At 66.5% G+C, this 55,037-nt stretch carries 53 protein-coding genes and 1 tRNA gene; 30 read left to right on the forward strand and 24 right to left on the reverse strand.

From position 1 onward, the window contains the following. Nucleotides 1-40: 40 nt before the first annotated feature. Nucleotides 41-117: transfer RNA gene (locus ACP69S_RS17290), tRNA-Met, on the forward strand. Nucleotides 118-267: 150 nt separating this feature from the next. Here ACP69S_RS17290 and ACP69S_RS17295 read toward each other — a convergent pair. Both ACP69S_RS17295 and ACP69S_RS17300 read right to left on the reverse strand, forming a co-directional pair. Further along, nucleotides 268-909, reverse strand: coding sequence for a 3-oxoacid CoA-transferase subunit B (locus ACP69S_RS17295; RefSeq protein ID WP_425999336.1), 642 nt, complete (start codon nt 907-909; stop codon nt 268-270). After that, nucleotides 909-1,619 carry a CoA transferase subunit A gene (locus tag ACP69S_RS17300; RefSeq protein WP_425999338.1) on the reverse strand — a complete coding sequence of 237 codons (711 nt, stop codon included), beginning with the start codon at nt 1,617-1,619 and terminating at the stop codon, nt 909-911. The genes ACP69S_RS17295 and ACP69S_RS17300 overlap by 1 nt, the downstream gene beginning before the upstream one ends. Before the next feature lie 111 nt (nt 1,620-1,730). Here ACP69S_RS17300 and ACP69S_RS17305 point away from each other — a divergent pair, with 111 nt between their 5' ends. Both ACP69S_RS17305 and ACP69S_RS17310 read left to right on the forward strand, forming a co-directional pair. Then, nucleotides 1,731-2,330 (forward strand): NAD(P)H-dependent oxidoreductase, encoded by a 600-nt coding sequence (locus ACP69S_RS17305; RefSeq protein ID WP_425999340.1) that lies wholly within the window; start codon nt 1,731-1,733, stop codon nt 2,328-2,330. 2 nt (nt 2,331-2,332) lie between these two features. Beyond that, complete coding sequence (locus ACP69S_RS17310) at nt 2,333-4,204, forward strand: monovalent cation:proton antiporter-2 (CPA2) family protein (RefSeq protein WP_425999342.1); 1,872 nt, start codon at nt 2,333-2,335, stop codon at nt 4,202-4,204. Between the two features lie 135 nt (nt 4,205-4,339). Here ACP69S_RS17310 and ACP69S_RS17315 read toward each other — a convergent pair whose 3' ends face one another. Further along, nucleotides 4,340-5,014, reverse strand: a complete 675-nt coding sequence (locus ACP69S_RS17315) for an OmpA family protein (protein ID WP_425999344.1) — start codon at nt 5,012-5,014, stop codon at nt 4,340-4,342. 191 nt (nt 5,015-5,205) lie between these two features. On the opposite strand from ACP69S_RS17315, the gene ACP69S_RS17320 reads away from it, so the two are divergent. Further along, complete coding sequence (locus ACP69S_RS17320; RefSeq protein WP_425999345.1) at nt 5,206-6,141, forward strand: isopenicillin N synthase family dioxygenase; 936 nt, start codon at nt 5,206-5,208, stop codon at nt 6,139-6,141. A 37-nt stretch (nt 6,142-6,178) separates the two neighbouring features. Here ACP69S_RS17320 and ACP69S_RS17325 read toward each other — a convergent pair whose 3' ends face one another. After that, nucleotides 6,179-7,810, reverse strand: coding sequence for a pilus assembly protein (locus tag ACP69S_RS17325; RefSeq protein ID WP_425999347.1), 1,632 nt, complete (start codon nt 7,808-7,810; stop codon nt 6,179-6,181). Between the two features lie 146 nt (nt 7,811-7,956). On the opposite strand from ACP69S_RS17325, the gene trmD reads away from it, so the two are divergent. From trmD to ACP69S_RS17365, 8 genes are all read left to right on the forward strand, one after another. After that, nucleotides 7,957-8,694, forward strand: a complete 738-nt coding sequence (gene trmD / locus ACP69S_RS17330; protein WP_425999349.1) for a tRNA (guanosine(37)-N1)-methyltransferase TrmD — start codon at nt 7,957-7,959, stop codon at nt 8,692-8,694. Nucleotides 8,695-8,697: 3 nt separating this feature from the next. Then, entirely contained in the window at nt 8,698-9,090 is a 393-nt protein-coding gene (rplS, locus tag ACP69S_RS17335) for a 50S ribosomal protein L19 (RefSeq protein ID WP_425999351.1), read from the forward strand. A gap of 389 nt (nt 9,091-9,479) precedes the next feature. Further along, the gene (gene leuC, locus ACP69S_RS17340; RefSeq protein WP_425999353.1) at nt 9,480-10,916 is read left to right on the forward strand and encodes a 3-isopropylmalate dehydratase large subunit; all 1,437 of its coding nucleotides are present in this window, start codon (nt 9,480-9,482) and stop codon (nt 10,914-10,916) included. Continuing rightward, entirely contained in the window at nt 10,916-11,827 is a 912-nt protein-coding gene (locus ACP69S_RS17345) for a hypothetical protein (RefSeq protein WP_425999355.1), read from the forward strand. The genes leuC and ACP69S_RS17345 overlap by 1 nt, the downstream gene beginning before the upstream one ends. Nucleotides 11,828-11,838: 11 nt before the next feature. After that, on the forward strand, nt 11,839-12,447 hold the full coding sequence (gene leuD, locus ACP69S_RS17350) for a 3-isopropylmalate dehydratase small subunit (RefSeq protein ID WP_425999356.1): 609 nt from the start codon (nt 11,839-11,841) through the stop codon (nt 12,445-12,447). 136 nt (nt 12,448-12,583) lie between these two features. Continuing rightward, nucleotides 12,584-12,886 carry a putative quinol monooxygenase gene (locus ACP69S_RS17355; RefSeq protein ID WP_425999358.1) on the forward strand — a complete coding sequence of 101 codons (303 nt, stop codon included), beginning with the start codon at nt 12,584-12,586 and terminating at the stop codon, nt 12,884-12,886. 11 nt (nt 12,887-12,897) lie between these two features. After that, a complete protein-coding gene (leuB, locus tag ACP69S_RS17360) occupies nt 12,898-13,950 on the forward strand; it encodes a 3-isopropylmalate dehydrogenase (RefSeq protein WP_425999360.1) in 1,053 nt (350 codons plus the stop codon). 301 nt (nt 13,951-14,251) lie between these two features. Beyond that, complete coding sequence (locus ACP69S_RS17365; RefSeq protein ID WP_425999362.1) at nt 14,252-15,871, forward strand: long-chain fatty acid--CoA ligase; 1,620 nt, start codon at nt 14,252-14,254, stop codon at nt 15,869-15,871. Nucleotides 15,872-15,990: 119 nt separating this feature from the next. On the opposite strand, the gene ACP69S_RS17370 is transcribed toward ACP69S_RS17365, so the two are convergent. The 4 genes from ACP69S_RS17370 to ACP69S_RS17385 all read right to left on the reverse strand — a co-directional run bounded on the left by ACP69S_RS17370 (nt 15,991) and on the right by ACP69S_RS17385 (nt 19,803). Next, the gene (locus ACP69S_RS17370; protein WP_425999364.1) at nt 15,991-18,090 is read right to left on the reverse strand and encodes a catalase; all 2,100 of its coding nucleotides are present in this window, start codon (nt 18,088-18,090) and stop codon (nt 15,991-15,993) included. Between the two features lie 64 nt (nt 18,091-18,154). Then, a complete protein-coding gene (locus tag ACP69S_RS17375; protein WP_425999366.1) occupies nt 18,155-18,628 on the reverse strand; it encodes a GNAT family N-acetyltransferase in 474 nt (157 codons plus the stop codon). After that, on the reverse strand, nt 18,625-18,768 hold the full coding sequence (locus tag ACP69S_RS17380) for a hypothetical protein (protein ID WP_425999367.1): 144 nt from the start codon (nt 18,766-18,768) through the stop codon (nt 18,625-18,627). Before ACP69S_RS17380 ends, ACP69S_RS17375 begins: the two co-directional genes overlap by 4 nt. Nucleotides 18,769-18,807: 39 nt before the next feature. Continuing rightward, complete coding sequence (locus ACP69S_RS17385) at nt 18,808-19,803, reverse strand: aldo/keto reductase (protein WP_425999369.1); 996 nt, start codon at nt 19,801-19,803, stop codon at nt 18,808-18,810. Between the two features lie 93 nt (nt 19,804-19,896). On the opposite strand from ACP69S_RS17385, the gene ACP69S_RS17390 reads away from it, so the two are divergent. The 3 genes from ACP69S_RS17390 to rarD all read left to right on the forward strand — a co-directional run bounded on the left by ACP69S_RS17390 (nt 19,897) and on the right by rarD (nt 23,082). Beyond that, nucleotides 19,897-20,802 carry a LysR family transcriptional regulator gene (locus ACP69S_RS17390; protein WP_425999371.1) on the forward strand — a complete coding sequence of 302 codons (906 nt, stop codon included), beginning with the start codon at nt 19,897-19,899 and terminating at the stop codon, nt 20,800-20,802. A gap of 232 nt (nt 20,803-21,034) precedes the next feature. Then, nucleotides 21,035-22,063, forward strand: a complete 1,029-nt coding sequence (locus ACP69S_RS17395; protein ID WP_425999373.1) for an aspartate-semialdehyde dehydrogenase — start codon at nt 21,035-21,037, stop codon at nt 22,061-22,063. 110 nt (nt 22,064-22,173) lie between these two features. After that, nucleotides 22,174-23,082, forward strand: coding sequence for an EamA family transporter RarD (rarD, locus tag ACP69S_RS17400; protein ID WP_425999375.1), 909 nt, complete (start codon nt 22,174-22,176; stop codon nt 23,080-23,082). A 154-nt stretch (nt 23,083-23,236) separates the two neighbouring features. On the opposite strand, the gene ACP69S_RS17405 is transcribed toward rarD, so the two are convergent. The 5 genes from ACP69S_RS17405 to ACP69S_RS17425 form a co-directional block, all read right to left on the reverse strand. Then, on the reverse strand, nt 23,237-24,364 hold the full coding sequence (locus ACP69S_RS17405) for a serine hydrolase domain-containing protein (RefSeq protein WP_425999377.1): 1,128 nt from the start codon (nt 24,362-24,364) through the stop codon (nt 23,237-23,239). A gap of 150 nt (nt 24,365-24,514) precedes the next feature. Beyond that, nucleotides 24,515-25,363 carry a pyridoxal kinase gene (locus ACP69S_RS17410; RefSeq protein WP_425999379.1) on the reverse strand — a complete coding sequence of 283 codons (849 nt, stop codon included), beginning with the start codon at nt 25,361-25,363 and terminating at the stop codon, nt 24,515-24,517. Between the two features lie 64 nt (nt 25,364-25,427). Next, on the reverse strand, nt 25,428-26,516 hold the full coding sequence (locus ACP69S_RS17415; RefSeq protein WP_425999381.1) for a sensor histidine kinase: 1,089 nt from the start codon (nt 26,514-26,516) through the stop codon (nt 25,428-25,430). 113 nt (nt 26,517-26,629) lie between these two features. After that, nucleotides 26,630-28,021 (reverse strand): adenosylhomocysteinase, encoded by a 1,392-nt coding sequence (gene ahcY / locus ACP69S_RS17420; protein ID WP_425999382.1) that lies wholly within the window; start codon nt 28,019-28,021, stop codon nt 26,630-26,632. 134 nt (nt 28,022-28,155) lie between these two features. Then, a complete protein-coding gene (locus ACP69S_RS17425; protein WP_425999384.1) occupies nt 28,156-29,679 on the reverse strand; it encodes a CHAD domain-containing protein in 1,524 nt (507 codons plus the stop codon). Nucleotides 29,680-29,801: 122 nt separating this feature from the next. On the opposite strand from ACP69S_RS17425, the gene bioB reads away from it, so the two are divergent. The 3 genes from bioB (at nt 29,802) to ACP69S_RS17440 (ending at nt 33,384) form a co-directional block, all read left to right on the forward strand. Beyond that, complete coding sequence (bioB, locus tag ACP69S_RS17430; protein ID WP_425999386.1) at nt 29,802-30,827, forward strand: biotin synthase BioB; 1,026 nt, start codon at nt 29,802-29,804, stop codon at nt 30,825-30,827. Between the two features lie 304 nt (nt 30,828-31,131). Continuing rightward, the gene (locus ACP69S_RS17435; protein WP_425999388.1) at nt 31,132-32,121 is read left to right on the forward strand and encodes a glucokinase; all 990 of its coding nucleotides are present in this window, start codon (nt 31,132-31,134) and stop codon (nt 32,119-32,121) included. A 351-nt stretch (nt 32,122-32,472) separates the two neighbouring features. Then, nucleotides 32,473-33,384 (forward strand): alpha/beta fold hydrolase, encoded by a 912-nt coding sequence (locus ACP69S_RS17440; RefSeq protein ID WP_425999390.1) that lies wholly within the window; start codon nt 32,473-32,475, stop codon nt 33,382-33,384. Nucleotides 33,385-33,766: 382 nt separating this feature from the next. On the opposite strand, the gene ACP69S_RS17445 is transcribed toward ACP69S_RS17440, so the two are convergent. The 5 genes from ACP69S_RS17445 to rdgB form a co-directional block, all read right to left on the reverse strand. Next, nucleotides 33,767-34,582, reverse strand: coding sequence for a SirB1 family protein (locus ACP69S_RS17445; RefSeq protein WP_425999392.1), 816 nt, complete (start codon nt 34,580-34,582; stop codon nt 33,767-33,769). Beyond that, a complete protein-coding gene (locus ACP69S_RS17450) occupies nt 34,579-34,956 on the reverse strand; it encodes a YraN family protein (protein WP_425999394.1) in 378 nt (125 codons plus the stop codon). The genes ACP69S_RS17445 and ACP69S_RS17450 overlap by 4 nt, the downstream gene beginning before the upstream one ends. Beyond that, the gene (gene rsmI, locus ACP69S_RS17455) at nt 34,953-35,837 is read right to left on the reverse strand and encodes a 16S rRNA (cytidine(1402)-2'-O)-methyltransferase (RefSeq protein ID WP_425999396.1); all 885 of its coding nucleotides are present in this window, start codon (nt 35,835-35,837) and stop codon (nt 34,953-34,955) included. Before rsmI ends, ACP69S_RS17450 begins: the two co-directional genes overlap by 4 nt. A 51-nt stretch (nt 35,838-35,888) precedes the next feature. Further along, nucleotides 35,889-37,040, reverse strand: a complete 1,152-nt coding sequence (gene hemW, locus ACP69S_RS17460; RefSeq protein WP_425999398.1) for a radical SAM family heme chaperone HemW — start codon at nt 37,038-37,040, stop codon at nt 35,889-35,891. 147 nt (nt 37,041-37,187) lie between these two features. Next, on the reverse strand, nt 37,188-37,790 hold the full coding sequence (gene rdgB / locus ACP69S_RS17465) for an RdgB/HAM1 family non-canonical purine NTP pyrophosphatase (protein WP_425999400.1): 603 nt from the start codon (nt 37,788-37,790) through the stop codon (nt 37,188-37,190). 24 nt (nt 37,791-37,814) lie between these two features. Between rdgB and ACP69S_RS17470 the strand changes: the two genes are divergently transcribed. The 5 genes from ACP69S_RS17470 to ACP69S_RS17490 all read left to right on the forward strand — a co-directional run bounded on the left by ACP69S_RS17470 (nt 37,815) and on the right by ACP69S_RS17490 (nt 41,533). Then, nucleotides 37,815-38,405 carry a glutathione S-transferase N-terminal domain-containing protein gene (locus ACP69S_RS17470; protein ID WP_425999402.1) on the forward strand — a complete coding sequence of 197 codons (591 nt, stop codon included), beginning with the start codon at nt 37,815-37,817 and terminating at the stop codon, nt 38,403-38,405. An 81-nt stretch (nt 38,406-38,486) separates the two neighbouring features. Then, nucleotides 38,487-38,663, forward strand: coding sequence for a hypothetical protein (locus ACP69S_RS17475; RefSeq protein ID WP_425999436.1), 177 nt, complete (start codon nt 38,487-38,489; stop codon nt 38,661-38,663). A 158-nt stretch (nt 38,664-38,821) separates the two neighbouring features. Continuing rightward, nucleotides 38,822-39,355, forward strand: a complete 534-nt coding sequence (locus ACP69S_RS17480; protein ID WP_425999404.1) for a DUF2975 domain-containing protein — start codon at nt 38,822-38,824, stop codon at nt 39,353-39,355. A 19-nt stretch (nt 39,356-39,374) separates the two neighbouring features. After that, on the forward strand, nt 39,375-39,599 hold the full coding sequence (locus ACP69S_RS17485) for a helix-turn-helix domain-containing protein (RefSeq protein WP_425999406.1): 225 nt from the start codon (nt 39,375-39,377) through the stop codon (nt 39,597-39,599). Between the two features lie 53 nt (nt 39,600-39,652). Further along, nucleotides 39,653-41,533 (forward strand): transglycosylase domain-containing protein, encoded by a 1,881-nt coding sequence (locus tag ACP69S_RS17490; protein WP_425999408.1) that lies wholly within the window; start codon nt 39,653-39,655, stop codon nt 41,531-41,533. Here ACP69S_RS17490 and ACP69S_RS17495 read toward each other — a convergent pair. Both ACP69S_RS17495 and ACP69S_RS17500 read right to left on the reverse strand, forming a co-directional pair. Beyond that, on the reverse strand, nt 41,528-42,406 hold the full coding sequence (locus ACP69S_RS17495; protein WP_425999410.1) for a transglutaminase-like domain-containing protein: 879 nt from the start codon (nt 42,404-42,406) through the stop codon (nt 41,528-41,530). The two genes, ACP69S_RS17490 and ACP69S_RS17495, sit on opposite strands and share 6 nt — an antisense overlap. Before the next feature lie 93 nt (nt 42,407-42,499). Continuing rightward, on the reverse strand, nt 42,500-43,429 hold the full coding sequence (locus tag ACP69S_RS17500) for a transglutaminase family protein (RefSeq protein WP_425999413.1): 930 nt from the start codon (nt 43,427-43,429) through the stop codon (nt 42,500-42,502). A 74-nt stretch (nt 43,430-43,503) separates the two neighbouring features. Between ACP69S_RS17500 and ACP69S_RS17505 the strand changes: the two genes are divergently transcribed. After that, the gene (locus ACP69S_RS17505) at nt 43,504-44,226 is read left to right on the forward strand and encodes an N-formylglutamate amidohydrolase (protein ID WP_425999415.1); all 723 of its coding nucleotides are present in this window, start codon (nt 43,504-43,506) and stop codon (nt 44,224-44,226) included. Here the strand turns inward: ACP69S_RS17505 and ACP69S_RS17510 are convergent. From ACP69S_RS17510 to rph, 3 genes are all read right to left on the reverse strand, one after another. Next, complete coding sequence (locus ACP69S_RS17510; RefSeq protein WP_425999417.1) at nt 44,207-44,587, reverse strand: PilZ domain-containing protein; 381 nt, start codon at nt 44,585-44,587, stop codon at nt 44,207-44,209. The genes ACP69S_RS17505 and ACP69S_RS17510 overlap by 20 nt on opposite strands. A 94-nt stretch (nt 44,588-44,681) precedes the next feature. Further along, nucleotides 44,682-45,671: a S1C family serine protease gene (locus ACP69S_RS17515; RefSeq protein ID WP_425999419.1), complete on the reverse strand. Its 990-nt coding sequence runs from the start codon at nt 45,669-45,671 to the stop codon at nt 44,682-44,684. A 91-nt stretch (nt 45,672-45,762) separates the two neighbouring features. Continuing rightward, nucleotides 45,763-46,479 carry a ribonuclease PH gene (gene rph, locus ACP69S_RS17520; RefSeq protein ID WP_425999421.1) on the reverse strand — a complete coding sequence of 239 codons (717 nt, stop codon included), beginning with the start codon at nt 46,477-46,479 and terminating at the stop codon, nt 45,763-45,765. Between the two features lie 130 nt (nt 46,480-46,609). On the opposite strand from rph, the gene hrcA reads away from it, so the two are divergent. Then, nucleotides 46,610-47,674 (forward strand): heat-inducible transcriptional repressor HrcA, encoded by a 1,065-nt coding sequence (hrcA, locus tag ACP69S_RS17525; protein WP_425999423.1) that lies wholly within the window; start codon nt 46,610-46,612, stop codon nt 47,672-47,674. Between the two features lie 11 nt (nt 47,675-47,685). Then, nucleotides 47,686-48,324 (forward strand): nucleotide exchange factor GrpE, encoded by a 639-nt coding sequence (gene grpE, locus ACP69S_RS17530; protein WP_425999425.1) that lies wholly within the window; start codon nt 47,686-47,688, stop codon nt 48,322-48,324. On the opposite strand, the gene ACP69S_RS17535 is transcribed toward grpE, so the two are convergent. Then, complete coding sequence (locus ACP69S_RS17535; RefSeq protein WP_425999427.1) at nt 48,264-48,521, reverse strand: DUF2061 domain-containing protein; 258 nt, start codon at nt 48,519-48,521, stop codon at nt 48,264-48,266. The genes grpE and ACP69S_RS17535 overlap by 61 nt on opposite strands. Before the next feature lie 174 nt (nt 48,522-48,695). On the opposite strand from ACP69S_RS17535, the gene dnaN reads away from it, so the two are divergent. The 4 genes from dnaN (at nt 48,696) to gyrB (ending at nt 54,559) form a co-directional block, all read left to right on the forward strand. Beyond that, on the forward strand, nt 48,696-49,814 hold the full coding sequence (gene dnaN / locus ACP69S_RS17540) for a DNA polymerase III subunit beta (protein WP_425999429.1): 1,119 nt from the start codon (nt 48,696-48,698) through the stop codon (nt 49,812-49,814). Nucleotides 49,815-49,828: 14 nt separating this feature from the next. Then, on the forward strand, nt 49,829-50,173 hold the full coding sequence (locus tag ACP69S_RS17545) for a hypothetical protein (RefSeq protein ID WP_425999431.1): 345 nt from the start codon (nt 49,829-49,831) through the stop codon (nt 50,171-50,173). Nucleotides 50,174-50,903: 730 nt separating this feature from the next. Beyond that, entirely contained in the window at nt 50,904-52,067 is a 1,164-nt protein-coding gene (gene recF / locus ACP69S_RS17550; protein ID WP_425999433.1) for a DNA replication/repair protein RecF, read from the forward strand. Then, the gene (gene gyrB, locus ACP69S_RS17555; protein WP_425999435.1) at nt 52,064-54,559 is read left to right on the forward strand and encodes a DNA topoisomerase (ATP-hydrolyzing) subunit B; all 2,496 of its coding nucleotides are present in this window, start codon (nt 52,064-52,066) and stop codon (nt 54,557-54,559) included. The genes recF and gyrB overlap by 4 nt, the downstream gene beginning before the upstream one ends. Nucleotides 54,560-55,037 lie beyond the last annotated feature (478 nt).

Raw genomic sequence — 55,037 nt, forward strand, 5'->3', positions numbered from 1 at the left:
AGTCCAACCCTACCCACGATCACCATACTACCAACTTCGCCGCGGGGTGGAGCAGCCCGGTAGCTCGTCAGGCTCATAACCTGAAGGTCACAGGTTCAAATCCTGTCCCCGCACCCAAGATTCGGAACGACCTCCTTCGGGAGGTCGTTTTCGTTTGTGCGCAGCGCTGGCTCGCCTGAATCCTCAAGCGGAAATGGCGCGCACCTTTCGATGCGCGCCGCGTAAGTCTTCCGGAGTATTCGCCAAACTATGGCCAGCCAGCCTTGGCTAGATCGCGACCTCCAAGGCCGCTTCCGTCTTGGCCGTGACCTCGTCGACCGTGACGCCCGGCGCCAGCTCGATGAGGCGCACAGGCGTCTTGCCACGATTGATCTCAAAGACGCCCAGTTCAGTGATCAGCAGATCGACCACGCCGGCGCCAGTGATCGGCAGCGAGCAGCGGGTCAGCAGCTTGGGGGCGCCCGATTTCTCGCAGTGGTCCATGACCACGACCACCCGCTTCACGCCGGCGACGAGGTCCATGGCCCCGCCCATGCCCTTGACCATCTTGCCAGGCACCATCCAGTTGGCCAGGTCGCCGTTCTGGGCCACCTGCATGCCGCCCAGGATGGAAAGAGCGATGTGGCCGCCGCGGATCATCGCGAAGCTGTCGGCCGACGAGAAGTACGAGCTGGACTCCAGCTCGGTGATCGTCTGCTTGCCGGCGTTGATCAGGTCGGCGTCCTCTTCACCCTCATAGGGGAAAGGTCCCATGCCCAGCATACCGTTCTCGCTCTGCAGCGTTACGCTCATGCCCTCGGGGATGTGGTTAGCCACCAGGGTCGGGATGCCGATCCCGAGGTTTACATAGAAGCCGTCGCGCAGTTCCTTGGCCGCGCGGGCGGCGACGTCGTCACGGGTCCAGGCCATTAGACACCTTCCTTCTGGCGGGTGGTAACCCGCTCGATGCGCTTTTCGAACTTCGCCCCTTTCAGCAACCGATCGACATAGATGCCGGGGGTGTGGATGTTATCCTTGTCGAGCGCGCCGACGGCGACGATTTCCTCGACCTCGACGACGCAGGCCTTGCCGGCCGTGGCCATCATCGGATTGAAGTTTCGAGCCGTTTTTCGGTAGATCAGATTGCCCTCGGCGTCGGCCTTCCAGGCCTTGACGATCGACAGGTCGGCGACCAGACCGCGCTCCATCACATAGAGCTCGCCGTCGAAGTCACGGACTTCCTTGCCCTCGGCGACCAGGGTTCCGACACCGGTCTTGGTGAAGAAGGCCGGAATGCCCGCGCCGCCGGCGCGAATGCGTTCAGCGAGGGTACCTTGCGGATTGAACTCCAGTTCCAACTCGCCGCTGAGGTAGAGCTGTTCGAACAGCTTGTTCTCCCCCACATAGGACGAAATCATCTTCTTGATCTGGCGGTTCTCCAGCAGGATTCCCAGACCAAAGCCATCGACGCCGCAATTGTTGGAGACGACCGTGAGGTCCTTGACCCCCGTCTCGCGGATCGCCGCGATAAGGTTTTCCGGAATGCCGCAGAGGCCAAAGCCTCCGGCCATGATGGTCATGCCGTCGAAGAGCAGCCCCGAAAGGGCCTCGACCGCGTCTTTCTGCACCTTGTCGACCATGGATCCTCCGTCACCAGCCTTTGGCCTGCCGATATTTGGCGAAGGGTCTCGCCCGGCGGCCACTGAAATTCAAGCCTTGATGAATAAAATTCCGACGCCCGGAGGCGCCCCTTGAGCCCTGACGCTACCACTGGCCCCCGGGCCGCCGCCACCTCTGGCGTGCTGCTGGTCCTGGCGCATCCCGCGCTTGAACGCTCTCGCGCCAATCGCGCCCTGGCCAAGGCCGCCAAGGGTCTGTCCGGCGTCACCTTTCGCGACCTGTACGAGACCTATCCGGACTTCGCGATCGATATCGAGACCGAGCAGGCGGCCCTGGTGGCGCATGACGTCATCGCCCTGCAGTTCCCGCTCTACTGGTATTCGACCCCGGCGCTGATGAAGGAGTGGCTGGATCTGGTGTGGCTGCACGGCTTCGCCTATGGCCACGACGGGACGGCCTTGCAAGGCAAGCGCCTGTTCGTCGCCTGCACCACCGGGGCCAGCGCCAAGGCCTATCACGCGCACGGCTATAACCGCTTTTCGATGGACGACTTCCTGCGGCCGCTGGAGCAGACGGCCCACCTGTGCGGCATGGCCTGGGAGACGCCCTTCGTCGTGCATGGCGCGGCGGTAAAGGACGACGGGGCGCTGAAAACCGAAGCCGAGCGCTATAAGGCGCGGATCGCCTCGCTGCTGCCTGCCCCCGCCGCCTCGAGCAAGACGGAGGTCTGAGCATGCAATCCTTCCTCACCCAGACTCTGTTCTATCTCGGCGCGGCAGTGATCTCGGTGCCGATAGCCAAGCGGCTCGGCCTGGGCTCGGTGCTCGGCTATCTGATCGCCGGCGTCGTTATCGGACCGCACGCCCTGTCGCTGATCGGCGCCCAGGCCGACGTGATGCAGTTCGCCGAGTTCGGCGTGGTCATCCTGCTGTTCTTGATCGGGCTGGAGGTCCAACCCTCCACCCTGTGGGACATGCGCAAGGCGATCTTCGGCCTGGGCGGCGCCCAGGTGGTCGGTACGGCGTTGAGCGTGGCGGGCGTATCCATGCTGCTGGGCCTGCCGTGGCAGACGGCGCTGGCGGTCGGTCTGGTGCTGGCTATGTCGTCGACGGCCATCGTACTCCAGACTCTCGACGAAAAGGGACTACGGCAGGGCCCCGTGGGCCGGGCGGCCTTCGGGGTGTTGCTGCTGCAGGATCTGGCGGTCATTCCGATGTTCGCCTTGCTGCCCCTGTTGGCCACCATTGCGCCGCCGACCCACGGCGCCGACGCCGGCCACGGCGTCAGCCTGATGGCCCACCTGCCGATCTGGGCCCAGGGCCTGTCGGTGTTCGCCGCCGTCGGCGCCGTGGTCGGTGGCGGGCGCTATCTGGTACGGCCGCTGTTCCGGTTCATCGCCAAGGCGCGGCTGCGCGAAATCTTCACCGCCTCCGCCCTGCTGATCGTGGTCGGGGTCGCCAGCCTGATGCAGATGGTCGGGCTGTCGCCGGCGCTCGGGGCCTTTCTGGCCGGGGTGGTGCTGGCCGAGAGCGAGTTCCGGCGTGAGCTGGAAACCGACATCGAGCCCTTCCGGGGGCTTTTGCTGGGTCTGTTCTTCATCACCGTGGGCGCGGGCGTCGACCTGCCGCTGATCGCCGGCCAGCCCCTCACCCTGATCGGACTGGTTCTGGGCCTGATGGCGCTGAAGTTCTTGGTCATGCTGGGCCTGGCCCGGCTGTTCGGCGCGCCCCTGCGCGGGGCGGCCGCGGTGGCCACGGCCCTGGCCCAGGGCGGCGAGTTCGCCTTCGTCCTGCTGACCTTTACCGTGGGCGCGGGTGTAATCGGCGAGACGCTGGCGGCGCTGCTGACTGCGGCCGTTGCGGTTTCCATGGCCCTGACGCCACTGGCCATGATCATCTATGAGCGGGTCGCCGCGGCCATGGACGCCGCCATCGCCGACGTCACGCCCGAGACCGGCGACTTCGAGGACGGCGAGCCCGACATCATCATCGCCCGCCTGCTGACCGCCAACGGCTTTCGCTCAACGGTTCTGGACAGCGATATCGAGCAGATCGACCTGCTGCGCCGCTTCGGACGGCGGGTGCACTATGGCGACGCCACGCGGATGGACCTGCTACGCGCCGCCGGCATCGAGCGGGCCCGCATGCTGATCGTGGCCCTGGACGATCGGGAGAAGACCGTTGAACTGGTCGAGACGGCCCGCAAGGCCTTCCCCGATCTGGTGATCCTAGCCCGGGCCTGGGACCGCCGCCACGCCTATGACCTGCTGGCCAACGGGGCCGACGCGGTGGAGCGCGAGACCTTCGAGTCGGCGCTGGCTCTGGGCCAGACAGCCTTGCTGAAGCTGGGCTTCCGCGCCCACCTCGCTCATCGGGCCGCGTCGTTCTTCCGCCGGCACGACCGGCGAACCTTCGAGGACCTGCGCCCGATGTGGGGCCAGGAAGAGGCCTATATCCTGGCCTCGCGCGACGCCGCCAAGACCATGGACCGTCTGCTGGCCGCCGACCTGTCGCGTATGCGGCCAGGCGACGCCGGCGGGGCGTGGGATACGGCGAGCCTGGAGCAGGAGCTTCGGGAGCGGGCGGAACGGGAAGGGGCGGAGTAGGCGGCAGGAGATCCTCCCCGCTAGGAGAGGTGAGCGAAGGTCGGAGGGGGGAAGGCCGCCATGGGTCGGCAGGACTTCCCCCTCCGTCGGCTTCGCCGACACCTCCCCCGCTAGGGGGAGGATTTAGGGCCGGCCCTACTGCGTGATCGGACGCAGAACGATCTCGACCCGGCGGTTCTGGCTGCGGCCTTCCGCCGTGCCATTGTCGGCGACCGGCTGACGCTCGCCCATGCCGGCCACGAAGATCCGGTCAGGCAGAACACGGCCAGGGCCGGTCATATAGCCGGCGACCGAGCTGGCGCGGCGCTCCGACAGGGTTTGATTGTAGGCGTCGGGGCCGCTGGAGTCGGCATGGCCGACCACGTCGATGGTGGTCTGCGGATAGGCGTTCAGGGTGCGGGCCACGTCATCCAGCACGCGGGTGAACTGCGGCTGCACGTCGGACTGGTCGACGGCGAAGGTCACGTCGCTGGGCATGACCAGAATGATCTGGTCGCCGTTGCGGCGGATCATGACGCCCGAGCCTTCCAGGCTGCGGCGGAAGTCGGCCTGCTGGCGGTCCATGTAATTGCCGACCGCGCCGCCGGCCAGGGCGCCGATGCCCGCGCCGATCAGGGCGTTCTTGCGGCCCTGTTCGCCCGAATTGGTGTTGGTCAGATAGCCCAGCACCGCGCCGACGCCAGCGCCGCTCAGGGCGCCCGTGCCGGTGTTGTTGCGAACCGGCATGCCGGTATAGGGGTCGGTGGTGGTGCAGGCGGTCAGGGCGGCGGCGCCCATGAGCAACGCTACAAGTGCGGTCTTTTTCATCATGGCCATCGTCTTCCGTGTTTTTTCTGTGCGTGCAGTCACGCTTGATCGTCGAGAGGGCAAACGCCCGGCTCATGGTCAAGTTCCATCATCGACATGACACGGCGATGAACGGGTCTTCGCTCGAGCGTGTTCCCGGTGTAGTAAGTCGCGACTTACTAGTTCCAGACAGACTTTCCGAAGGCTAAGCCCCCGTGTCCACGTCCGCGATCGAACCGGTCTCTTTCACGCTCTATCACAAGGACTTCTCCGGCTTCGCCCAGGCGCTTGGCGCCTCGTTCGAGCGCTATGGCTTCGCGGTGCTGTCGGAATACGACCTGGATCAGGCCCGCATCGACGCTGCCATCTCCGACACCAAGGCCTTCTTCGCCCTGCCCGTCGATATCAAGAAGCAATATGCCGGGATCAAGGGCGGCGCACGCGGCTACATCCCATTCGGCGTCGAGACCGCCAAGGGCGCCGCCCATTACGACCTGAAGGAATTCTGGCACATGGGCCGCGACCTGCCGCCCGGCCACCGCTTCCGCGCCACCATGGCCGACAATGTTTGGCCAGCCGAGATCCCTGCCTTCAAGCATGATGTCAGCTGGCTCTACAACGCGCTCGACCGCGTGGGCGGCAAGGTGCTGGAGGCGATCGCCACCTACCTTAAGCTTGAACGAAGTTTTTTCGCGCCGACCATCGAGAACGGCAACAGCGTGCTGCGCCTGCTGCACTATCCGCCGATCCCGCTGGACGTCGCCGGCGTGCGGGCCGGGGCCCACGGCGACATCAACACCATCACCCTCCTGATTGGGGCCGAAGAGGGCGGGCTGGAGGTTCTGGACCGTGATGGCCGGTGGCTGCCGATCAACCCGCCTCCCGGCTGCCTGGTGGTCAATATCGGCGACATGCTGGAGCGCCTGACCAACCACGTCCTGCCCTCGACCCAGCACCGGGTTGTCAATCCGCCGCCGGAACGTAGCGGCGTGGCGCGCTATTCGACGCCGTTCTTCCTGCACTTTGCGTCAGACTACGAGATCAAGACCTTGCCGGCCTGCGTCACGGCCGAGAATCCCGACCGCTATCCGCAATCGATCACCGCCGACGAGTTCCTGCAGCAGCGCCTGCGCGAGATCAAGCTGGCTTGAGATCTCCCTCTTCCTCTGGGGAGAGGACTCCAGCCTGCTACTTGGCGATGCGCAGGTTCTGGATCGAGCCGGCGATGGCGTCGAATACGGCCGAAAGCTGAGCTGAGTTGGTGACGTCGTAATACTTGTCCGCCGCCGAGGCGCAGCCCTGCAGGACGACCTTGGAGTGGGCTGAAACACCCACGCCGATGCTGTAGATGATGACGCCCTTGGCCTTGGCGTTTGTACAGGTCTTGGTCTGCCGACTGTCCATGGCGTCCCGTCGGTTTGTCGCTGTCGCGCCGATGCCCAAGCTCATATTGGAAGCGTTCTTAAGCCGCCCTTGCCACACATAGCCATACCCACTGTAGGTGGAGTCGTTGGGGTTGTTGGTCTCGCTCATCACATTGTCGCCGTCCGTGAGCAGAACTATGATCTTGCTGACGTTCTTGGTTCCGTAGGCCGAGCCGTCGGCGAACGGGGCGTTGGGCGAAATCATGTGCCAGCCCCAGATCGTGCCCATGGCGACGTTGGTGTTTCCGGTGGCGACCATGTCGTCAAGCTTGTCCTTGACCGTGGTCGCGCCTGCGCTGGTGCGGACATTGGTCATCCGCAGCACGCTGGTGATGCCACAGCCGGCGTTGGGGCCGTATTTCGTGTCGTTCTTGGCCTCGCTGATGACTTTTGACTTGTTTCCGGAGGCGTATTTGGCGACTTCGCCCTGACGCGTGAACCAGTCGTTCGAATTGGACTTATCGTCGGTGATCCAGTTGTTGTAGATCTCGCCACCGCTCCTAGTGCGGGCGTCGCGATATTTCGATCCGGACGACGGGTAGTTGACTGTGTTGTCGTCCGGCTCGTCGGGCGCGAAGAACGGCACGAACATCGAGGCCGGCGTGGTGTCGCTCGGCGCGGTGTCGGTGATATCGTAGGGGTCTGGACGGCTCTCGATGCAGCCGGCCCAGCTCGTCGCCGTCTGGGTGTGCATGGTGAAGCGGTTCTGCGAGGTCGCGAAGATATCCGCTCCATAGGTCGAGGGCAGCGTCGGCTTAATCCAGCTCTCCGATGAATAGTCCGATCCGACATTCACGGTCATCGAGAACGGCGCCACCGCGATCTTCACCGCATCGGTTTCAGACGCGCGGGCGGCGGCGGCGTAGAGAGTGTCCACCAGGTCTTTGGACGAGGTGATCAGGGCGTCGATCTTCTTGCCGCCCGATCCGAGGGTCTCGCCCATGGACCCTGTGTTATCCAGCACCAGAACGACTTCCAGCTTGTTGACCGAGCGCACCACTTCCGAGGTCGCGGTGACCAGCGGGTCGGTCTTGGTCCACAGGTTGGAGATGATCGGCTTGATGGTGACCGAAGCCTTGCCGATCACTTTGTTGCCCGTGCCGGCGATGAAGGTGGAATTGGCGCTGGTCATGCCCAGGCCGGCCAGTTCCGCGGCGAAGGCCGCGTCGCCCGCGGTGTCGAGCGCCGCGTCGGTGGTCGCTGTTGAGCGGGCGGTCATCAGGGTGGCGGCGTCGAGGGCGTCCTGCAGCTGGCGGCGCTGGATGCTGATGCGGTTCATGTCCAGCAGACCGAAAGCCAGGATGGTGATCGGCAGGGCCAGGACGGCGAATTGCACAGCCACCGCGCCGCGATTGTCGTCGCGCAGGCGTTGTATGAGGCGGCGTTGAGCGGTCATGACGGAGTCCGGGCGATTTTGAGCCCTCACCCTGCCAAAGGAGGGTGAACAAGCCCCCAACGAGCATGGTGAAGACGTCCCCGGCGCCTTGCGGCGCTTCGACAATCCCACTCGCCGGGCGTCTCGCGCGGCGTTAAACAGCGCCCATGCCGTTCACCGCCACCGTCATGACCATGTTCCCCGAGGCTTTTCCCGGCCCTCTCGGCGTCTCGATGATCGGGACCGCCTGGAAGGAGCAGGACCTGTGGCGATTGGAAACACTGGACATTCGGCCCTTTTCCAAGGATAAGCGCGGCTTCCTCGACGACACCCCTGCGGGTGGCGGCGCGGGAGCGGTACTCAAAGCGGACGTCATCGCCGCCGCGCTGGACAGCGTGGAGGTCGGTGGGCGGCCGCTTTTGTACATGAGCGCCCGGGGTCGACCCCTGACCCAGGCGCGTGTTCGGCAATGGAGCGAGGCGCCCGGGATCATCGTCCTGTGTGGCCGTTTCGAGGGGGTGGACCAACGGGTGCTCGACGCCCGGGGGTTCCAGGAGGTCTCGGTCGGAGACGCGGTGCTCGCCGGTGGCGAGGCGGCGGCGATGGTCGTGATCGAGGCGTGCGTTCGACTTGCCCCGGGTGTTCTGGGGAACATCGAGAGCACGCTGGAAGAAAGCTTCGAGGACGGTCTCCTCGAGCATCCGCAATATACGAGACCGCGGACGTTCGAAGGGCTGGATATCCCCGAGGTGCTGCTATCAGGCGACCACAAGCGGGTGGCCCAGTGGCGGAACAGTATGCGTGAAGAGACGACACGCGAGCGGCGGCCCGATCTTTGGGAAGCGCATCTCGCCAATCAACAGGCAAAAGGCGGCCCGAAAACGGGTAAGCCCAAAGGAGACTGAGACATGGCTATCAACATCATCAAGCAACTCGAGCAGGAAGAATCTGCGCGTCTGCTGGCCGTCCGGGCGATCCCCGACTTCCAGGCCGGCGACACCCTGCGCGTCAACGTGAAGATCAAGGAAGGCGAACGCGAACGCGTTCAGGCCTACGAGGGCGTCTGCATCGCCCGCGCCGGCGCCGGCATCCATGAGAGCTTCACGGTCCGCAAGATATCGTTCGGCGAAGGCGTGGAGCGTCTGTTCCCGCTGCTCTCGCCGAACATCGAAAGCATCGAAGTCAAGCGTCGCGGCGTCGTCCGTCGCGCCAAGCTGTACTACCTGCGCGATCGTCGCGGCAAGTCGGCCCGGATCGCCGAGCGCCAGACCGTCCGCAAGGAAAAGGGCGCCGCCGAATAGGCGTATCGCTCGAAGATTTGAACGAGGCCCCGGTGGAAACGCCGGGGCCTTTTTCTTTGCGGAATTTTCTTTGACGCTCTCGACCAATCCGGGCGAGATCGCCCTTTAGTGCGTTCGCACACTTCTTGACAGCCGAGCGTTGCGGGAGGACCTTTGCCTCACCCCCGCCGCTCAGCGACGGGCTTTTAGACCGCTCCCTCTCAGGGGGTGGCCCGATTCAGCTGGCGTTCCACGTCACTGGACTCAAAGCGATACGAGGGCGCGCCGCAAACGCGCGCCCTCAGTCTTGGCGCCCCCTATTCCGGCGACGAAGCCACATCCGGCAAGAAATTGTCGCGCGACCGGCCCGGGACTGGATTTCGGCGCACGATCCGCCCTATATCCCCGCCATGTCCGGCAAAACCCTTTATGACAAGATCTGGGACGCCCACGTCGTCAGCGAAGCCGATGGCGAGGCGATCCTTTATATCGACCTGCACCTGATCCACGAGGTCACGACCCCGCAGGCCTTCGCCGGCCTTCGCGCGGCTGGTCGCAAGGTGCGCCGTCCCGACCGCACCCTGGCGGTGGCCGACCACAATATCCCGACCGAAGGCCAGGCCTTGGGCGTCGACGCCGTGGCCGACGAAGAGGCGCGGCTGCAGCTGCAGACCCTGGCCCGCAATGTCGCCGACAACGGCATCCAGTTCTTCCCGATGGGCGATATCCGCAACGGCATCGTCCACGTGGTGGGTCCCGAGCAGGGCCGCACCCAGCCGGGCATGACCATCGTCTGCGGCGACAGCCACACCTCGACCCACGGCGCCTTCGGGGCCCTGGCTCACGGCATCGGCACCTCCGAGGTCGAGCACGTCCTGGCCACCCAGACCCTGCGCCAGAAGAAGTCGAAGAACATGCTGGTCCGCGTCGACGGGCAGCTGGGTCCCGGCGTCACCGGCAAGGACGTCGCCCTGGCCGTGATCGGCGAGATCGGCACCGCCGGCGGCACCGGCTATGTCATCGAGTTCGCCGGCGAGGTCATCTCGGCCCTGTCGATGGAAGGCCGCATGACCCTGTGCAACCTGACCATCGAGGGCGGCGCAAAGGCTGGCCTGATCGCGCCCGACGACAAAACCTTCGCCTATATCCAGGGCAAGCCCGCCGCCCCCAAGGGCGCGGCCTGGGAGATGGCCCGCAGCCACTGGAAGAGCTTCTTCACCGATCCGGACGCCGTCTTCGACCGCACCGTGACCATCGACGGCTCGGCGCTGGTTCCGATGGTGACCTGGGGCACATCCCCCGAGGACGTCATCCCGGTGACCGGCACTGTTCCCGATCCGGAAAGCTTCGCCACCCCCGACAAGCGCGCCGCCGCTCGCCGGGCTCTGGACTATATGGGGTTGAGCGCCGGCCAGCCGATCAGCGAGGCCCGCATCGACCGCGTCTTCATCGGCTCGTGCACCAACAGCCGGATCGAGGACATGCGCGCCGCCGCCGCCGTGGTGCAGGAAGCCTTCCTGCACGGTCGCCTGGTCGCCGACCACGTCACCGCCATGGTCGTGCCGGGCTCGGGCCTTGTGAAGGAACAGGCCGAAGAGGAAGGCCTGGACGCCATCTTCAAGGCCGCAGGCTTCGACTGGCGGGAACCCGGCTGCTCGATGTGCCTGGCCATGAACCCCGACAAGCTGCAGCCGGGCGAACGCTGCGCCTCGACCAGCAACCGCAATTTCGAAGGCCGCCAGGGCCGCGCCGGCCGCACCCATTTGGTCTCCCCCGCCATGGCGGCTGCGGCGGCCATCGCCGGGCATCTGGTGGATGTGCGAACCTTCCTGGAGGAGACCGTCTGATGCGCGCGGTTTGCCTCGCCATCGTCGCCCTGTTAGGCGCGACAGGTCCCGCCTTGGCCGCTGATCAGGGCGTTCACGAGATGCCGCTCGACATTCCGACTCCGTCCCGCGTCGAGCAGACCGTGCGTCATACCAAGGCCAAGACGCTCAATGGCAAGACCGAGAGCGCCTGGGTGGAGACCCGCTCGCTGGCGACCATCGGTTTCGACGAGAAGGCCGAGACTTACAAGGTCACACTGAAGGTGCTCGACCGGACGGCGTCGACCCCCGAGATCCTGCCCATACTGTCTGCAACCCTGCCCGCCGAGATCTCGTATCTGGCCGACGAGAGCCTGCGCCCGATCAAGCTGATCGACGCCGAGGCCACGAAGGCTCGATTGATCGCCTTCGCCCAGAGCGTGTCGCCGCAAATGGGCGCCATGGCCGAGAAGACGTTCGCGACGATGTCGGCGGAGGGCGCCGCCAACCTGATGCTCAAGGAACAGAGCTACCTGTCCATCGGCTACAATCTGGGCCTCAAGGTCGGCGAGCCGCAGACCTATGACGGCGAGCAGGCCAGCCCCCTTGGCAGTGGCAGCGTGAAGCTGAAGGGTTCTGTCGTCCTGGACAGCTATGACGACAAGGCTGGGCGGGCGCTGGTGACCTGGAAAGAATTCATCGACCCTGAATCGGCCATGGTGCTGGGCGTCCAGACGGTCAAGCAGATGACGGGCAAGGACGTCTCGGCCGAGTTGGTCAGGCCCGGCCCGGAGGTGGCCAAGGTGGAGGCGACCAAGGGCTGTCGCTTCGAGATCGACACCCGTAACGGTTTCATCCGCAAGGCCGACTGCTATCAATCCGTCGTGACGCCGGAGCCCGCCGGCTCCGCAACCCATGAACGCTGGGCTATCACCCAGACCCTAACGAACTAGGAGACGCTGTCATGCAGGCCTTCACCCGCCTCGACGGCCGCGCCGTTCCGCTGTCGCTGGCCAATATCGACACCGACCAGATCATTCCCAAGCAGTTCCTCAAGACCGTGGAGCGCGAGGGTCTGGCCAAGGGCCTGTTCTATGACTTCCGCTTCGACGGCGAGGGCAATCCGATCAGCGACTTCGTGCTCAATCGGCCAGAGTACAAGGGCGCCAGCGTGATGATCGCCGGCGACAATTTCGGCTGCGGCTCCTCGCGCGAGCACGCTCCGTGGGCCCTGATGGATTTTGGGATCATGTGCGTGATCTCGACCAGCTTTGCCGACATCTTCAACAACAACTGCTTCAACAACGGCCTGCTGCCGGTGGTGCTGGCGCCCGACGAGATCGCCGTCCTGATGGACGAGGCGCTCGGCGGCAACCACATGGTCAGCATCGACCTGGAAGCCCAGACGGTGATCTCGCCCTCAGGCCAGACCTTCCATTTCGACATCGACCCGATCCGCAAGGACAAGATGCTGCGCGGCCTGGACTTCATCGGCGAGACGCTGATGCACGGCGGCGATATCGACCTGTTCGAGAGCAAACGGGCGATTGGCCAACCGTGGCTGGAGCTGTGAGCGCATTGCGTCCTTCGAGGCCCGCTGCGCCGGCGCCTCAGGATGAGGTGTGTCTTGCTGATATCCTCATCCTGAGGTGCGAAGCGAAGCTGAGCCTCGAAGGACGCACGGCGTTGCAGCCGGGAGACCCCTACCCATGACCATCATCCTGGCCGGCGCCGTCCGCCTGCCGCCCGAGCGCCTGGCCGATCTGCGGCCGCATCTGCGGGCCCAGGTCGAGAACAGCCGCGCCGAGCCGGGCTGCCTGGACTACGCCTTGACCGAAGACCCGCTCGATCCGGGCCTGATCCGGGTCTATGAGCATTTCGTCGACGAAGCGGCCCTGGCCTTCCACCGCGCCAGCCCGCACATGGCCGCGTGGCGCGCCTGCTGGCCCGGGCTGGGCATGGGCGAGCGCCGCATGTCCTCGTTCGACGTTTCCGCCTACCGCGAAATCTAGGAAGCCTTCCGATGTCCACGCTTCTCCTGCTGCCCGGCGACGGGATCGGTCCCGAGGTTTGCGGGGAGGTGCGCCGCGTGGCGGCCGCGCTCACGCCGGACCTCGTGGTCGAGGAGGCCATCTATGGCGGCGCCAGCTATGACGCCCACGGCACGCCGCTGACCGACGAGGTCAAGGGCCGCGCCCTGGCCAGCGACGCGGTGCTGATGGGCGCCGTCGGCGGCCCGCAATGGGCGAGCGCCCCGCGCCACCTGCGCCCGGAAGCCGGCCTGCTGGGCCTGCGCAAAGCCATGGACGTGTTCGCCAACCTGCGTCCGGCCTACTGTTTCGAAGCCTTGGCCGACGCCTCCAGCCTGAAGCGCGATTTGGTCTCGGGTTTGGACATCATGTTCGTCCGTGAGCTGACGGGCGGCGTCTATTTCGGCGAACCGCGCGGCATCGAGGACCTCGGTAACGGTCAGAAGCGCGGCGTCGACACCCAGGTCTATACGACCGCCGAGATCGAACGCGTCGCCCGCGTCGCCTTCGAGCTGGCTCGGGGCCGCACCAACCGCGTCGCCTCGGCCGAGAAATCCAACGTTATGGAGTCGGGCCTGCTGTGGAAACAGGTCGTCACCGAGTTGCACGCCCGCGAATATGCCGACGTCCAGCTGGAGCACATCCTGGCCGACAACTGCGCCATGCAGCTGGTCCGCGCGCCCAAGCAGTTCGACGTCATCGTCACCGACAACCTGTTCGGCGACATCCTGTCGGACGCTGCGGCCATGCTGACCGGCTCGCTGGGCATGCTGCCCTCAGCGGCGCTGGGCGCGCCCGGCAAGCCTGGCCTGTACGAGCCGATCCACGGCTCAGCCCCCGACATCGCCGGCAAGGGCGTCGCCAATCCGCTGGCCGCCATCCTGTCTTTCGAGATGGCCCTGCGCTGGTCGCTGGGTCAGGCCGAGACCGCCGACAAGCTGCTGGCGGCGGTCAAGGCGGCGCTGGACGGCGGGGCGCGGACCCGGGATCTGGGCGGTTCGCTGTCGACGGTGGAAATGGGCGACGCGGTGCTGAAGAGGCTCTGAGCAATCCTCCCCTTGGAGCATTTTCCGATAAGTGTGAAACGGTTATCGGATCGAAAAATGCTCTAAACTTCTGATTTAGAGCCCTTTTCGCCCGACCCTGAAGAAGCCATCAGGTCGGAAAGGGCTCTAGTGGGGGAGGCGGACGAAGGCCGGAGGGGGAAGTCGGCAATGACTGGGCCGTCATTTCCCCTCCGTCGCCCACGGCGACACCTCCCCCGGTAGGGGGAGGATCTTTGATCCCCTTCCCCAACACCCGTTTCACGCCCTAGGCTGACCCCAACAACAAAAGGGAGCGCCGCGTATGTTACCGGGCCTGATGCAGACCACGCCGCTGATGATCAGCGGCATCCTGACCTACGCAGCCCAGGCCCACGGCGCGCGCGAGATCGTCTCCAAGCTGATCGACGAGCCGGTCTGGCGCTACAACTATTCCGGGCTTGGGCGGCGATCGGCCCAGTTGGCTCACGCGCTGGTGCGCCTGGGCGTCAAGGCCGGCGACCGGGTCACCTCCCTGGCCTGGAACACCCACCGGCACCTGGAGCTGTTCTACGCTGTGCCCGGGATCGGCGCCGTGCTGCACACCGCCAATCCGCGCCTGTTCGATGAGCAGATCATCTACACGATCAACCACGCGGAAAGCGGCGTGCTGTTGTTCGACCGCAACTTCCTGGCCCTGGTCGAGCGGATCGCGCCGCAACTGACCACGGTGAAGACCTTTGTCATGCTGTCGGACGAAGAGCGGACGATCCCCGGAGCGATTGGCGCCATCTCCTACGAAACCCTGATCGCCGGCGAGGCGGGAACCTATGGATGGGAGAGCTTCGACGAAAACGCCGGGGCTTTCCTTTGCTACACGTCGGGCACCACGGGCGATCCCAAGGGGGTGCTGTATTCGCATCGGGCGGTGGTGCTGCACGCCATGGCCGGGGGCCTGAACAGCGCCTTTGGCTTCACCGCCTTCGACGTGGTGATGCCCTGTTCCAGCCTCTTCCACGCTACCGCCTGGGGCCTGCCGTTCAGCGCGCCGATCTGCGGGACCAAGCTTGTCCTGCCCGCCGACAAGATGGACGGCGCGAGCCTGCACGCCCTGATCGAGGGCGAAGGCGTCACCTTCACCGGCGGCGTGCCGACCATCTGGACGATGTATCTGGACTGGCTGGAAAAGAACGGCGAAAGCCCGACCAAGCTGAAACGCGTGGTGATCGGTGGCAGCGCCGTGCCGCGCGCCATGGCCGAGAGCTTCAAGCGCCTCTACGGCGTCAGCGTCCTGCAGATCTGGGGCATGACCGAGACCTGTCCCATCGGGGTGGTGGCCACACCGACGCCCGCCCTCGCCGCCCTGGGCGAAGAGGCCATGGACGAGGCGATCTGGACCCGTCAGGGCCGGCTGCAGTTTGGCATCGAGCTGAAGGTCGAGGCCAATGACGGTTCAGATGCGCCCCGCGACGGCGAGACCTCCGGCGCGCTCAAGGTGCGCGGCCCATGGGTCGTTCGCCGCTATTTCCGCCAGGACGGCGACGCCGCCCAGGACGACGGCTGGTTCGACACCGGCGACATCGCCACCCTCGACGAGCATGGCTTCATGCGCATCACCGACCGCCAGAAGGACGTCATCAAGTCGGGCGGTGAATGGATCAGCTCCATCGACCTGGAGAACGTCGCGGTCGGCTGTCCAGGCGTGAAGATCGCCGCCGTGATTGGCGTGCCGCATCTCAAGTGGGAGGAGCGACCGTTGTTGGTGATCGAGACCCATGAGGGCTCGGCGGTGACCAAGGCGCAGGTGCTGGAATACCTGGCCCCGCGCATCGTCAAATGGTGGACGCCCGACGACGTGGTCTTCGCGTCAGTGCCCCTGACCGCGACAGGCAAGATCGACAAGAAAGTGCTGCGGCAGGCGTGGCAGGAGCACTTGATCGGCTAAATCATCCCCCTGCGGGGGAGGTCTCGGCGCAGCCGTCGGTGGGGGGAGTTTGCCGAGGTGGGTCTGCTCCCCCCACCGGCGCCTTCGCGCCTCCTCCCCCACAGGGGGAGGGTCTAAGGTTAGGCCAGCATACGAACCTTCGGCTCGCGATCCCAGAAGCGCAGCGCGGCGGCGGCGATGAAGTCATCGCCGAGACCCACTAAGCCCTCGTCAGGCTCCACCCCGGCCTTGTCGAGCAGCGGCTTTGCCGCGTCGGTGGCGCCGATGGCCTTCAGGTGACCAAAGGCGTCCATCACGAACTGGACGGCGGCGGCTTCCTTGAGCAGGGCCGCGCAGCCGGTGTCGGACAGCACCAGGGCGATGGCGTCCACCGTCACCGACGGTGTGCCGGCCAGTTGGCCGTCAGCCGGAATCAAGGTCCCGTCCGCGCCCTTGGCCCCGCCGATCTTCGGCGCGATGACCTTGGCCACAGCGCCGGCTTTCGCGATTGCCGCCTTCAGGGCATCGACCGCCTTGGCGTCAGAGCCGTCGGCGATCAGGATACCGATAACGTGACCCTTGATGTCGCTCGGGGCGCGCGGGCCGTTGACGATGCGCAGAGCAGGCGACAGGTCCAGATCCAGGACCGGAGCCGCCGTCTTCGACGCCTTGGGCACGGGCATGTTCAGGCCGTCGCCAACCCGTGCGGCCAGTTCCGGATCGACATTCACCAGGTTGGACATCATGCGTGTCCGCACCGCTTCGATGCCGACCTTCGACAACTCGAACACCAGGGCCGAGGCCAGGTGAGCCTGCTCGGCCGGATCGAGCGACCGGAAGAACAGCCGGGCCTGGCTGTAGTGGTCGGCGAAGCTTTCGGGGCGAATCCGCAGCTTGTCGCCCTGCTCGTTGGCCGCTTCAGCCGATGGGAAGGTCGTGAAGCCGGTCATCGGGCATTCGCGCGGCCCGCCGATTTCACCGGCCGTTTCAGACAGGCTGTTAGGCTCGTAATTGGCGCGGCCTTTGGGGATGGCCATCTGCATCTGGCCGTCGCGCTGGAAGTTCATCACCGGGCACTTGGGCGCATTGATCGGCAGCTGGTGGAAGTTGGCTGTACCCAGGCGGCTTTTCTGGGTGTCGAGATAAGAGAACAGCCGGCCCTGCAGCAGCGGGTCATTGGTGAAGTCGATGCCGGGGGGCACATTGGCCGGGCAGAAGGCGACCTGCTCGGTCTCGGCGAAGAAGTTATCGGGATAGCGGTCCAGCACCATCCGGCCGACGATGCGGATCGGCAGCACCTCCTCGGGGATGATCTTGGTCGGGTCCAGCACGTCGAAGGGCAGGCTGTCGGCGAAGGCCTGGTCGAAGGTCTGCAGGCCCAGTTCCCATTCGGGGAAGTCGCCGCGCTGGATGGCTTCGAACAGGTCGCGACGGTGGAAGTCGGGATCGGCGCCGGCGAGCTTGACTGCTTCGTCCCAGACCGTCGAGGCGACGCCCTGCTTGGGCTTCCAGTGGAACTTGACGAAGGTCGACTTGCCGGCGGCGTTAACCATCCGGAAGGTATGGACGCCGAAGCCTTCGATGGTGCGCAGGGAGCGCGGAATGGTCCGGTCGCTCATCGCCCACATGATCATGTGGGTCGATTCCGGCATCAGGCTGATGAAGTCCCAGAAGGTGTCATGGGCGCTGGCCGCCTGAGGATAGCCGCGGTCGGCTTCCATCTTCACGGCGTGAACGAGGTCGGGAAACTTGATGGCGTCCTGGATAAAGAACACTGGGATGTTGTTGCCGACGAGGTCCCAATTGCCTTCCTTGGTGTAGAATTTCACTGCGAAACCGCGCACGTCGCGGGGCGTATCGACGCTGCCCGCGCCGCCGGCCACGGTGGAGAACCGCGTGAACACTGGCGTCTTTTCGCCGGCCCGCTGGAAGATGTCGGCCTTGGTCAGGTCCGACAGCGATTCAAAGAGCTCGAAGAAGCCGTGGGCGGCCGAGCCGCGGGCGTGGACGATGCGCTCGGGAATGCGCTCGTGGTCGAAGTGGAAGATCTTTTCGCGAAGGACGAAGTCCTCCAGCAGCACTGGGCCGCGCTCGCCGCTCTTCAGCTGGTTCTGATTGTCCGAGACGCGGATGCCCTGATTGGTGGTCAGGTGGCCTTCGCCGTCGTGCGGACCCGTTTCGGGAACCTGCTGGTGGGTCTCGCCACCATTGCCGATCTTGGCCGTGAATTCGCTCGCCATGTCCGTCAATCCTCTGCGCCCGGGGGTGATGGCCAAACCGATGATAGAGTTTATGGTTCCTGCGCTAGAGCTTCAGGCGCCAGGCCTCCGAGATCAGGTTTTCTCCGAACCCGTCATAAGGCCAGGCCTTTTCCAGCACGAAGCCGGCGCGCTCATGGAGGCGACGGGCGCCCAGAAGATTGCTTTGGGTCCGGAGCACGATCTGGCTGTAGCCGGCCGTTCTGGCGAACTCGATACAGGCGCCGACCAGCGCCTCGCCCACCCCCAGACCCCGCGCGCCGGGCTCAACCAGAAGCACGCGCAGACGGGCGGTGGTCTCGTCTTCCCTGACCAGCATTACCGAACCAACGGGCTGGCCGTCGTGCTCGGAGATCCAGCAGGCCTCGCGGGCCGGGTCGAACGTCTTGAGGAAGTCGGAGACGACGCCCGCCACCATCCCCTCGAACCGCGCGTCCCAGCACTGCTCGGCGGCGTAGAGCGCGCCGTGCCGCTGGACAGTCCAGCCGAAGTCGCCGGGGCGGGGCGCACGCAGCTTCATGTCTCGAGCAAGGCCTTCAGGGCGGCCAGATCCTGGGCCACCATGTCGGCGTCGCGCTCGAAGCGGACGAAAGCGTAGACTTCCGCCGCCGGACGATCGATCCCGATGCTGATCGGACGGGCCTGCGAGGCGGTGCTCATGAGGCGCAGTTGAGCCCCGGATCACCGCCTCGCGCAAGATCAGCGCTCGCTGTCGAGATGGGCCATCATGGCCGGGGCATAGCGTTCGCCCGCGGCGGCGTCCTTTGGCACCGCCGCTTCGATGGCGGCGAGGTCGGCAGGAGTGAGGGAGACCTTCAGCGCACCCAGCGCCTCGGTCAGGCGGTCGCGGCGGCGGGCGCCGATCAGCGGGACGATGTCGGGCCCCCGCGAGGCCACCCAGGCGATGGCGGTCTGGGCCGTGGTGGCGCCCTTGGCCTCGGCGACCGCGCGCAGGGCCTCGACCAGCGCCAGGTTGGCGTCGAGGTTCTCGCCCTGAAAGCGCGGGCTCATGGCGCGGAAGTCACGGCTGCCCGCAGCGCTGTCCTTGGTCCAGTGGCCGCTGATCAGGCCGCGCGACAGGACGCCATAGGCGGTGATCCCGATGCCCAGCTCGCGACAGGTCGGCAGGATCTCGGCTTCGATACCGCGCGAGATCAGCGAATACTCGATCTGCAGATCGACGATGGGCGCCACCTTGGCGGCTCGGCGGATGGTCGCGGCGCCGACCTCGGACAGGCCGATATGGCGGACATAGCCGGCCTGGACCATCTCGGCGATGGCGCCGATGCTGTCCTCGATGGGCACGTCGGGGTCCAGGCGCGAGGGGCGGTAGATGTCGATGTAGTCGACCCCCAGGCGCTTGAGGCTGTAGGCTATAAAGTTTTTCAGGGCGGCGGGACGGCTGTCATAGCCGAGGAAGCCGCCGGCCGGATCGCGCAGGGCGCCGGTCTTGACGCTGAGCACCAGATCCTCGCGCCGGTGGCGCTTCAGGGCCTCGCCGATCAGCATCTCGTTGTGGCCCATGCCGTAGAAGTCGCCGGTGTCGATCAGGGTCATGCCCTGCTCCACGGCGGCGTCGAAGGTAGCCAGGCTCTCGGCCCGGTCGCTGGGGCCGTACATGTCGGACATGCCCATGCAGCCAAGGCCGAAGGTGGAAACGACGGGGCCGGTCTTGCCGAGTTGATGCGTCTTCATGGGGTGTCTCCGGGGTGTGGAGAGCCTTATGCGCCCGAAAATTCCGTGCGATAATCCGACGAAGTTTGCACAACCTGTTCGGATTTTCGCACAATGCATCAAGCCGACTTCGCCGATCTCGACGCCTTCACCGCCGTGGCCCACGCCAGGGGCTTTCGCGGCGCGGCCAGTGTGCGCAACGTCTCTGCCTCGTCGCTGAGCGAGGCCGTGCGGCGGCTGGAGGCGCGATTGGGCGTGCGCTTGCTGAACCGCACCACCCGCAGCGTGACGCCGACCGAAGCCGGCCAGAAGCTGCTGGACCGCCTGACCCCCGCCTTGGCCGACGTCGCCCTGGCCCTGGACGAAGTCAACGCCTTTCGCGACAGCCCGACCGGGACCTTGCGCCTCAACGTCCCCAGCGTGGTGGCGCGGGTGACCCTGCCGGCCATGCTGCCGAGGTTCATGGCCCTGCATCCAGGAATCACCGTGGAGGTCACCGCTGAGGACACCTTCATCGACGTCCTGGCCGCCGGCTTCGATGCGGGCGTCCGCTATGACGAGCGGATGGAGAAGGACATGATCGCTGTGCCGCTGGCGGGTCCACAGCGGTTCGTGGTCGTCGGCGCCCCCGCCTATTTCGCGGTCCATGGACGGCCGGGCCATCCGCGCGAGGTGCTCGACCACGCCTGTATCCGCCACCGCTTCGCCAGCGGCGTCACCCACCCCTGGGAGTTCGAGAAGGCCGGCGAGGTCATCCGCATCAGTCCCACCGGCCCGCTGATCTCGACCAGCATCGACCTTGAACTGCGCGCCTGCTTGGCTGGCGTGGGCCTGATCGCCACGTTCGAGGAGTTCGTCGCCGAGGATCTGGCCGCTGGCCGGCTGGAAAGCGTGCTGGGCGACTGGCTGCCGCCATTCACCGGCCCCTTGCTCTACTATCCCAGCCGCCGCCACATGCCGGCGCCGCTGCGGGCGTTCGTCGATTTCGTGAAGGGCGAGCGCGCGGCGGGGAACTGGTGAAAAATTGCCGCACCCGGGGGGTTCTGTAGGCGTCCATAGAAACCCTTGCCTTGCCTATCGACCCCTCGGGGCGTAACGGGTCGCCACCCTTCATGATCGAAGGGCTCAAAGCGTGACAGCCGAAAGTGGATGCCGGTTTCGGCGCCCGTCACGCTTTAAACTTTACAAACGAGCCTGCTGATCCGTTTTCAGATTCTGAAAACGGGCAGGCTCTACCAGATTGGAGACCGCTATGGGTTACCGGGTCGCCGTGGTCGGCGCGACGGGCAATGTTGGCCGTGAGATGTTCAATATCCTCGAGGAAGTGAAATTCCCCGTCGAGAAAATGCACGCGATCGCCAGCCGCAAATCCCTTGGTGTCGAGGTCTCGTTCGGCAACCAGATCCTCAAATGCGAAGACCTGGCCCAGTTCGACTTCAGCACGGTCGACATCGTGCTGATGAGCGCAGGCGGCGCCATTTCCAAGGAATGGGGCGAGAAGATCGGCGCGGCCGGTCCGATCGTCATCGACAATTCCAGCCACTTCCGGATGGATCCGGACGTGCCGCTGGTGGTGCCGGAGGTGAACCCCGACGCTGTTCTGAAGATGCCCAAGAACATCATCGCCAACCCCAACTGCTCGACCGCGCAGCTGGTGGTGGTGCTGAAACCCCTGCACGCTGAAGCCAAGATCAAGCGGGTCGTCGTCTCGACCTACCAGTCGGTGTCGGGCGCGGGCAAGGAAGGCATGGACGAGCTGTGGGAGCAGACCAAGGGCGTCTTCGTCCTTGGCGCGCCGCCGCCCAAGAAGTTCACCAAGCAGATCGCCTTCAACGTCATCCCCCACATCGACACCTTCATGGAGGACGGCTTCACGAAGGAAGAGTGGAAGATGATGGCGGAGACCAAGAAGATCCTGGATCCGTCGATCAAGCTGGTCGCCACTTGCGTTCGGGTGCCGGTCATGGTCGGCCACGCCGAGGCGGTGAACATCGAGTTCGAAACCCCGCTCGACGAGGACGACGTCCGCGAAATCCTGCGCGAAGCCGATGGCGTCGAAGTCATCGATAAGCGCGAGGACGGCGGCTACATGACGCCCAAGGAAAGCGCCGGCGAATTCCCGGTCTATGTCTCGCGCATCCGCACCGACCCGACCGTCGAGAACGGCATCGTGCTGTGGTGCGTGGCCGACAATCTTCGCAAGGGCGCGGCGCTGAACGCCGTGCAGATCGCGCAGCTTCTGCATGACAAGGGTCTGATCAAGCAGAAACTCCCGGCCTAAAGGGCTCTAAATCAAAAGTGTAAAGCGCAACAAGCGGGTGGACGATTTCAGGGCTCCCGGGACATCAGGTCCCGGGAGCCTTATTCGTTTGTGATTGAAGGACCAGCGCCATGTCGGCGGACTTGAGCAAGAGCCCGGACGAAGCCCGGACAGCCGTAATCGCCGCCGTGGGCTGCTACATGCTGTGGGGCTTTCTGCCGCTGTATTTCCACCTGCTGTCGATCCTGGGCGTCGGCTCGTGGGAGATGATCGCGCACCGCACCCTGTGGGCCGCGCCCTGGGCGTTCATGGCCGTGCTGCTGGCCAAACAGGCCGGGCAGGTGATGGCGGTGCTGCGCCAGCCCAAGACCCTGCTGATCCTGGCCTGCTCGACGGCGGCCATCTTCATCAACTGGTCGATCTACGTGTTCGCGGTCAACGCTGGCCACGTGATCGAGACCAGTCTTGGCTACTACATCAACCCGCTGATGAACATGGCGGCGGGCGCAATCCTGTTTCGCGAGAGGATCAGTCGCGAGGGCGCCATCGCCATCGGCCTGGCCGTGACCGGGGTGGCGATCCAGACCGCGGCCCTGGGCCACCTGCCGATCATCTCGCTTGGCGTGGCCATCAGCTTCTGCGCCTACGCCATCCTGCGAAAGCAGGTGAAGGCCGACGCCCAGACGGGCCTGTTCATCGAGTGCGCCTATCTGGCCGTCCCAGGCCTGATCTATGTGCTGCACCTGCAATCGACGGGCGCAGGACACTTCGGCGGCGGGGCCGGCGTGACCACCCTGTTGCTGCTGGCTGGACCGGCCACCGTCGTGCCCCTGGCCCTGTTTGCCTGGTCGGCCCGCCGCATGCCGCTGAGCGCCATGGGGTTCCTGCAGTTCATCGCTCCGACCATCCAGTTCGGCGTGGGCGTGGCGCTCGGCGAGTCCGTCACGCCGATTCGCGCTTTGTCGTTCGTGTTCATCTGGCTGGGGGTGGCGGTGTTTGCCTATGGAGCGTGGAAGCGGGCAAGAGCGTCTGTGGCATAGGCCGGGACGCCCCCTTCGTCACGATGCGTATCCGCATCGCGCCACCTCCCCCGTTTCACGGGTGAGGAGATGCGATCTTCTCCTCCCCTGCGCAGCGAGAGGTATGGCATGGCGCGAATACGCGACATGACGGAGGGGGCGTCCAGCGCCGACCCTACAGCGACGCGTAGGCCGCCTGAATCAACCGCACGGCTCGCTCATCGCCGATCAGCGCGCTGCCCTGCCGGTTCATGACATAGGAGCCCGAAACACCGCAGGTCGGGTCTGCGAAGGCGCACGAACCGCCCCAGCCGGAGTGGCCGAATGCCTCGGCCGTCGGGCCGTAATAGAAGTTGGGGGTATTGCGCATGAAGCCCGCGCCCCAGCTGATTTCATAGGGCAGGACCAGATCCCGGCCGACGATCCGCTCGAAGGTCGCCGCCTTGATGCCGGCCGGGGTGATCAGCGACTTGCCGTCGAGCATGCCGCCATTGGCCAGCGCGCCCATCAGTCGCGCCAGGGCCGGCGCGGTGGCGTGGCCGTTGGCCGAGGGGATCTCGACCCGCCGCCATTCGTCGGTTCCGCGTCCCGAGGGCGCGGCCCAAGGGGTCATGAAGGCGGCCTTCACGGCGGCGTTCATCTCGCCAAACTTCGGCAAGGCCGTGGGGCGCATCAGCTCGGCGGTCCGGTCATGCTCGCTGTCGGGCAGGCCGATCCACAGGTCGAGGCCGAACGGCTGGGCGATGTCCTCGCGCAGGGCTGTTCCCATCGTCCGGCCATCGACGCGGCGGAAGATCTCGCCGGCCAGATAGCCGAAGGTCACAGGGTGATAGCCACTGGCCGAGCCGATCGGAAACAGCGGGGCCATGGCCGCCAGCTTGGCGCAGGTGGCGTCCCAGTCGAACCAGATGGCCGGATCGGTCTCGTCCGGGAAGCCCGAAAGGCCGGCCTGATGCGACATGGCCTGCTCGACCGTGACGTCCTGCTTGCCGGCCTGGGCGAACTCCGGCCAGACGTCGGCGACGGGCTGGTCATAGGCCAGGCGGCCCTCGTCGACGAGGCGGGCGATCATCAGGGCCGCGACGGCCTTGGTGGTCGAGAACAGGGCCGTCAGCGTGTCGGGTCCGAAGGCGACCGTGCGCTTGCGGTCGGCATGGCCACCCATCAGGTCGACCACGATCTCGCCGTCGACGGCGAAGGCGAACCGGGCTCCCAGCTCGCCTTCGCCGTCCTGGAAATTGGCCTCGAACACGTCGCGGACACGGGAGAAGCGGTCGGGGCAGACGCCGGTGATTTCGGTCATGGAAAGCGGTCTACCGCACCCCCAACCTCATTGTCATCCCGGGTGAAGCGCAGCGAAGACCTGGGACTGCAACAAACTCAGAGCTTCCGGCAGTCCCGGCTCGGCGCGCTTCGCCCCCGGCTCAAGGCCGGGGCGGGATGACAGATGTTTTCAGGCCAGTCGCTCGATGCGGACCGTGGGCGAGGTCTGCTTGATCCGCGCGCCCATGGCCACGATGGGCAGTTCCGGGGCGTTCCAGATATTGGCGGCGGTCACCGTCTCGGCCACCCCGCCAACGGCGCGGGCCAGGCCGTAGGACAGGGTCTGGCCCTCCAGGATCGAGGCGGCGTAGAGGGCGGTCAGCAGATCGCCGGTGCCGCTAGGCGAGCGCTCGACCTTGGCGTGGGCGGCGAGCCAGGCCTCTTTGCGGTCGGCCAGGACGACGCCGATCTCCGCACCGCGATGGACCGAGGAGACCAGGGTCGGCTTGCCCAGCAGGCGGGCGGCGCGCATGGCCGATTGTGGATCGCGAGCGTCGGCCCCGGTGAGCTTCTGCAGCTCCCAGGCGTTGCAGGCCACGACGTCGGCGCGGGGGATCAGCTCGGCGATAATGGCTTCAGCCACCTCAGGCAGAACATACAGGCCCTTGCCAGCGTCGCCCATGGTGGGATCGACGATGATCGAGGGCTTGCGGCTGGCGGCGCTTTCGCGAGGGGCTTCGCGCACGGCGTCGATGGCCCTGGCCGCGGCGCGCACCTGGGCGGCGCTGGCGAAATAGCCGGTGATGACGATGTCGGTCAGGCCAAACAGGCCGTTGGCCTCCATGCCGTCGAGCATGCCTTCCAGCACTTCGATCGGTACGGGCGCCCCGCCGGGCACGCCCCAGCCGGGGTGGCGGCCGAACAGGACGGTCGGGACGACCATCGAGTCGATGCGGAACTGGACCAGCGCGGTGGCCTGGGCCGAAGCCCCGACCCGGCTGCCGGCGACATGGCTGGAAATGATCAACGCTAACGGCATGGCAAGCGGCTTAGCGGACGATAGCGAACTTGAACAGAGCGTCACTCAAGGCAGCGGCGACCTTTCAGGAACTGGGTGCGGGCGGTGCGTCCTTGGCGTCGGCCAGGATGAGGGTCTTGGTGCGCGCAAGACCGATCTGCTCGGCGATCAGGGAGGACCAGGCCGCCGGCTCTTCGCCATTGACCGAGAGTTTCAGCCGCATCACGCACTGCACGCCCTGTGGCAGATAGTCGATCCGGGCGTGGCCGCCGCTTTCCTGGCCGAAGGTGCGCGCAATCAGACGTGTGCCAAAACCCGTCTGCTCCGGCGGCGTGACCGGCGGCCCGCCCAGCTCGCGCCAGAGCAGGCTGATCTGGCGGGCGCCCAGCTGGTTGTGCGCAAGATTCCAAGCGACCTCGACCTGGCCTTGCTCGGCGGAGAGGGCGCCATATTTCAGCGCGTTGGTCGCCAGTTCGTGTAGCGCCAGGGCCATGGCCACTGCCTGCTGCGGGCTGAGCCAGACCAGCGGGCCGTCGATCTTGAAGCGGCTGTTTTCCCTGTGATCGTGCGGCGCCAGGGCCTGCCGCACGATGGTGCCGAGGTCGGCCCCCGACCAGCTCTCGTCGACCAGGACGTTGTGCGCCTCTGAAACAGCCATCAAACGATTGGTCAGATCCCTGCGGACATTGGGATCGACGTTGGCGGCGCGCAGTGTCTGATCAGTGATCGATTGCACAGTGGCCAGTGTGTTCTTGATCCGGTGGTTGAGCTCGTTGAGCAGCAGCACCCGCTGGTCCTCGGCCAACTTCGCCGGGGTCTCGTCGCGCAGAATCTTCATCAGTCCGGTCAGTTCCGGCGCGAAAATCCCCATGGTCATGCCGTTGCCCCAGAAGCGCGTCCCGTCCTTGCGCAGGTGCCAACGCGTATCTTCGGCCCGCCCAAGGTACTTGGCGTTGTCGAGTTCCAGGCCGTCCGCGCCGGCTTCGCGGTCGGACGCGGTGAAGAGCTCGCCGAACGGCAGGCCGATCGCTTCTGGCTCGCTGTAGCCGAGAATTTTCTCGGCCCCGCGGCTCCAGCTGGTCACCTTGCCATCCAGATCCATCGTGAAGATGGCGTAGCCGAGGGCGTTTTCGATAATGAGGTTTGCAAGCGTGGCGTCATGTTCAGCGGACATTGGGGGCTCCTGCCACCCTATCAACGCCATGGCGGCGCTTTTCGGCGCCCGGCCCGCAAATCAGGCCCGCCGCGTTTCCGCGACGGGCCTGATCGAGCCGCCGTGAGGCAGGCCTAGTAGCGGTAGTGGTCCGGCTTGAACGGGCCGTTTTCCGGCACGTTGATATATTCGGCCTGGTCGGGACGCAGCTTGGAAAGCTTGGCGCCCAGCTTCTCCAGGTGGAGCAGGGCGACCTTCTCATCCAGGTGCTTGGGAAGGGTGTAGACTTGGTTTTCGTACCGGGCCTTGTTGGTCCACAGTTCGATCTGGGCCAGAGTCTGGTTGGTGAAGCTGGCCGACATCACAAATGATGGGTGACCCGTCGCGTTGCCCAGGTTCACCAGGCGGCCTTCCGACAGCAGGATGATCTTCTTGCCGTCCGGGAATTCGATGTGGTGGACCTGCGGCTTGATCTCGTCCCACTTGAAGTTCTTCAGACCGGCGACCTGAATCTCCGAGTCGAAGTGGCCGATATTGCAGACGATGGCGTTGTTGCGCATGGCCCGCATGTGATCGACCGTGATGACGTCCTTGTTGCCCGTGGCGGTGACGAAGATGTCGGCGCGGCCGGCGCAGTCGTCCAGGGTCTGGACTTCATAGCCTTCCATCGCGGCCTGCAGGGCGCAGATCGGGTCGATCTCGGTGACAATCACGCGAGCGCCGCCCTGGCGCAGCGAAGCGGCCGAGCCCTTGCCCACGTCGCCATAGCCGCAGACCACGGCGACCTTGCCTGACAGCATCACGTCGGTGCCGCGACGGATGGCGTCGACCAGCGACTCCCGGCAACCGTACAGGTTGTCGAACTTGGACTTGGTGACGCTGTCATTGACGTTGATGGCCGGGAACGGCAGGTCGCCCTTGGCGGCCATCTGGTACAGGCGGTGGACGCCCGTGGTGGTTTCTTCCGACACGCCGCCGATGGCGTCGCGGATGGCGGTGTAGAAGCCGGGCTTCTCGGCCAGGTACTTCTTCATCACGGCGTAGAGGGCCTCTTCCTCTTCGTTCTGCGGGTTGTTGAGGATCGTGGGATCCTTCTCGGCCTTGGGGCCCAGAACGCAGAGCAGGGTGGCGTCGCCGCCGTCGTCGAGGATCAAGTTCGGATAGCCGCCGTCGTGCCACTCGAAGATCTTGTGGGCATATTCCCAGTACTCGACCAGGTTCTCGCCCTTGAAAGCGAACACCGGCACGCCCGAGGCGGCGATGGCTGCGGCGGCGTGGTCCTGGGTCGAGAAGATGTTGCACGACGCCCAGCGCACTTCAGCGCCGAGGGCTGTGAGGGTCTCGATCAGAACGCCGGTCTGGATGGTCATGTGCAGGCTGCCAGCGATGCGGGCGCCCTTCAGAACTTGGCCCGGGCCATATTCGGCGCGGGTGGCCATCAGACCGGGCATTTCGGTCTCCGCAATGGCGAGTTCCTTGCGGCCGTAATCGGCGAGCGAGATGTCCTTGACGATGTAGTCGGCCACGGTCGGCTCCTGCGGTCGGTGAATATCTTGCGGGGCTTATACCGTGACAGAGCCTTCCCGGCAATTAACGCATAAAGATATCTTTATATGTCTGGGCGGGTCTCTCGCGTAGCCTCGCCATTTCTGGCTCGGCATCACCAGAACCGCTTGGCTTCGGCGAAACTGACATAGGCGCCTTGAGCGTCGGCCAGCAGCTCGGCCTCGCGCTGCCCGCCACCCGCGGTCAAGCGACCGGCGGCGAAGGCGGCCTCGGGGTCTTCGCACGACAGGGCCACCTCACGAACCAAGGCCTCGCGAGTCGCTAGGTCGTTGAGCAGGCCGAGGCCGTCTTGCAGCGCCTTGGCGGCCTCGACGAAGCGCTTCAGGCGCTTGGGGTGGTCGGGGAACAGTCCGCTCAGGTCCTCTACGGCATAGCGCAGCTTCTTGCCGCGGATGCGCAGCGCGTGTCGCTCCTTCGGACCGAGGGCGGCCAAGTCGCGGCCATCCTTGCGGATGCGGCGATAGGGCTTGTCCAGAGCCTGAGCGGCGAAGTCGGCGGCGGGGCGGTCGCGGGTCTTTGTCAGGCGCGTGTCGGTAGTCCAGGCGCCGGCTTCCAGCCAGGCGGCGGCGTCGATGGCCAGGGCGCGGAAGCGGGCGCTGTCCACGGCCGCGTCGGCTCGGGCATAGGCCTCCGTCTGGGCGACCAGCAGGGCCTCGCCGAATGCGGCTAGGGCGCGGGTCTGCGCCTGGGCCGCCTCATCGAGCTCGTTGGCCTCAGCAGGCCCCTCGACAGCAGGACGCCAGACATCGGCGACGAAGACGTCGAGATTGCGGGCCGCGCCCAGCTCATTGGCCAGCCACTTCAGCTCGGCCTTGACCTGGACGCCTGCCGGATCGCCGGCCAGAACCTTGAACGTCGACAGCAGGGCGCGGAACCGGCGCGCCGCCACCCGCAGCCCATGTACCGGCTCAGGACCCGGTCGGCTGCGCAGGGCCTCGGCGGCCGAGCACAGGCGACATAGGGTCGCTCGACCCAGGGCCTGTAAGGCTTCGGCGGTCGTCGCCTCAGGATCCAGCGGGGAGTCGGGGCGCGGACCGTCGGGCTCGCCCAGCGCCAGGGCGTAACCACGCTCGGCCTTGCTGACCAGCGACAGGCGTAGCGGCGCGTGGGCGGCGAGATCCCGGGCCAGGTCGAACAGCACGCGCGGCGCGCCGGCCTTCAGCTCCAGTTCCAGCTCGCTGACCCCGGCGCGGCGGTCGCCGGCCAAGAGTTCGCCCTGGTCAAGCGCCGCCTCGATGACAGCGCCGTCGCGCTCGATCATTCGGATCACGCGTCGGACATTGGTGGCGAACACCGGGGTCAGGGCGTCGCCATTGATCACCTTGGCGGCCGGGGTCTTGGCCAGCAGTTCGTGATCTGGCTCGGACCCTACCACCGCGCTTTCCCATTCGCCTCGCGCAAACACGCCGCCCGACGAAGCCGATTTCAAGGTCTGCTTGCGGCCGTTGTCGCCGTCGCGGATGCGCAGACCAAAGCCGGCCTTGCGCAGGGCGTGGTCCGCCGTATCGAAATAGGTGGCGTCCAGCTGCCTGACCGCCTCCTGTCCCTCAAGCCGGGCCAGGATCGCGGCCGAAGCCTCCGGGGCGATCAGGAACTTCAGCTCGATTTCGTGGTCCATGCGCCTCTTATAACCAGGCTGGCGGTTTTTGGCTCCCTCTGGCCAATCGCGGCGAGGAATGGAGCCTCGCGCACGCGGCGCGTGCTTGCTAATTGATGTGGCCAAGTTCAAACGTTCGCGCCATGACGCAGACCAATGCCCCCCAGGCGAGCAACGCGCCCCGCCATGACTGGACCTTGACCCAGGTCGAGGCCCTGTTCGGCCAGCCGTTCATGGAACTGGTGTTCCAGGCCGCCAACATCCACCGCGCCTGGTTCGACCCGTCCGAGGTCCAGCTGTCGCAACTGCTGTCGGTCAAGACCGGTGGCTGCGCCGAGAACTGTGGCTATTGCAGTCAGTCCGCCCACTTCAAGACCGGCCTGAAGGCCGAGAAGCTGATGGACGCCGACGTCGTCATCGCCAAGGCCCGCGAGGCCCGCGACGGCGGCGCCCAGCGCTTCTGCATGGGCGCCGCCTGGCGCGAGCTGAAGGATCGCGACCTGCCCAAGCTCGCCGCGATGATCGGCGGCGTGAAGGCCCTGGGTCTGGAAACCTGCGCCACGCTGGGCATGCTCACCGCCGAGCAGGCCAAGGAGCTGAAGGACGCCGGTCTCGACTATTACAATCACAACCTCGACACCGGTCCGGAATATTACGGCGATATCGTTACCACCCGGACCTACCAAGAGCGTCTCGACACCCTGGCCTATGTCCGCGATGCCGGCATGAGCACCTGCTGCGGCGGCATCGTCGGCATGGGCGAGACGCGCCGCGATCGCGCCAGCCTGCTGCATCAGCTGGCCACCTTGCCGTCTCATCCGGACAGCCTGCCGATCAATGGCCTTGTCCCGGTCAGCGGCACGCCGCTGGGCGACAAGGTGTTGGCTGGCGGCGCCAAGGCCATCGACGCCATCGAGTTCGTCCGCGCCATCGCCGTCGCCCGTATCGTCTGCCCCCGGTCCATGGTTCGGCTGTCGGCCGGCCGCGACGAGATGAGCCGCGAGCTTCAGGCTCTGTGCTTCCTGGCCGGCGCCAATTCGATCTTCGTCGGCGGCAAGCTGCTGACGACCCCCCTGCCGGGCCAGGATGAAGATAGCGCCCTGTTTCAGGACCTGGACCTGCGGCCCATGGGCGTGCGCCAGGCGGCGGAAGCGGTGGCGGCGGAGTAGTCTCAGCCAGCACCCGGCGCCCCGTCACATCCGGTCGTCGGGCGGCCCTGTTGAGGTCTTGCCGGGACCAAGCCGCTCCGTTTCCGAAAACGCCCTGATCTTGCTGCATCCGAAGTATGTCTATCCCCGTCGCTCGTGGGGATAGAGCGCGGAGGCGGGCAAACTCTCGCGAGAGCCGACCCGCGCCCACGCCGCGCCATTTCTTGCTTCAATTTGAGTTAGCGGTAACATTTAGGGTCGTAACTGTTAAACGGTCCGCGGAACAACGTCGTCCGAAGAGGCGCGTAACTGGGAGGAAACATAGATGATGCATGGCGTGGTCTTGCTGGGCGATTTGAACGGACAGGAGCTGTTGCTGGCGCTTGCCCGTCCGGGCGAGCCGCCGGGCGACCATGGGGTCTTCGCCTGCGCCACGGCGCTGGAGCTCGAAAGCGTCTTCAAGCAGCGCCTGGAGGGCCTCGACGGCGAAGAGTTGATCGGCGCGGCCATCAGCGCCGCCGGGCCGCTTCTGGACGGCGCCATTCGTGTCACCCGCACCGACCTGTCGCTGTCCGGGGCCTGGCTGCGGCACGTGTTGCGCACGCCGCGCGTCTTTCTGCTCAACGATCTGGCCGCCGTCGCCCTGGGGGCGCCCAAGGTGCCCGAGGAGCAACTGACCACCCTGCACCCGGCGCGCGCCGACCGGGGCGGGGCGATGGCCGTCATCGGCCTGGGTTTGGGCCTGGGCGTCGCGGGCTTGACGCCGCAGCGGGGCGACAACTGGACCGCCATTCCCAGCGAGGCGGGCCATGTCGATTTCTGCCCGGCCGAGCCGCGCGAGGTCCCGGTGTTCGAGGCCATCCGCGCCCGTCGCGGCGACACGGCGGCCGAGCGCCTGTTGTCGCGGGCGGGACTCAGCGATATCTACGCCGCCGTCCACGGCGGCCCGGGCGCCATCGGTCCGGAAAACGCCGCCGAGGCGATTGAGCGGGCGCGGGGCGGCGAACTGGCCGCCCTCAAGGCGATGTCGATCTTCAGCGGACTGCTCGGCGCCTTCGCCGGCGACATGGCCCTGACCTTCGCGGCCCGGGGCGGCGTCTATCTCGACAGCAGCCTGATCCAGGACATGGGCGACCTCCTCGACCTGGAGGCCTTCCAGCGGCGGTTCCGCGCCAAGGGGCTGATGAGCGACTATATGCTGGGCATTCCCGTCATGCAGATGCCGGGCCGCCCGGTGCTGCTGGGACTGTCGAGCCTGTTTTCGGCCAGCGACCGCGTCTACGGCGCGACGGACGTGAAGTTCCTGGATTGCTGAGGGGGACGCCTGCTGGTGGAGCATAGGGCCAGGGCTCTATCGGCCCGTTGCGGAAGTGACCATGGTCCGCTTCGGGCTCCTTCGTAACGGTCGTAACGACGAGCGTTGACATAAAAGATTACGCGTGTAATCCAATAAGTCTACACTTGTAGTTTGGAGTTTGGTATGGCCTTGGTTGTGATCTCGCGCACAATGCGGCGCCTTCCCCTCGTGCTGATCGTCGCGGCAATGATGGTGGCGTCCAGCGCCTTCGGCTAGTCCGCTGGGTCGGCCTCGGGTCCCAATGCCATCGCTACGCCCAACAGCGTCGTTGAGGAGGCCTTCGTCGAGATCGGCGGGAGCAAGCAGTGGGTGACGATCCGGGGCGCGGACAGGGCAAATCCCGTACTGCTGATCGTCGGCGGGACTCAGGTTGATGGGCCCGGCGCTATCCTCAGCCTCTATGTGCAAACCTTCCAGCCTTGGGAGAGGGACTTCACCGTCGTGCAATGGGACCCGCGCGGCGCTGGCAAGACCTTCGTCGCGGCGGGCAAGACCATCGGCCCGGACCTGACAATTGATCGTCTCGTCCAAGATGGCGTCGAGCTCAGTGAGTATTTGCGCGACCGGCTCGGCAAAAGGAAGATCGTGCTGTTGGGGGTGAACTTCGGCTCAACTCTCAGCGTGAAGATGATCATGGCGCGGCCAGCTCTGTTTTCGGCCTATGTGGCGGCGGGCCAGATCGCAAATCCCCGCACCGAGCGTGAGCGCTTCGGCTATCAGCGCTTGATGCGCCTGGCGACGGCGGCGAACGACGAGGCGTCGCTAGCCGACCTGAAGCTCGCCGGAGCCGATGTCTCGCGTGAGCCTCGCAAACCCGCCCGCATCGCGGCCTTCCAGAGGGCGTTCGTGAAGTGCCGGCCACCCGTGCCCGCCAACCCCATGCAGGAGGCGCTCAGCGCGCCGCACTGGACAATGGACGACCTGCTCGCCGCTCAGGCGGCGGGAGCTCAGAACGAGCGGGCGCTAGGCCAGGCCTGGGGAGAGAGCTTCGCCTATGCTTCGCTGGGACCGCGCCTGCTGGTCCCGGTGTTCGTGATTCAGGGGGAGGAGGCCACGAGTTCGCCTGCGCCGCTGGCCAAGGTCTGGCTGCACGGGCTCAAAGCGCCTCAAAAGGTGTTCGTCACGATCCCGGGGGCGGGCAACCACGCCCTCGAAACTCACACGGCGGAGTTCCTCGTGTTGCTGGACCGATACGTGCGCCCGGTCGCCGTCGCGAAATAGCCACCGGTCGAGAAACCGTCTCGAACATGCCCGCTGGCTTTGCCAAGTCGCGCAGGCGGCAGGTTTGCAAGCTTTCCGTCACGCTGCCAAGCTCGTGGCGCGTCAGCTTGGGCGACGCTGTGGGTTAGCAGATCGGGGCGTCATGAGCCGAAATAGGAATGCGCCCGATAGGCGGGTGGTGTTGTGGGCGATAGCTGGGATTTTAACGGCGCTGGTCTTTGGGGCCTATGTTGCCTGGTTGTCTCAGCACCCCGAAATCCCCCAAAGCCAGTGCAGTCCATCAAGCCCGAAATGTATGTGAGGGTTTGTTCGCTTCCCATCCTGGGCCGCCTGTCCCGCCGTCCGCTTTCCGCCGGAAGGCGCCGGCGCAGTCGCACCCCGCCTAGTTCAGCCTCAACCGCACCCGCTCTCGCGCAGCCCGGGCCGCGATGGCTGCGCCGCCGTCGAGGATCTGGGCTCTCGCCAGCGCCTGCAACGCCCCGGCCAGAGCCCCCTGGCCCTCCCGCGCGGCGGCGACGTCCAGCCACGGACGGTGGTCCGCTGGGTTGAGCAACGCCCGGCGCAGGGCGGAGCGTTCCGCGCGGGGCCAGTCGCGGGCCTGCTGGGCGCGGGCGAAGATGTTGTTCTGCAGGCGGATCAGTACCGCGCGGTCCGAGATGGGCGCCATCAGCCGTTCCAGCTTGGCGGCCACGTCGGGCATCAGGCCGGTGCGCAGCGCGCGACGGGAAAGCTCCGACGGCAGCACCACCCGGCCCTCCCCGAACGGGTCCAGCGCCAGCGGCCCTTCCTCGGTCTCGATGCGCAGCAGAAAGTGGCCGGGGAAATCGACGCCGTGCAGCTTGACCCCCGCTATCCGGGCGGCGTGGAGATAGAAAACGCCCAGGGCCACCGGCAGGCCCTTGCGGCGATGGGCGACGGCGATGATGTCGGCGTTGTCGGGGTGGTCGTAGGCGATCAGGTCGCCCGTCAGGTGCAGGTCGCCGGCCAGGGCCTCGGCCACGGCTTCCTCGGGCGACTCGGTCTTCAGCCGTGCAGCCAGGCGCTCGCCGGCCTGCCGGGCCAGCGCGATGGCCGGGTCGATGTCACGATCGGGCTCGTCATGGACCGCGCAGGCCAGGGCGGCCTCGAACAGCGGAAAGCCGTCGTCGGGGCCTTCGCCGGCCCGGGTCAGGATCGCCTCGGCCTCGTCGCGGGTCATTGCGCCTCCATCCAGGCGTCTCGCAGGTGACGCGGACGACGGCCCGGCGCCAAGGCGATAAGGTCCAGACGGATGGTTGTGTTCCTCAAGGCGTTGCGATGCTGGACGATATGGGCGGCGGCGCGGCGCAGGCGGGCGCGCTGGTCGAAGGTCACCGCGTCCAGGGCGTCGTCCAGACTAGCCCGGCGCTTGACCTCGATCACCGCTAGCACGTTGCCGCGCTGAGCGAGCAGATCGATCTCACCCAGCGGGGTGGGCAGGCGAAAGCCCAGGATGCGATAGCCCTTGAGCATCAGCCAAGCGGCCGCCAGCACCTCGGCGCTTCGGCCAGACAGTCGCGCCTTGGCGCCACGGGCCTGGCGGGCGGTGGTCATCCCACATCCCCCTGGGCGGCATCCTTGAGCGCCAGGGCCTGGCGGTAAAGATCGCGGCGGGGCAGGCCCAGGGCCTTGGCCACTTCCGAGGCGGCCTCGCCCAGAGGCAGGCGGGCCATGGCTTCGCGCAGGGCGCTCTCGGCGTCGCCGGCCTGGACGGGCGCTTCCGAGCCGGGGCCGACCAGGATGACGATCTCGCCCTTGGGGCTTTCGAAGCGTGGGTCGGCGGCCAGCACGTCGAGCGTGCCGCGCGTGCAGGTCTCGTAGAGCTTGGTCAGCTCGCGGGCCACGGCCGCCTCGCGCGGGCCGAACACTGCGGCCATGTCGGCCAGGCTGTCAGCGACCCGCGAAGCGCCTTCATAGAAGATCAGGGTGGCGCGGATCGGGGCCAGCTCCTCGAGAAAGGTCTTGCGGGCGGAGCTCTTGGGCGGCGGGAAACCGGCGAACAGGAAGCGGTCGGTGGGCAGGCCGGCCAGGGTCAGGGCCGCGAGGGCTGCCGAGGCGCCGGGGATCGGAAACACCTGATGGCCGGCGGCGATCACTTCTCGGGCCAGGCGATAGCCGGGGTCGGAGATCATCGGCGTGCCGGCATCCGAGACCAGAGCCACGCGCCCGCCGGCCTCAAGGCGCTCCAGGATGCGGGGCGTGGCGCGGTCGGCGACATGCTCGTCATAGCGCTCCAGCCGCTTGGAGATCTGGTAGGCGGCCAGCAGCTTGCCCGACACCCGGGTGTCCTCGGCCAATAGCAGATCACAGCTGTCGAGGACGTCCAGCGCCCGCAGAGTGATATCGCGCAGATTGCCGATCGGCGTCGCCACCAGATAGAGGCCGGGCGCAAGCGGCGCGTCGGACAGGGCGGGCGGGTCGGGGTGGCGGCTCACGCGGGGAAATCCTTGCCGCGCCGGGGCGCGCGATGTTTCGAAGCAGTTCTATCAGGTCGCGAGCGCGCCTGTCAGCCGGTCCAGCACCAGACGGCCGGCGCGGGTGGCGCGCAGGCGTTGCGGATCGTCCGCGAGCAGGCCCAGTTCTACGTGACGGCGGACCTTGGCGGCGTCGGCGGAGAGGCCCAGCACCGCCAACTCCTCGAAAGCCACGCCGTCGTCGATCCGCAGGCCCAGCAGCAGCCGCTCCTCGGCGGCCTCGACGGGGTTCAGGATTTCGCGCTCGAAGCCGACGCCGGTCTCGCGCACGGCGGCGACATAGTCGGCGATTTTTCGGTGGGCGGTGGTGGCGACGCGCTGGCCTGCAAGGTTCAGTCGACCATGGGCTCCGGGGCCGACCCCGACATAGTCGTGGCCGCGCCAATAGACGAGATTGTGCCGCGACCGCGCCGCCTCGCCCCGGGCGTGGTTGGAGACCTCGTAGGCGTCGAAGCCGGAGGCCTCCAGCACAGTCTGGGTGGTCTCGAACAGGTCGTGGGCCCGGTCCTCGTCGGGCACCACCAGCTTGCCGCGACCGACGGCGCGGTCGAAGGCGGTGCCGGCCTCGATGGTCAGCTGGTAGGGCGAGACGTGCTCGGGTCCCATGGCCAGAACCGCTTCCAGCTCGGCGCGCCAGTCCTCGACGGTCTGGCCGGGGCGGGCATAGATCAGGTCGACTGACAGGCGTGAGAAGGTGGCGGCGGCCACCGCGATGGCCCGTCGCGCGGCGCCGGCGTCGTGGTTGCGACCGAGCAGGGCCAGGGCCTCGTCATGCAGTGACTGGACGCCTAGCGACAGCCGCGCGACGCCGGCCGTCGCCAGGGCCGCAAACCGGCCGGCTTCGGCGTCGGTGGGGTTGGCCTCCAGGCTGATTTCCAGATCGTCGGCCGGCGACCAGAGGCTCCTGGCGGTGTCGATCACCCGCGCCACCTGGGCCGGGTCCATCAGCGAAGGCGTGCCGCCGCCGAAGAAGATCGACAGCAAGCTTCGCGGTCCGGTCAGGGCACGCTGGGCCACGAGGTCGGCGACGATGGCGTCGGCGAGTTCGGTCTGCTCGGCGGTGCGTCCCCGGTCGCGCACGACGTTGAAGTCGCAATAGGGGCAGATGCGCGAGCAGTAGGGCCAGTGGACGTAAACCCCCAAGGGCGCCCCGAGGGGGGTCATACCCCCGCCCTTGTCATCCCGGACGAGCCCCGGCGCAGCCGGGGTGAAGATCCGGGACCGACCTGGAACGCGGCGCTCTGGCGTCGGTCCCGGATCGGCGCGCTTCGCGCTTGTCCGGGATGACACCCTCCAGCGAGGGGCGGAAGGTCAGTCAAACAGCGCCGCCTTCAGCTTTTCGAACGCCCGGGCCCGGTGGCTCATGGCGTCCTTGGTGGCCGGCTCCATTTCGCCGAAGGTCGTCTCGAAACCGTCGGGTGTGAAGATCGGATCGTAGCCGAAGCCCCGCGTACCACGCGGCGGGAAGGTCAGGGTTCCGTGAACCTCGCCTTGCACAACCACAGAGGGACCATTGGGCCAGGCCACGGCCAGGGCCGAGGTGAACCAGGCGGCGCGGTCGTCGGAGATGGTCTCTTCGAGGCGTTCCTCGACCTTGGCCATGGCGGTGGCGAAGTCCTTGCCGGGCCCCGCCCAGCGGGCCGAATAGATACCCGGTGAGCCATCAAGGGCCGCCACCGACAGGCCGGAGTCGTCGGCCAGGGCGATCATCCCCGACAGGTCTGCGGCGTGGCGGGCCTTCAGCAGGGCGTTGCCGACGAAAGTGCTCTCGGTTTCTTCCGGCTCGGGCAGGCCCAGGGTTCCGGCGGCGACCAGTTCGAAACGGCCGTCGAGCAGGGCGGCGATTTCCGGAACCTTGCCGGGGTTGTGCGTGGCCACTACGAGCTTAAGTCCAGGCTCAAGTTTCAGCGCCATGATCGGCTCCCAAGGAAAACACCCATGCGGCTCCTTTACTCCGCCTTGTCGCCGTTTGCGCGCAAGGTTCGCATCGTGGCGCATGAAAACGGCTTCACCGTCGCCATCGTGCTGGAGACCGCCGCCCCGTTCGCCGACGAGAGCCTGCGCGCGACCAATCCCCTGAGTCAGGTCCCGGTCCTGATCCTCGACGACGGCGAGATCCTGTTCGACTCCTCGGTGATCTGCGACCATCTCGACGCCGAGGGCGGCGCGGGCCTGATCCCGGCGGGCGGCGCTGCGCGTCGCCGCGCCTTGACTCTACAGGCCCTTGCCGACGGCATGGGCTCTGCCGCAGTGGCGGTGGTCCGCGAACGGATGCGGGCGGACGACCAGCGCCCCGAACTGATCGAGCGCCAGCTGAAGGCCATCGTTGCAGGCCTCGACCTTTTGGAAGCCGAGGGTTTCACGAGCGATCAATGGGCGATCGCCGAGATCGCCGTCGCCGCGCAGCTGGCCTATTTCGACGCCCGCCAGGTCCTCGACTGGCGCGTCGGCCGGCCTGCCCTGAGCGCCTGGTTCGAAGCCGCGAGCCGGCGCGAGTCGATGGTTGTGACATCCGTGCAACTGGCCTGATGCCCATCGACCATCATTGCCAAAGTTTAATATCGTTTATCGATACTCAGCATTGTTGAGACCCAAATCGGGGCCTATCTGTTGACCGTGGACGCCGCCGAGCCTGGCGGACGTCCGATGACCTCGATGGATCCGCCCAAAATGCCCGTCGCCCGACTGTTCCGCATCGCCGACAAGGTCCTGATGACCCTGATCACCGCCGCCCTCATCGTGGGCGTTCCGGTCTCGGCGATCACCTTCGTGGCGCAATCGCTGTAAGAGGATGACAGTCGAAAGTGGATACCGGTTTCGGCGCCTGTCATGCTCTCACCTAGGGAGGCAAAGCCTACCAAGGTAGGCTTTGTGGGCTCTTCGACGCCCCGCCGCAACGCGGGGCAGGCTTGGAAGCCCTGGGGAGGGCGAGGGAAAAGCAGCCAATGCGCGCCTTGGGGCCAGGCTCGGTATCGAGCTTTCTGAAGATTATTCTCGACGTCATCTATGTCGGCCTGTGGATCTTCGTCAGCCTGTTGTCGCTGTTCACCCTGGTGGCGCTACTCTTCAGCTTCAATCCCGAACTGCTGGCCCAGATGCTGCCGATCAGCGACGCGGTCGAGGCCGTCAGCCGCGATGGCCCGCTGTTCGCCGGCGCCCTGGCCGCCTGGGCCCTGCTGCTGGGCGGCTGGATGGTGATCGTCGAACGGCTGCGGAGGATTTTCGCCACCCTGACCGCCGGCGACCCCTTCCATCCTGACAACGTCCTGCGCCTGCGCGTCGTGGGCCTGATCTTGGCCAGCCTCGAGGTCGGGCGCTACGTCTTCTCGGGCATGGCTCGCTGGCTGGCCCCCAAGACCAAGGTGATCGACGACAGTTTCACCCTGACCGCCTGGTTCTCGGTGCTGGTCGTCTTTGTTCTGGCCGAGGTCTTCCGCGAGGGCGCACGCCTTCGTCGCGAAGCCGAACTCACCATCTGATCGCGGAGAGATTTCGCCCATGCCCGTCCGCGTGAACCTCGACCGCGTCCTGCTCGACCGACGCATGTCCCTGACCGAACTGTCCGACCGCGTCGGCGTCACCATCGCCAACCTGTCGATCCTGAAGACCGGCAAGGCCCGGGCCGTGCGGTTCTCGACCTTGGACGCTCTGTGCCGCGAACTGGATTGCCAGCCCGGCGACCTGCTGACCTTCGAATCCGGCCCACCCGACAGCGACGACTGAACCAGCACCGTCCCCACCCGTTCCACCCAGCTTAAGCGGCGAAAAGGTCGAGCATGACTTTAGAGGAAGCGAAGGCGAGGCTGGCGGCCGCAAGGGTCGCCTCGAAAGCCTTCGTCCAGCGCCATCGCATCGCCACAGGGGTCGCGGCGGGGTTGCTGGCGCTGCTTGTTCTGCTCTTCCTCTGGCTGGGCGCCAGCCTGCCGATCTCGCAGGCTCTGGAGCCCCTTCCCAACCGCGCCATCATCCTGCTCGACAATCAGGGCAAGCCCTTCGCGCGGCGCGGCGCCTATAAGGAGGCGCCGGTCGTCATCGACGCCCTGCCCGAGCACGTGCCGGCCGCTTTCCTGTCTATCGAGGACCGGCGTTTCTATCGCCACATCGGGGTGGATTTCCAGGGTATCGCGCGGGCCATGCGAGCCAATTCCCGCGCCGGCCGTACGGTCGAGGGCGGCAGCACGATCACCCAGCAACTGGCCAAGAACGCCTTTTTGAAGCCCGAACGCAGCCTGCGCCGCAAGGCTCAGGAGGCGGTAATCGCCGTCTATCTGGAACTGCGCCTGTCCAAGGACGAGATCCTGGCCCGCTACCTGTCCAGCATCTATTTCGGCGACGGGGTCTATGGTCTGGGCGCTGCGTCCCGGCACTATTTCGGCAAGGCGCCCGAGGCCCTGTCGATCGGCGAGGCGGCGATGCTGGCCGGCATGGTCAAGGCGCCCGTCAACCTCAACCCGGTCGATCACCCCAAGGCCGCGGGGACGCGGGCGCGCCTGGTGCTGGAGGCCATGGTCGACACCAAGGCCATCACCCGCCAGCAGGCCGACACCGCCGGCAAGGTCACTGTCCGCACCACCCGCGCCGACCTGCCGGTGGGCGGCTATTTCGCCGACTGGATCTCGCCCCAGGTGAAGTCCGCCTTCGACGGTCCCGGCTATGGCGAGGTGAGGGTCACCACCACCCTGGACAGCCGCCTGCAGCGCATCGCCGAACGGGCGGTCGCCAATCGGATGAAGGGCTCGGCCAAGGTCAAGGCGGGCCAGGTCGCCGTGGTCGCCATGCGGCCCGACGGCCGGGTCGTGGCCATGGTCGGCGGCCAGAACTATCGCCAGAGCCCGTTCAACCGCGCCGTCCAGGCCCAGCGCCAGCCGGGCAGCGCCTTCAAGCTGTTCGTCTATCTGGCGGCGTTGCGCGACGGAGCCTCGCCCGACGACATGGTGGACGGAAGCCGCATCACCATCGGTGGCTGGACCCCGGCCAATTACGAGGGCGGCGGCGGATACGACACGACCCTGCGCGACGCTTTCGCCCAGTCCAGCAACACGGCCGCCGCGCGCATCTGGCAGACGGCGGGAGGGCCGGCCGTCGTCCAGGCGGCCCACGACCTGGGGATCGATTCGCCGTTGAAGGCCGATGACGCGACGCTTTCGCTGGGCACGGCCGAGACCAACCTGCTGGAACTGACTGCTGCCTACGCCGCCGTCGCGTCGGGAAAAGGCCCATCGTTCCCTCACGGCCGTCCGTTCAAGTCTCCACCACCGCAGACCGATCTCGATCCCGCCCAACGTGCGGCCCTGCTCGACCTGCTGGGCGCGGTGGTGCAGGAGGGCACCGGCCGCGCCGCGCGCCTGCCGCAGCGGGCCTATGGCAAGACCGGCACCACCCAGGACTATCGCGACGCCCTGTTCGTGGGCTTCACCGGCGATCTGGTGGTCGGCGTATGGATCGGCAATGACGACCAATCGCCCATGACCCGCGTGGTCGGCGGCGGGCTTCCGGCCCTGATCTGGCGCGACGTGATGACGGGCGGGCTGAAGGCCGGGCTAATCGCGAAGGATCGCGCGCCGGTGTCGCGGTTCGAGCCAGAGCCGGAGCGCGGAGAGGAGTTCGAGGTCGAGCGCCGGGTGCCCAAATGGATCCGGCGGATGCTGGGGCTATAGCGGCGAGCGCGCCCGGACCTCACGTCCGGCCGCCCCGGTGGTGTCGATCACCGACCCGGGCAAGGCGCCGGCCTCGGTCTCATAGGCCCAGACCCGGAACCCGTTCAGTTGGTGCGGCCCGAACGAGGTGAGCATGGCCACATCGGCGGCGTCACGGCCGTGGGCCACGACGATGCGGCCAATGCGCGGGATGTTGTTGCGCGGATCGAAGGTCCGCCACCTGCCGCCCAGATAGACCTCCATCCAGGCGCTGAAATCCATCGGATCGACGCGGGGCACGCCGATATCGCCCAGATAGCCGTTCACATAGCGCGCCGGGATGTTCAGGCAGCGACAGAGAGCGACGGCCAGGTGAGCGTAGTCGCGGCAGACACCGATGCGGCCCTCGTGGGCCTCATGGGCTGTGCGGGTGGGGCTGGCGGTCTGGTAGTCGAACTTGATGTGGCCATGAACGAAGTCGCAGATAGCCTGGACCCGCGTCCAGCCCCCCTGGATGAGGCCAAACCGGTCCCACGCGAACTGGCTCAGGCGGTCGGTCTCGCAATAGCGGCTGCCCATAAGATAGACGAGGCAGTCATCGGGCAGGTCGGCGACCTCGTGCTGTTCGGCGTCCGGCGCATAGGGATCAACCGCGCCGCTGTCCTCGATGACGCTGTCGCTCCACAGGGTAAGCAGGCCCGCCGGGGCCGTCAGGCGGCGGCAGAGGTTGCCGAACATGTCGCGATAGGTCGAGGTTTCGACTTGCGGCGTGGTGAAGAACGACTCCGGGATCCTGACGTCGGCATCGCGCCCGTCCCTCAAGCCCAGCAGCGTCACCATCGCTGTGGGTTGCTGGCAATAGACCGTGATCTCGTAGCCATAACGAATCAGCATCGTCGTCTCATGCAGGGGCCGGCGCACCGAGCTGGCGAATCCGGGGATTTATGAGGAATCCAGCGCCAACGCGTGGCGCAGCCGAAAGATGCGTCAGCCGAAGGCCGTGGCCAGCGCTGGAGCCAGATGATCCTCGATGCTGGTGACGTCGACCTCGACATCCATGCTCAGATAATCGGTCGGGAAGCCGGCCCAGGTGCCATGGATGGGCGGCGCCTGGCGTGGATCGCGCACGACGGCGACGCGGATCAGGTCGGTATTGCCGACGATGCCATTGGTCGGATCGAACTCTACCCAGCCGCATGACGGCAGATAGACCCGCAGCCAGGCGTGGGTGTGGCCGCCACCCGTGCGTCCGGCGGCTTTGGCCAGCCCGCGCAAGGGGCAGTGAATATAGCCGGACACGAACTGGGCGGCGAGACCAAGGCGCCGCACGGCCTCGATCATCAGCACGGCGAAGTCACGACAGGTGCCGCCTCGGCTTTCCAGGGTAGCCAGCGGCGTCTGCACGCCGCTCTCCAGGCGCTTGCCGTAGCGGAAGTCGGCATAGATCGCCTGGGTCATCTCGGCCAACAGGTGCTGCAGGCTGGTCTCGCCCGTGTGCTTGACGAAGCCCAGGCCCCAGCGGGTCAGGACGCCGTCGGGATCGTCGTGCTGCGGCGCGATGGACTGGACAAGATCGGGCAGGTCCTCGCTGGAATAGGCGAACGGCCGGCCGGCCTGATAGACGTCGACATGGCCGGGCACGTCGCCAAAGGCGGGCAGGGGTGTGTGATCCAGGGTGAACTGGCTTTCGAAACTCAGTTCGCTGGAGCGGCCCTGAAAATGGGCGACGCCGACCCAGTTGCCAAGCACGTCCTGGACATAGCGCAGCTGGACGGGGTTGGGCGTGATCAGCAGGCTGGAGGACAGCAGTCGCTGATCGCAACCTTCGCGCGGGCGCAACATCATGCGATGATCGCCAAACGCCACGGGATTGCGATACCGGTAGTGCGTCAGATGGCGAACCGAGAGCACGGGCATTGATCACAAGTGGCTGGGATTCGGGCGCTGGGTCGAGCCGCCTTCTTGTCGCAAGTGATCCGGACCCGGTCATTGTGCTCAATGCAGGCGCCCCGTCGGCCTTTGTGCTTCTGGGAGACCATGCGGGGCGGACTATTCCGCGACGGCTGGACCGGCTGGGCCTGGGCGACGCCGCCCTGGACCGCCATATCGCCTGGGATATCGGCATAGCCGGCCTGGGAACGCGGCTCTCCAGCCTGCTGGACGCCACCTTCATCTCGCAGGTCTATTCGCGCCTTGTCGTCGATTGCAATCGACGGCCGGGAACTGAGGGCGCGATGCCGACGGTCAGCGATGGCGAGCCGATCCCGGGCAACCGGGACCTTTTGCCGCAAGCCGTCGCGGCCCGGATGGCCGAGATTTACGCACCCTATCAGGCCGCCATCGCCAGCGCCGTCGATGCGCGCTCGCATCGACCGACCGTGCTGATCGCTCTTCACAGCTTCACGCCGTCGATGCAGGGGCAGGATCGACCCTGGCGCCTGGGCGTGCTGCACCGTCACGACTCGCCGTTTTCGCTGGCTGTACTGGCGAGGCTGCGGGCGGACCTGGAGGAGGCGGTCGGCGACAACGCGCCCTACGCTATGGACGGGACGGACAACACCATTCCATTGCACGCCGATCCGCGCGGCCTGGACTATCTGGAGCTGGAGGTGCGTCAGGACCTGCTGGCCGACCCCGAGGGGCAAAAGGCCATGGCGACCTGGCTGGCGCCGCGACTGGTCGAGGCGCTGGAGGCTACTGGTCCGCTTCGATAGCGGCTGCTTGCCGAGCCCGACGCCTAGCAAACAGCAGGGCCGCCTCGGCCGCGCCTTCGACGCCGCCGCCGGGACGATCCAGGGTGTCGCTCTCGACGAACTGCAGCCCCGCTTCCCGTTCAGACTGCCAGACCGAGCGGGCCAGGTGGATGCGCCGCACGCGGGTGTCGACCAGATAGAGATCGCCTTCCGGCAGGGCCGTGCCCATCAGCCGGATCCTCGCCCCGCCCTCGGCGAGGTCGATCAGGGCGCAACGCAGCGTGTTGCGCCCGCTGACCAGATAGACCTTCCGCGAGGTCGGCCGGCGCGCATAGGCGCGCTGGTCGGCGGAGGAGGCGGTTTGTCGGGCGGTTGCTCGCATGGGACGAGCTTATGCCACGACAAGGTTAACGAGCAGGTGATGCCCGCAAGATCGAGATGGGGCGGTTCGCCGCGCTTATCGGGCGATCATTTTCTCAGTTGAAGCGCGGCTTTTTCAGCAGCGTCCCGCGATCCACGGAGCGGAGTTCGACCTCGAAGCTGTCGCCTTCGCGCAGCACGCGCAGAGGGATGGTTGCGCCGGCCGGTCCCTGGGACCACAGGGCGGTGTAGAACTCGGCCAGATCCGAGACCCCTTTGCCTCCGGCGGCCAGGATGATGTCGCCGGCCCGCAGTTCGGCCCGGGCGGCGGGACCCTTGGGCGAGATGCCGACCACCACGACGCGGCCTTCGATCTCCTGGGCGAAGACGCCCAGCCAGGGGCGAGGAGGGTGGGGCGAACGGCCGCGCGCCACGTCGTCGAGGATCGGCGGCAGCAATTCGGCGGGCACGAACATGTTGATCGGCCGGGCCGAGCCGTCGCGGCTTCGGGTTTCCAGGCTCAGCGAGCCCACACCGACCAGGTCGCCCTTGGGGCCGATCAGGGCCGCGCCGCTCCAGTGCGGGTGGGCCGGCTCGGCCATGATGGCCTCGTCCAGCAGATATTCCCAATAGCCGGCGAACGGCATGCGGGTCAGGATCTGGGCTGCCGCGGCGTGGGAGCGGCCGCCGGCCCCGGCGACGATGACCGCCGTACCGCTGGTAAGGTCCTTGGACGTGCCGATCAGCATCACCGGCAGGTCGAGGGGCTGCAAAGCCTGGACAAGACCCAGGCCGCTGCGGGCGTCGAAGCCAAGTACATGGGCCGAGACCCTGCGGCCGTCATTGAGCGTCAGGACCACTTCCCGCGCCTCGGTGATCAGATAGGCCATGGTCAAGACCAGACCCGTGGGGCTGATTACCACGCCGTTGCCGATGCGCTCTGTCCCCAGGATGTTTGCCGTATAGGCGTCGGACGGCACGCGCGCCTCAAGGGCGACGACGGCGCCGAGCGCGTGGTCGAGGTCGAACGGGTAGGCCTGGGCCGAGGGCCGCAGGCGGGCTTCGACTTCATGACCCCTGAAGGGAGGGGGAAAAGGTGAGGGCACTTCGATCTCCTCTCGAAGATCGAATCTGGGGCTGGGGCAGCGTCGCGACAAGAGGGCGAGGCGTCGCGGGGCCGCTTCGGGGCCCGGGCGCCTATTTCCCGATAGCCGCCCGCTGGAACGCGAACAGCTCGCCGATGCCCTTTTCGGCCAGGTCGAACAGGCCCTGGAATTCCGGCTTGGTGAAGCCGCGCTTCTCGCCGGTGGCCTGGATTTCGACGATGTCGCCATCGCTGGTCAGCACGAAATTGCTGTCGGCCTCGGCGTTGCTGTCTTCTTCGTAGTCGAGATCTAGCACCGGGGTGTTGGCGAACACGCCGCACGAGACGGCGGCGACCTGGCCGATGATCGGGTCGGTCTTGATGACGCCTTCGTCCAGCAAATACTGGGTGGCCAGGCGAAGGGCGACCCAGGCGCCGGTGATGGCGGCGGTGCGGGTGCCGCCATCGGCCTGGATGACGTCGCAGTCCAGGCTGATCTGGCGTTCGCCCAAAGCCTTCATGTCGACCACGGCGCGCAGGGAGCGGCCGATCAGGCGCTGGATTTCCTGGGTGCGGCCGCTCTGCTTGCCGGCTGCGGCTTCGCGGCGACCGCGGGTGTGGGTGGCGCGGGGCAGCATGCCGTACTCGGCGGTGACCCAGCCCTGGCCCTTGCCGCGCATCCAACCCGGGATGCTTTCCTCGACCGAGGCGGTGACCAGCACCTTGGTGTGGCCAAAGCCGATCAGGCACGAGCCCTCGGCATAGCGGTTGACGCCGGTCTCCAGCGTGACGGCGCGCAGTTGGTCGGGGGCGCGGTTCGAGGGACGCATGGGAAACTCCGGATTGTCAGAAGAGTGGGGGCTTTGAATGCGAGAAGGGGCCGCTTATCCTATCTGCGACGGGAACTGGAAAGAGCGCCCGCCGCTTTTCTGTCTTCAGCGAGGTCTTCGGCTTAACGCCATGACGCAATTGTTTGGTCGCACCCCCGGTCTGACGGAGCTGGACGCGCGGGCTCGCGACATCTTCAAGCGGGTGGTCGAGGCCTATCTGGAGACCGGCGAGCCCGTGGGTTCGCGCACCATCTCGCGCGGCGGACTGCAACTGTCGCCGGCCTCGATCCGCAACACCATGCAGGACCTGGCCCAGCTGGGTCTGCTCGACGCCCCCCATTCCAGCGCCGGACGGATCCCGACCCATGCGGGCCTGCGGATGTTCGTCGATGGCTTCCTTGAGGTCGGCGATGTCGGCCAGGAAGAGCGCCAGGCCATCGAGGCGCGCCTGTTCTCGCGCGGCCGCTCGTTCGAGGAGGCGCTCGCGGAAGCCGGCTCGATCCTGTCGGGCCTGGCCGGCGGGGCTAGCATCGTCGTGACGCCGGTGCGTGAGGGCGGGGTCAAGCATGTCGAGTTCGTGGCGCTGGGCGGCGATCAGGCCCTGGCGGTCATGGTCTTCGAGGACGGCACCGTCGAGAACCGGCTGATGAAGCGCGCGGCCGGCATGACGCCCTCGGCCTTCCAGGAGGCCTCCAACTTCCTCAACAGCCGTTTGCGGGGCCGCACCCTCAACGAAGCCAAGGACGAGGTCCGGGCCGAGCTGGAAACCGCCCGCCGGCAACTGGACGAGACGGCGGCGCGTTTGGTCGAGGATGGCCTGGCGGCCTGGGGCGGCGGCGAAGGTGACGCCCGGGCGCTGATCGTGCGAGGCCAGGCCAACCTGCTGGACGCCGCCGGAGCCCGCGAGGATCTGGAACGGGTTCGGATGCTGTTTGACGACCTGGAGCAGAAGGGACAGCTGATCGGCCTGCTCGACGACGTGCGAGAAGCGCAAGGCGTGCGCATTTTCATCGGGGCCGAAACGCGACTCTTTTCGCTTTCGGGTTCCTCCGTGATCGCGGCGCCCTATATGACGGGCCAACGCAAGGTGCTGGGCGCGATCGGCGTGATCGGCCCCACCCGCCTCAACTATGCCCGGGTGATCCCGCTGGTGGACTATACCGCCCGCGTGCTCGGCCGGATGATGGATGGATAAGGACTAAGGCTATGAGCGACGATCAAGCGCCGGTTGAAGAGATGATGATGGCTCCGGAAGCCGAGGACGCCGCCCAGGAAATCGAGGCGCTGAAGCTGGAAGTAGCGGCCCTGAAGGATCAGGTGTTCCGCTACGCCGCCGAAGCGGAAAACACCAAGCGCCGGGCCGAGCGCGAGATGAACGACGCCCGCGCCTATGCGATCCAGAAGTTCGCCCGCGACCTGCTGGGCGCGGCCGACAACCTGTCGCGCGCCACGGCCATGAGCCCACGCGACTCGCAGGATTCGGCGGTGACCAACTACATCATCGGCGTCGAGATGACCGAGAAGGAGCTTCTGGCGGCCTTCGAACGTAATGGCCTCAAGAAGATCGAGCCGACCAAGGGCGAGAAGTTCGACCCCCACCTGCACCAAGCGGTGATGGAGCAGCCCTCGACCGAGGTCGCGGCCGGCGGCGTCATCCAGTTCCTGCAGGCCGGCTACGAGCTGATGGGTCGCCTAATCCGTCCGGCCATGGTCGCCGTGGCGGCCAAGGGCTCGACCGCGCCGGGCTCGTCCGCCGAGCCCTCGTCGGGCGGTGGTTCGAACCCCTATGCCGGAGCCAACACCGAGGCCGACGGCTCGGGCGGTTCGGTCGACATCAAGTCCTGACTCTTCTTCTGGTCGCGCGCCTTGTCGGCGCGCGACCAAGCGCGTTCGTGCAGGTTAAAGAACACCGTCTGGACCAGCGGCTCGATGATGCCGACCGCCAGGGCTACGCGCCAGTCGCGGGTCAGGGCATAGGCGACAGCGACCGCCACGATCAGGTGCATGGACGCGTAGGTCAGGGTCTTGAGGGCGAGGCGCATGGCGAGCGCTCCTTGTTGAGAACTGTTCTCAAAAGATAGGCGCTGTTTCCGTGTCTGCAAGGGGTGTGGCCCTCTTCCCCAAGCGCGCGATTTCGCTAATGTCGGCGGTCCATTCTTAACGGGACAGCGCGGGGATTCTCTCGACGCGCGCGGTCACGGAACCTGGACCTGAATATGAAGCTTACGATCGAACGGGCGGCGCTGCTGAAGGCGCTGGGGCATGTGCAGAGCGTCGTCGAGCGCCGCAACACCATCCCGATCCTGTCGAACATACTGCTTTCCGCGGACCGCGACACGCTCAGCTTCTCGGCCACCGACCTGGATATGGAGATCATCGACGAGGGCCCGGCCCAGATCGACGTGCCCGGCCAGATCACGGCCCCGGCCCAGACCCTGTACGAGATCGTCCGCAAGCTGCCGGACGGATCGGATGTGTCGCTGAGCTTCAGCGGCGATGATCCCCGCCTGGTGATCCAGGCCGGCCGCTCGCGCTTCAACCTGCCGGTTCTGCCGGCCGGCGATTTCCCGGTGATGAGCAGCGATGGCCTCTCCCGCCGTATCCCGGTCGACACCAACGAGCTGATCCGCTTGATCGACAAGACCCGTTTCGCGATCTCGACCGAAGAGACCCGCTACTATCTGAACGGCCTCTATCTCCACACCGTCAATGACGGCGGCGAGGTCAAGCTGCGTGCCGTGGCCACCGACGGTCACCGCTTGGCCCTGGCCGAGATGACAGCCCCCGAGGGCGCCGCCGGCTTGCCGGGCATCATCGTGCCGCGCAAGACCATCCAGGAGGCCCGCCGCCTGATGGAATCGGCCGGCGAGCAGGTCGACCTGCAGGTCAGCGCTCAGAAGGTGCGCTTCGAGTTCGGCGCCGCGGCCCTGACCTCGAAAGTCATCGACGGCGCCTTCCCCGACTATCTGCGGGTCATCCCACGCGACAACGCCAAGATCCTGACCCTGGACAACGACCTGTTCGCCAAGGCAGTCGATCGGGTGGCCACCATTTCGGCCGAGAAGAGCCGCTCTGTGAAGCTGGCCATCGAGCCCGGCCGCATCACCCTGACCGTCCGCAACATGGAAGCCGGCCAGGCCGTCGAAGAGGTCGAGGTCGATTACGACGGCGAGCCCTTCGAGATCGGTTTCAACGCTCGCTACCTGCTGGACGTCTGCGGCCAGATCGGCGGCCCCATCGCCGAGTTCCGCTTCGCCGACCCTGCCTCGCCGACCCTGGTGGTCGACCCGACCGACCCCGGCGTGAAGTACGTGCTGATGCCGCTGCGGGTCTGATCCGCTAGCGGGCTATGACCCAAGGGCTTCGCGAAGATCTGTTCGTCGAGCTGTTCGACAACATGCTCACCCTATGGGAAGCGACCGACTTTACCGACTGCACGACGTGGTTCGACCGCTCCCAGCGCGTGGAGGCGGCGTTCGGCGTGGCCGAGCACCGCATCGACCTGACCACCATGAACTATGCCGTCCACCGCGCCATCGCCCCGGACGCCAGCTTCGACTGGCCGGTTCGGGAACTGGTTGACCGCAACGAGGCGCGCCAGATCTTTCAGGCCAACATGATGCGCGTGCTGATGGGCGCGGCCGGGGTCTGGCAGATGGACAATCTGGAGATCGCGCGGCGGTATTTCGTCTAGGGCGATTATGGGGATTGCGAGCGCGCCGTCCCCGGATGGGCGCGGGGATCAAGGCCCTAGATCCTCCCCCTAGCGGGGGAGGTGTCGGCGAAGCCGACGGAGGGGAAGTCATGCCGATTCAATGCGGTCTTCCCCCTCCAGCCTGACGGCCGCCTCCCCCTTCAGGGGGAGGATCGAGACGGGCGCCCAGCAAACTTATCAGCCGCGCTTAAACCTCCCGTATTCTCTACCCACCTAGTCGCGAGGAAAGGGCGCTAAGCCAGCGACCTATTGCGGCGACGAGGGGTGATCGAGCGGGCAGCTCAATCGATGGCGGGAAGAGTGCATTGTGCTCTGGGCCGCCAACCTCGTTGTTCTCTGGCGGCGGTCGGCCGTGGAACACTAAAACGACGTGACCTCGAGGGTCGAGCGAGCAGCAGGCTGATCTGAAAGGACCGGCAGTCCGGGCGGGAGCGCTATCCCGTCCGCCCGTCGGGGGCTTAAAGGCGGCGCGGCCCGAACAGGGCTCACGCGCCGCACGCTTTCGCCAGAACGATCACGCGGAGCGGACGGCTTCGTCGAAACGGTATTCACTAATTCCTCATCCGGACGTGGTCCGGACGCTCCGCGACCCTTTCCATCAACTCGGCGGTTTCCGCGCGAGGTCGCGAATCTGTGTTCAACGTGCGGACGCCCCTGTCACGAAGGCGGCCGGCGTGACGCAACCGCCAACCTGCCTTAAGAGACCCCCATGGCGTCGGCCGCGATCAACACCCTGACCTTGACCGACTTCAGGTCCTACGCCCACGCCCGTCTCGAGACCGGCGGGCGCAGCGTCTATCTGTTCGGCGCCAATGGAGCCGGCAAGACCAACCTGCTGGAGGCCATCAGCCTGCTGTCGCCCGGCAAAGGCCTGCGTGGCTCCAGCCTGGCCGAGGTCGGGCGGCGGATGCCCGGCGAGGCGACCGGCCGGGCCTGGGCCGTGGCGGTCCAGGTCGAGGCGGGTCAGGACGAGCCGGTTCATCTGGGCGTCGGGGTCGAGGTCGGCGGCGCGACCCGGCGGATCGTGCGGATCGACGGCGAGACCCTGCCGCCCGGCCGTCTGACGGATCACGTCCGGCCGATCTGGCTGACCCCCGCTCAGGACCGCCTGTTTCTGGAAGCCGCCGCCGAGCGCCGCAAGTTTTTCGACCGGCTGGTCTTCGCCGGCGAGCCATCCCACGCCAGCCACGCCAATGCCTATGACAAGGCCCAGCGCGAGCGCATGCGCCTGTTGACCGATGCCTTGGAAGGCGGAGCGCCGGCCGACGCCGTTTGGCTGACCGCTCTGGAGGCGCGAATGGCCCAGGCCGGCGCCCTGATGGCGCAGGCCCGCGCTCGCACGCTGATGGCCCTGCAGGCGGAAATAGACAGCCGTGGCGACCGGCCCTTTCCCCAGGCGAGGCTGTCCCTGACCGGCGAGTGGGAAAAACTGGCGCTGGACGGCGTCGAACATGCCGAGATCGAGTTGCGTCTGGCCACCGCCCTGGCCGCCGCTCGGCCCCGCGACGGGGCCGCCGGACGCGCCCTGACCGGCCCTCACCGAGGCGATCTGGACATCCTGCATGTCGAGAAAGACCGTCCGGCGGCGGAATGCTCGACCGGTGAGCAGAAAGCGCTGATTCTGAACCTGGTTTTGGCCCAGGCGGCGAGACTTTCGCGTGCGGAATCCGCGCCGAATCCTATAGTATTGCTCGACGAAGTCGCCGCGCATCTCGACCTCACAAGGCGAGCCGCACTAGCCGACGAAATCACGGCGCTCAAGCTCCAGGCCTTCCTCACCGGCACGGACGAGTCGCTGTTCGACCACCTCAAAGGTCGGGCTCTTGGTGTTCGCGTGTGCGACGCCGGCCTGACCGCTTTGGAAGACGTATGACCGAAGAGACCAAAGGCCCCGCAGAAGACAATTCGGGCGACCGTCTGACCACCGCCGACGGCTCGCAGATGGCGGCGCCCGAAGTGATGGGCGGCGACTATGACGCCGACTCGATCAAGGTGCTGAAGGGCCTGGACGCGGTGCGCAAGCGCCCCGGCATGTATATCGGCGACACCGACGACGGCTCGGGCCTGCACCACATGGTCTATGAGGTGGTCGACAACGCCATCGACGAGGCCCTGGCCGGTCACGCCACCAAGGTCGAGGTGATCCTCAACGCCGACGGCTCGGTGACCGTCACCGACGACGGGCGCGGCATTCCCGTAGATATCCACGAGGGCGAGGGCGTCTCGGCCGCCGAGGTCATCATGACCCAGCTGCACGCCGGCGGTAAGTTCGACCAGAACAGCTACAAGGTTTCCGGCGGCCTGCACGGCGTCGGCGTCTCGGTGGTCAATGCGCTCAGCGACTGGCTGGAGCTGAAGGTCCACCGCAACGGCAAGGCCCACCAGATGCGGTTCGAGCGCGGCGACGCGGTCTCGTCCCTGAAGGTGACCGGCGACTCGCCGATCCGCGCCGAGGATACGCCCAAGGCCGGCGAATATCTGACCGGCACCGAGGTGACCTTCTTCCCCTCGCTGGAAACCTTCGCCTTCATCGAATTCGATCGCAAGACCCTGGAGCACCGGCTGCGCGAGCTGGCTTTCCTGAACTCAGGCGTGACGATCTATTTCCGCGACCTGCGCGACGCCGAGCCGTGGGAAGAAAAGCTGCATTACCAGGGCGGCATCGAGGCCTTCGTGCGCCACCTCGACAAGGCCAAGACGGCTCTATTGAAGACCCCGATCGTCATTCGTGGCCGCAAGGACAAGGTCGAGATCGACTTGGCCCTGTGGTGGAACGACAGCTATCACGAGCACATGCTGTGCTTCACCAACAACATCCCGCAGCGGGATGGCGGCACGCATTTGTCGGCCTTCCGCGGCGCTCTGACCCGAATCATCACCAACTACGCCGAGAGCTCGGGCATCACGAAAAAGGAGAAGGTCAACGTCGGGGGCGAGGACGCCCGCGAAGGCCTGACCTGCGTGCTGTCGGTCAAGGTGCCCGACCCCAAGTTCAGCTCGCAGACCAAGGACAAGCTGGTCTCGTCCGAAGTGCGCCCGGCCGTCGAGAATTTGGTCCAGGAAGGCCTCGCCAGCTGGTTCGAGGAGCACCCGACCGAGGCCAGGGCCATCGTCTCGAAGATCGCCGAAGCCGCCGCCGCTCGCGAAGCCGCCCGCAAGGCCCGCGAACTGACCCGCCGCAAGAGCGCGCTCGACATTACGTCACTGCCCGGCAAGCTGGCCGACTGCGCCGAGCGCGATCCGGCCAAGTCCGAAATCTTCATCGTCGAGGGCGACTCGGCCGGCGGCTCGGCCAAGCAGGCCCGCAACCGCGACAACCAGGCGGTGCTGCCCCTGCGCGGCAAGATCCTCAACGTGGAGCGCGCCCGCTTCGACAAGATGCTGTCGTCCGACCAGATCGGCACCCTGATCACGGCCCTGGGCGCCGGCATCGGCCGCGACGACTTCAATGCCGACAAGGTGCGATACCACAAGATCGTGCTGATGACCGACGCCGACGTCGACGGCGCCCATATCCGCACCCTGCTGCTGACCTTCTTCTACCGGCAGATGCCGGAGCTGATCGAGCGCGGCTACATCTATATCGCCCAGCCGCCGCTCTATAAGGCGTCCAAGGGCAAGTCCTCGCGCTATCTCAAGGACGACAGCGAGATGGACGCCTTCCTGATCGACGAGGGCGTCGAGGGGGCCGAACTGGACCTGCCGTCGGGCGAACGTCGCACCGGCAAGGACCTCTTGGCCCTGATCCAGCTGTGCCGTCAGGCCAAGGGCAATATCGACCGCCTGGCCGCCCGGGCTCCGGCCTTCGCCGTGGAACAGACGGCCCTGGCCGGCCTGCTCAGCGAGAACCCCGACATCGCCGCTTCAGCGGCGCGCCTGGATCTCTACGCCGAGGAAGGCGACGGCCCGTGGACCGGCGAGCGCGGCGACACGGCCTATGTGTTCAAGCGCGTGCGTCGCGGCGTCACTGAGAGCGTGGTGCTGGACGATGGCCTGCTGCACGCCGCCGACGCCCGCCGTCTGGCCGAACGGGCCGGAGCCCTGGCCGAGATCTTCTCCGGCCGCGCCGTGTTCCGCCGCAAGGACAAGTCGACCACCGTCCGTGGACCGATGGATCTGGTGGGCGCGGTGATGGAAGCTGGCCGCAAGGGCCTGTCGATCCAGCGCTACAAGGGCCTGGGCGAGATGAACCCCGACCAGCTGTGGGAGACGACCCTCGACGTCGAGGCGCGCACCTTGCTGCAGGTGAAGGTCAATCACGCCGACGACGCCGACGACATGTTCAGCCGCCTGATGGGCGATCTGGTCGAACCGCGTCGTGAATTCATCCAGGAAAACGCCTTGGACGCCGAGGTGGACGTTTAAGGACCCCGGTGTCATTGGTCCGCGTCAAAACTTGTGAGAATGCCGCCTAAAGTTCTGAGAATTCGGTAGCGCGAATGAGAAGCTTCTCATTCGCGCTAGGGCCTATTGGCTCTGGAAAGCTCCTGCCACCGTCCGATTGAAACAATGACGTACTGGCGATTGCGGTCATCGACGACGAGAAGGTCGCCCTTGTCCGCATAGGCTAGACATTGCTCAGCGGCGAGGCGCAGCTCCCGCTCGGAAACGCGCCTGGCGGCTGCGCGTTCTGGCCAACGATCATCCCTACCTCCGCTCCGTCACATGGGTCGTGGGGAACAAGCCTATCACCGACTTGTCATGAACTCTGCCGCGACTAGATGTTGGTCCCGGACTTTGATGGTGCACTATTTTCCGATGGTTGGAAGGATGCGCTATGGGGCAGGTACACCACGGGAGCGCCACAACGACAGCGGCGGTCCGTCGAGCGATACAGCATAGT

Origin of the sequence: Caulobacter sp. DWR1-3-2b1 (assembly GCF_049895765.1) — a bacterium.
GTDB lineage: Bacteria > Pseudomonadota > Alphaproteobacteria > Caulobacterales > Caulobacteraceae > Caulobacter.

What these genes read in the sequence shown, in the direction of transcription:
- ACP69S_RS17325 (WP_425999347.1), bottom strand. Translation starts at nt 7,810, where the DNA reads ATGACCGCTCAACGCCGCCTCATACAACGCCTGCGCGACGACAATCGC.
- ACP69S_RS17365 (WP_425999362.1), top strand. Translation starts at nt 14,252, where the DNA reads ATGTTACCGGGCCTGATGCAGACCACGCCGCTGATGATCAGCGGCATC.
- ACP69S_RS17375 (WP_425999366.1), bottom strand. Translation starts at nt 18,628, where the DNA reads ATGAAGCTGCGTGCGCCCCGCCCCGGCGACTTCGGCTGGACTGTCCAG.
- gyrB (WP_425999435.1), top strand. Translation starts at nt 52,064, where the DNA reads ATGACCGAAGAGACCAAAGGCCCCGCAGAAGACAATTCGGGCGACCGT.
- grpE (WP_425999425.1), top strand. Translation starts at nt 47,686, where the DNA reads ATGAGCGACGATCAAGCGCCGGTTGAAGAGATGATGATGGCTCCGGAA.
- ACP69S_RS17510 (WP_425999417.1), bottom strand. Translation starts at nt 44,587, where the DNA reads ATGCGAGCAACCGCCCGACAAACCGCCTCCTCCGCCGACCAGCGCGCC.
- ACP69S_RS17295 (WP_425999336.1), bottom strand. Translation starts at nt 909, where the DNA reads ATGGCCTGGACCCGTGACGACGTCGCCGCCCGCGCGGCCAAGGAACTG.
- ACP69S_RS17535 (WP_425999427.1), bottom strand. Translation starts at nt 48,521, where the DNA reads ATGCGCCTCGCCCTCAAGACCCTGACCTACGCGTCCATGCACCTGATC.
- bioB (WP_425999386.1), top strand. Translation starts at nt 29,802, where the DNA reads ATGACGCAGACCAATGCCCCCCAGGCGAGCAACGCGCCCCGCCATGAC.
- ACP69S_RS17480 (WP_425999404.1), top strand. Translation starts at nt 38,822, where the DNA reads ATGCGCGCCTTGGGGCCAGGCTCGGTATCGAGCTTTCTGAAGATTATT.
- ACP69S_RS17410 (WP_425999379.1), bottom strand. Translation starts at nt 25,363, where the DNA reads ATGCCGTTAGCGTTGATCATTTCCAGCCATGTCGCCGGCAGCCGGGTC.
- ACP69S_RS17445 (WP_425999392.1), bottom strand. Translation starts at nt 34,582, where the DNA reads ATGACCCGCGACGAGGCCGAGGCGATCCTGACCCGGGCCGGCGAAGGC.
- ACP69S_RS17425 (WP_425999384.1), bottom strand. Translation starts at nt 29,679, where the DNA reads ATGGACCACGAAATCGAGCTGAAGTTCCTGATCGCCCCGGAGGCTTCG.
- ACP69S_RS17450 (WP_425999394.1), bottom strand. Translation starts at nt 34,956, where the DNA reads ATGACCACCGCCCGCCAGGCCCGTGGCGCCAAGGCGCGACTGTCTGGC.
- recF (WP_425999433.1), top strand. Translation starts at nt 50,904, where the DNA reads ATGGCGTCGGCCGCGATCAACACCCTGACCTTGACCGACTTCAGGTCC.
- ACP69S_RS17315 (WP_425999344.1), bottom strand. Translation starts at nt 5,014, where the DNA reads ATGATGAAAAAGACCGCACTTGTAGCGTTGCTCATGGGCGCCGCCGCC.
- ACP69S_RS17310 (WP_425999342.1), top strand. Translation starts at nt 2,333, where the DNA reads ATGCAATCCTTCCTCACCCAGACTCTGTTCTATCTCGGCGCGGCAGTG.
- trmD (WP_425999349.1), top strand. Translation starts at nt 7,957, where the DNA reads ATGCCGTTCACCGCCACCGTCATGACCATGTTCCCCGAGGCTTTTCCC.
- rdgB (WP_425999400.1), bottom strand. Translation starts at nt 37,790, where the DNA reads ATGGCGCTGAAACTTGAGCCTGGACTTAAGCTCGTAGTGGCCACGCAC.
- hrcA (WP_425999423.1), top strand. Translation starts at nt 46,610, where the DNA reads ATGACGCAATTGTTTGGTCGCACCCCCGGTCTGACGGAGCTGGACGCG.
- rph (WP_425999421.1), bottom strand. Translation starts at nt 46,479, where the DNA reads ATGCGTCCCTCGAACCGCGCCCCCGACCAACTGCGCGCCGTCACGCTG.
- ACP69S_RS17485 (WP_425999406.1), top strand. Translation starts at nt 39,375, where the DNA reads ATGCCCGTCCGCGTGAACCTCGACCGCGTCCTGCTCGACCGACGCATG.
- ACP69S_RS17380 (WP_425999367.1), bottom strand. Translation starts at nt 18,768, where the DNA reads ATGAGCACCGCCTCGCAGGCCCGTCCGATCAGCATCGGGATCGATCGT.
- leuC (WP_425999353.1), top strand. Translation starts at nt 9,480, where the DNA reads ATGTCCGGCAAAACCCTTTATGACAAGATCTGGGACGCCCACGTCGTC.
- ACP69S_RS17415 (WP_425999381.1), bottom strand. Translation starts at nt 26,516, where the DNA reads ATGTCCGCTGAACATGACGCCACGCTTGCAAACCTCATTATCGAAAAC.
- ACP69S_RS17470 (WP_425999402.1), top strand. Translation starts at nt 37,815, where the DNA reads ATGCGGCTCCTTTACTCCGCCTTGTCGCCGTTTGCGCGCAAGGTTCGC.
- ACP69S_RS17385 (WP_425999369.1), bottom strand. Translation starts at nt 19,803, where the DNA reads ATGAAGACGCATCAACTCGGCAAGACCGGCCCCGTCGTTTCCACCTTC.
- ACP69S_RS17390 (WP_425999371.1), top strand. Translation starts at nt 19,897, where the DNA reads ATGCATCAAGCCGACTTCGCCGATCTCGACGCCTTCACCGCCGTGGCC.
- ACP69S_RS17435 (WP_425999388.1), top strand. Translation starts at nt 31,132, where the DNA reads ATGATGCATGGCGTGGTCTTGCTGGGCGATTTGAACGGACAGGAGCTG.
- ACP69S_RS17370 (WP_425999364.1), bottom strand. Translation starts at nt 18,090, where the DNA reads ATGGCGAGCGAATTCACGGCCAAGATCGGCAATGGTGGCGAGACCCAC.
- leuD (WP_425999356.1), top strand. Translation starts at nt 11,839, where the DNA reads ATGCAGGCCTTCACCCGCCTCGACGGCCGCGCCGTTCCGCTGTCGCTG.
- ACP69S_RS17500 (WP_425999413.1), bottom strand. Translation starts at nt 43,429, where the DNA reads ATGCCCGTGCTCTCGGTTCGCCATCTGACGCACTACCGGTATCGCAAT.
- rplS (WP_425999351.1), top strand. Translation starts at nt 8,698, where the DNA reads ATGGCTATCAACATCATCAAGCAACTCGAGCAGGAAGAATCTGCGCGT.
- ACP69S_RS17495 (WP_425999410.1), bottom strand. Translation starts at nt 42,406, where the DNA reads ATGCTGATTCGTTATGGCTACGAGATCACGGTCTATTGCCAGCAACCC.
- leuB (WP_425999360.1), top strand. Translation starts at nt 12,898, where the DNA reads ATGTCCACGCTTCTCCTGCTGCCCGGCGACGGGATCGGTCCCGAGGTT.
- ACP69S_RS17490 (WP_425999408.1), top strand. Translation starts at nt 39,653, where the DNA reads ATGACTTTAGAGGAAGCGAAGGCGAGGCTGGCGGCCGCAAGGGTCGCC.
- ACP69S_RS17405 (WP_425999377.1), bottom strand. Translation starts at nt 24,364, where the DNA reads ATGACCGAAATCACCGGCGTCTGCCCCGACCGCTTCTCCCGTGTCCGC.
- ACP69S_RS17355 (WP_425999358.1), top strand. Translation starts at nt 12,584, where the DNA reads ATGACCATCATCCTGGCCGGCGCCGTCCGCCTGCCGCCCGAGCGCCTG.
- ACP69S_RS17300 (WP_425999338.1), bottom strand. Translation starts at nt 1,619, where the DNA reads ATGGTCGACAAGGTGCAGAAAGACGCGGTCGAGGCCCTTTCGGGGCTG.
- ACP69S_RS17395 (WP_425999373.1), top strand. Translation starts at nt 21,035, where the DNA reads ATGGGTTACCGGGTCGCCGTGGTCGGCGCGACGGGCAATGTTGGCCGT.
- ACP69S_RS17345 (WP_425999355.1), top strand. Translation starts at nt 10,916, where the DNA reads ATGCGCGCGGTTTGCCTCGCCATCGTCGCCCTGTTAGGCGCGACAGGT.
- hemW (WP_425999398.1), bottom strand. Translation starts at nt 37,040, where the DNA reads ATGACCCCCCTCGGGGCGCCCTTGGGGGTTTACGTCCACTGGCCCTAC.
- ACP69S_RS17545 (WP_425999431.1), top strand. Translation starts at nt 49,829, where the DNA reads ATGACCCAAGGGCTTCGCGAAGATCTGTTCGTCGAGCTGTTCGACAAC.
- dnaN (WP_425999429.1), top strand. Translation starts at nt 48,696, where the DNA reads ATGAAGCTTACGATCGAACGGGCGGCGCTGCTGAAGGCGCTGGGGCAT.
- rarD (WP_425999375.1), top strand. Translation starts at nt 22,174, where the DNA reads ATGTCGGCGGACTTGAGCAAGAGCCCGGACGAAGCCCGGACAGCCGTA.